Origin of the sequence: Archangium sp., assembly GCF_045802675.1 — a bacterium.
Lineage (GTDB): Bacteria > Myxococcota > Myxococcia > Myxococcales > Myxococcaceae > Archangium.
This window is the reverse complement of record NZ_JBJMQO010000105.1, coordinates 1-43,180: the sequence shown is the minus strand read 5'-3', so window position 1 is coordinate 43,180 and position 43,180 is coordinate 1. Positions and strand designations below refer to the sequence as shown.

33 protein-coding genes and 2 pseudogenes are annotated in these 43,180 nt (G+C 70.7%); 19 read left to right on the top strand and 16 right to left on the bottom strand.

Annotated features, from left to right (window positions below; genetic code table 11):
* From ACJ8AN_RS29960 to ACJ8AN_RS29950, 3 genes and pseudogenes are all read right to left on the bottom strand, one after another.
* Window positions 1-1,495: pseudogene (locus ACJ8AN_RS29960) on the bottom strand (hypothetical protein); the annotation flags it as partial.
* Between the two features lie 54 nt (window positions 1,496-1,549).
* The gene (locus tag ACJ8AN_RS29955; protein ID WP_407758932.1) at window positions 1,550-2,470 is read right to left on the bottom strand and encodes an RluA family pseudouridine synthase; all 921 of its coding nucleotides are present in this window, start codon (window positions 2,468-2,470) and stop codon (window positions 1,550-1,552) included.
* A 62-nt stretch (window positions 2,471-2,532) separates the two neighbouring features.
* Window positions 2,533-3,114: a class I SAM-dependent methyltransferase gene (locus ACJ8AN_RS29950; RefSeq protein WP_407758931.1), complete on the bottom strand. Its 582-nt coding sequence runs from the start codon at window positions 3,112-3,114 to the stop codon at window positions 2,533-2,535.
* Window positions 3,115-3,281: 167 nt separating this feature from the next.
* Here ACJ8AN_RS29950 and ACJ8AN_RS29945 point away from each other — a divergent pair, with 167 nt between their 5' ends.
* Window positions 3,282-5,372 (top strand): ATP-binding protein, encoded by a 2,091-nt coding sequence (locus ACJ8AN_RS29945; RefSeq protein ID WP_407758930.1) that lies wholly within the window; start codon window positions 3,282-3,284, stop codon window positions 5,370-5,372.
* A gap of 61 nt (window positions 5,373-5,433) precedes the next feature.
* Here ACJ8AN_RS29945 and ACJ8AN_RS29940 read toward each other — a convergent pair whose 3' ends face one another.
* Window positions 5,434-6,201 (bottom strand): hypothetical protein, encoded by a 768-nt coding sequence (locus tag ACJ8AN_RS29940; protein WP_407758929.1) that lies wholly within the window; start codon window positions 6,199-6,201, stop codon window positions 5,434-5,436.
* A gap of 59 nt (window positions 6,202-6,260) precedes the next feature.
* Between ACJ8AN_RS29940 and ACJ8AN_RS29935 the strand changes: the two genes are divergently transcribed.
* Window positions 6,261-7,139 carry a hypothetical protein gene (locus tag ACJ8AN_RS29935; protein ID WP_407758928.1) on the top strand — a complete coding sequence of 293 codons (879 nt, stop codon included), beginning with the start codon at window positions 6,261-6,263 and terminating at the stop codon, window positions 7,137-7,139.
* 6 nt (window positions 7,140-7,145) lie between these two features.
* Here the strand turns inward: ACJ8AN_RS29935 and ACJ8AN_RS29930 are convergent, their stop codons facing one another.
* Entirely contained in the window at window positions 7,146-10,985 is a 3,840-nt protein-coding gene (locus tag ACJ8AN_RS29930) for a hypothetical protein (protein WP_407758927.1), read from the bottom strand.
* A 123-nt stretch (window positions 10,986-11,108) separates the two neighbouring features.
* Here ACJ8AN_RS29930 and ACJ8AN_RS29925 point away from each other — a divergent pair, with 123 nt between their 5' ends.
* The 9 genes and pseudogenes from ACJ8AN_RS29925 (at window position 11,109) to ACJ8AN_RS29885 (ending at window position 18,946) form a co-directional block, all read left to right on the top strand.
* A complete protein-coding gene (locus ACJ8AN_RS29925; RefSeq protein WP_407758934.1) occupies window positions 11,109-12,125 on the top strand; it encodes a glycosyltransferase in 1,017 nt (338 codons plus the stop codon).
* A 158-nt stretch (window positions 12,126-12,283) separates the two neighbouring features.
* On the top strand, window positions 12,284-13,318 hold the full coding sequence (locus ACJ8AN_RS29920; RefSeq protein WP_407758926.1) for a DUF2169 domain-containing protein: 1,035 nt from the start codon (window positions 12,284-12,286) through the stop codon (window positions 13,316-13,318).
* A 126-nt stretch (window positions 13,319-13,444) separates the two neighbouring features.
* Window positions 13,445-13,736 (top strand): annotated as a pseudogene (locus tag ACJ8AN_RS29915) (PAAR-like domain-containing protein).
* 15 nt (window positions 13,737-13,751) lie between these two features.
* Window positions 13,752-15,005, top strand: coding sequence for a hypothetical protein (locus ACJ8AN_RS29910; RefSeq protein ID WP_407758925.1), 1,254 nt, complete (start codon window positions 13,752-13,754; stop codon window positions 15,003-15,005).
* The gene (locus ACJ8AN_RS29905) at window positions 15,002-15,784 is read left to right on the top strand and encodes an AHH domain-containing protein (protein ID WP_407758924.1); all 783 of its coding nucleotides are present in this window, start codon (window positions 15,002-15,004) and stop codon (window positions 15,782-15,784) included. Before ACJ8AN_RS29910 ends, ACJ8AN_RS29905 begins: the two co-directional genes overlap by 4 nt.
* 10 nt (window positions 15,785-15,794) lie before the next feature.
* Complete coding sequence (locus tag ACJ8AN_RS29900) at window positions 15,795-16,382, top strand: imm11 family protein (protein ID WP_407758923.1); 588 nt, start codon at window positions 15,795-15,797, stop codon at window positions 16,380-16,382.
* 12 nt (window positions 16,383-16,394) lie between these two features.
* Entirely contained in the window at window positions 16,395-17,210 is an 816-nt protein-coding gene (locus tag ACJ8AN_RS29895) for a hypothetical protein (protein ID WP_407758922.1), read from the top strand.
* A 139-nt stretch (window positions 17,211-17,349) separates the two neighbouring features.
* On the top strand, window positions 17,350-17,616 hold the full coding sequence (locus ACJ8AN_RS29890) for a hypothetical protein (protein WP_407758921.1): 267 nt from the start codon (window positions 17,350-17,352) through the stop codon (window positions 17,614-17,616).
* A gap of 4 nt (window positions 17,617-17,620) precedes the next feature.
* Complete coding sequence (locus ACJ8AN_RS29885) at window positions 17,621-18,946, top strand: TIGR02270 family protein (RefSeq protein ID WP_407758920.1); 1,326 nt, start codon at window positions 17,621-17,623, stop codon at window positions 18,944-18,946.
* On the opposite strand, the gene ACJ8AN_RS29880 is transcribed toward ACJ8AN_RS29885, so the two are convergent.
* The gene (locus ACJ8AN_RS29880) at window positions 18,943-19,899 is read right to left on the bottom strand and encodes an RluA family pseudouridine synthase (RefSeq protein WP_407758919.1); all 957 of its coding nucleotides are present in this window, start codon (window positions 19,897-19,899) and stop codon (window positions 18,943-18,945) included. The genes ACJ8AN_RS29885 and ACJ8AN_RS29880 overlap by 4 nt on opposite strands.
* Window positions 19,900-20,114: 215 nt before the next feature.
* Between ACJ8AN_RS29880 and ACJ8AN_RS29875 the strand changes: the two genes are divergently transcribed.
* From ACJ8AN_RS29875 to ACJ8AN_RS29860, 4 genes are all read left to right on the top strand, one after another.
* Window positions 20,115-21,422 (top strand): hypothetical protein, encoded by a 1,308-nt coding sequence (locus ACJ8AN_RS29875; protein WP_407758918.1) that lies wholly within the window; start codon window positions 20,115-20,117, stop codon window positions 21,420-21,422.
* Between the two features lie 162 nt (window positions 21,423-21,584).
* The gene (locus tag ACJ8AN_RS29870) at window positions 21,585-22,181 is read left to right on the top strand and encodes a helix-turn-helix domain-containing protein (RefSeq protein WP_407758917.1); all 597 of its coding nucleotides are present in this window, start codon (window positions 21,585-21,587) and stop codon (window positions 22,179-22,181) included.
* 166 nt (window positions 22,182-22,347) lie between these two features.
* A complete protein-coding gene (locus ACJ8AN_RS29865) occupies window positions 22,348-23,718 on the top strand; it encodes an MFS transporter (protein ID WP_407758916.1) in 1,371 nt (456 codons plus the stop codon).
* Window positions 23,719-23,949: 231 nt separating this feature from the next.
* Window positions 23,950-25,470: a peptidase M3 gene (locus tag ACJ8AN_RS29860; RefSeq protein WP_407758915.1), complete on the top strand. Its 1,521-nt coding sequence runs from the start codon at window positions 23,950-23,952 to the stop codon at window positions 25,468-25,470.
* Window positions 25,471-25,518: 48 nt separating this feature from the next.
* Here ACJ8AN_RS29860 and ACJ8AN_RS29855 read toward each other — a convergent pair whose 3' ends face one another.
* Both ACJ8AN_RS29855 and ACJ8AN_RS29850 read right to left on the bottom strand, forming a co-directional pair.
* On the bottom strand, window positions 25,519-25,854 hold the full coding sequence (locus ACJ8AN_RS29855) for a hypothetical protein (RefSeq protein ID WP_407758914.1): 336 nt from the start codon (window positions 25,852-25,854) through the stop codon (window positions 25,519-25,521).
* 162 nt (window positions 25,855-26,016) lie between these two features.
* Window positions 26,017-27,057, bottom strand: coding sequence for a hypothetical protein (locus tag ACJ8AN_RS29850; RefSeq protein ID WP_407758913.1), 1,041 nt, complete (start codon window positions 27,055-27,057; stop codon window positions 26,017-26,019).
* 104 nt (window positions 27,058-27,161) lie between these two features.
* Between ACJ8AN_RS29850 and ACJ8AN_RS29845 the strand changes: the two genes are divergently transcribed.
* Window positions 27,162-28,043 (top strand): DUF2058 family protein, encoded by an 882-nt coding sequence (locus ACJ8AN_RS29845; protein ID WP_407758912.1) that lies wholly within the window; start codon window positions 27,162-27,164, stop codon window positions 28,041-28,043.
* 76 nt (window positions 28,044-28,119) lie between these two features.
* Here the strand turns inward: ACJ8AN_RS29845 and ACJ8AN_RS29840 are convergent, their stop codons facing one another.
* The 5 genes from ACJ8AN_RS29840 to ACJ8AN_RS29820 form a co-directional block, all read right to left on the bottom strand.
* The gene (locus tag ACJ8AN_RS29840) at window positions 28,120-29,571 is read right to left on the bottom strand and encodes a M20 family metallopeptidase (RefSeq protein WP_407758911.1); all 1,452 of its coding nucleotides are present in this window, start codon (window positions 29,569-29,571) and stop codon (window positions 28,120-28,122) included.
* A 150-nt stretch (window positions 29,572-29,721) separates the two neighbouring features.
* The gene (locus ACJ8AN_RS29835) at window positions 29,722-31,608 is read right to left on the bottom strand and encodes an ATP-binding protein (protein WP_407758910.1); all 1,887 of its coding nucleotides are present in this window, start codon (window positions 31,606-31,608) and stop codon (window positions 29,722-29,724) included.
* Window positions 31,609-31,646: 38 nt separating this feature from the next.
* Window positions 31,647-33,860, bottom strand: coding sequence for an ATPase domain-containing protein (locus ACJ8AN_RS29830; protein ID WP_407758909.1), 2,214 nt, complete (start codon window positions 33,858-33,860; stop codon window positions 31,647-31,649).
* Entirely contained in the window at window positions 33,857-34,252 is a 396-nt protein-coding gene (locus ACJ8AN_RS29825; RefSeq protein WP_407758908.1) for a hypothetical protein, read from the bottom strand. The genes ACJ8AN_RS29830 and ACJ8AN_RS29825 overlap by 4 nt, the downstream gene beginning before the upstream one ends.
* A 227-nt stretch (window positions 34,253-34,479) precedes the next feature.
* Window positions 34,480-35,658, bottom strand: a complete 1,179-nt coding sequence (locus ACJ8AN_RS29820; RefSeq protein ID WP_407758907.1) for an acyl-CoA dehydrogenase family protein — start codon at window positions 35,656-35,658, stop codon at window positions 34,480-34,482.
* A gap of 84 nt (window positions 35,659-35,742) precedes the next feature.
* On the opposite strand from ACJ8AN_RS29820, the gene ACJ8AN_RS29815 reads away from it, so the two are divergent.
* Window positions 35,743-36,504, top strand: a complete 762-nt coding sequence (locus tag ACJ8AN_RS29815) for an SDR family NAD(P)-dependent oxidoreductase (RefSeq protein WP_407758906.1) — start codon at window positions 35,743-35,745, stop codon at window positions 36,502-36,504.
* Window positions 36,505-36,509: 5 nt separating this feature from the next.
* On the opposite strand, the gene ACJ8AN_RS29810 is transcribed toward ACJ8AN_RS29815, so the two are convergent.
* The 3 genes from ACJ8AN_RS29810 to ACJ8AN_RS29800 form a co-directional block, all read right to left on the bottom strand.
* Entirely contained in the window at window positions 36,510-37,298 is a 789-nt protein-coding gene (locus ACJ8AN_RS29810; protein ID WP_407758905.1) for a DUSAM domain-containing protein, read from the bottom strand.
* Window positions 37,299-37,816: 518 nt separating this feature from the next.
* Complete coding sequence (locus ACJ8AN_RS29805; protein ID WP_407758904.1) at window positions 37,817-39,154, bottom strand: Caspase domain-containing protein; 1,338 nt, start codon at window positions 39,152-39,154, stop codon at window positions 37,817-37,819.
* A 59-nt stretch (window positions 39,155-39,213) separates the two neighbouring features.
* Window positions 39,214-40,122 carry a serine/threonine-protein kinase gene (locus tag ACJ8AN_RS29800; RefSeq protein ID WP_407758933.1) on the bottom strand — a complete coding sequence of 303 codons (909 nt, stop codon included), beginning with the start codon at window positions 40,120-40,122 and terminating at the stop codon, window positions 39,214-39,216.
* Between the two features lie 195 nt (window positions 40,123-40,317).
* On the opposite strand from ACJ8AN_RS29800, the gene ACJ8AN_RS29795 reads away from it, so the two are divergent.
* Together ACJ8AN_RS29795 and ACJ8AN_RS29790 are read left to right on the top strand one after the other, a co-directional pair.
* Window positions 40,318-41,589, top strand: coding sequence for a phospholipase D-like domain-containing protein (locus ACJ8AN_RS29795; RefSeq protein WP_407758903.1), 1,272 nt, complete (start codon window positions 40,318-40,320; stop codon window positions 41,587-41,589).
* An 18-nt stretch (window positions 41,590-41,607) separates the two neighbouring features.
* Window positions 41,608-42,942, top strand: a complete 1,335-nt coding sequence (locus tag ACJ8AN_RS29790) for a sigma 54-interacting transcriptional regulator (RefSeq protein WP_407758902.1) — start codon at window positions 41,608-41,610, stop codon at window positions 42,940-42,942.
* Window positions 42,943-43,180: the final 238 nt, after the last annotated feature.

The window sequence follows — 43,180 nt, the reverse complement described above, 5'->3', positions numbered from 1 at the left end:
CGAGCTCCACTTCCAGGAACCTGGCGTCCAGCACCTCACGGGAGAGGCCCGCTGCCTCGTCCGCCAGCGAGGCCATGCCGCCCGGGCTCTTCCCGGCTCCGCCCCCCGTCCGGCTGGAGCCCGGCCGCTCGGACTTCGCCTGGGACAACCAGGCCCGCGCCTTCGGCACGTCGCCCCGGGCCTCGTAGAGGGCCGCCGCGCCAGCATCCCCTCCGTCAATGACGAGAATGGCCGCCTCTGGGTCGGCCCGGAGGTAGCGCGCCACCTCCTCGAAACCCTCTCCTCCCAGCCGCTCACGGAGGCGCTGCGCCACCCCCTTCAGTTCCTCCAGGCGCAGTTCCAGCCCCTGGAGCGCTCGCGAGGCACCCGTCGGGGCACCTCGGGCCTCGGAGAGAATGCGCACCCCCTTGCCGCCCGCGTACAGCGCCACCATGAGGGCCGCTGGCGTCAGCTCGCGCGCTGCCTGCTCGTACTGGCCCTGTGTCAGGGAGTGCGCGCCCTGGCCCACACCCGCAGCCAGGTAATAGAAGCCCAGCGGTACTCCGAATGTCAGCTCATCCAGCACGCCCTGCGCCACGTGGCCTGGCTCGAGGGCCCGCTTCGCTAGCGCGCCCTCCACCTCGTCGAGGGCCTGCCGGTAGAGCGAAGGCAACTGCTCCTTCCGCGCGGTATAACCCAGGGGCACGCCCAACCCAGCCGCTGGGGCCGAGGACACGACATCGCCCATCCCTTTGAGGGCACCTCGGAGGCCATCTCGAAAGGGCCGCTCGGAGCGGTCCGGGTAGTCCGAGAGGTTGAAGCCTCTCTGCTGGAGTTGCTCGCGGGCGATGGCCATCTGCCCCAGCGTCTGTCCCAGCCGCTTGTCCCGGGCGAGCTGGCGCAGCACCTGTTCCAGGTCCTTGTCGAAGGCCGAGTGGATGACGAAGAGGGCGAATACCTCGGCGAGCGCGGCGCCGTACTCATGGGTGGCGGTGACGAGGAAGGAGGCGCGTTTGTGATTGAGGGCCTCGGCTGCCTCCGCAAGCACGGGCCCCAGCGCTCCGAGCCGCACGGCGCTCCAATCGTCCAGCCTCCGCACCAGCCGGGCCATGTCCACCCTGCGCTGCAACTGGACGAATCCGGCGGGCGTGGTGCATGAGAGGAATGGGGCCAGCAGGTCCTCGGCATCGTTGGAGGACGCATCGGGCCAGCCTGGAGGCGGCGCTCCACATCCGCCCGAAGGAGGCGTGTCCTGGCGGTGCTCGGCGCTCGTGCTGGCCCGCACCGTGGCCCCCGGTGCCTCGAAGAGGCCGGCGCCATCGTCCGTGGCGAGCTGCGTACCGGACAGCGCATCCCTGAGCCGGGCCTGGGAGCCGGAGGCCTGGTGGAGCGGGGCACTCGCGTGCCCAGCGGTGCACCCTCCCAGAAGCACCAGTGCGACCAGGGCCAGGAGAAGTGAGCCGAGGCTGCCCCTGACAGGGCACCTCCCGGTGATGAGCAGGCGGTTCTTCGTCATGAGGGCGTCTCCCTGGAAGCCCAATCGCCCAGGAAGATAGCCCCTCGCCCGGCCCTACCCCCGAAGCATCGCCAGGGCGCGCTGGTAGTCCTCGGGCAGCGTCGCCTCGACGCTCACCACCTCGCCCGTGGCGGGGCTCGGCAGCGCGAGCCGCAGGGCGTGCAGCGCGTGACGGCCAATCACTTTCGCCGCCGGGTGCACCCGCGTCTCGTCGGGGCCGTACAGCGAGTCCGCGAGCACCGGGTAGCCCGCCTCGGCCATCTGCACGCGAATCTGGTGCGTGCGCCCCGTCTCCAGCTTCACCTCCACCAGCGTCGCCCCCTTCAGCCGCTCGCGCACCTCGTACGAGAGCGCCGCCCGCCTCGCCGAGCGCACCTTCGTCGTGAAGCGCCTCGGGTCCCTCGGGTCCCTCCCGTACGGCGCCTCGAGCCGCTCGCGCTCGGGCGTCTCGCCCAGCACCAGCGCCCAATAGCGCTTGTCCACGCGCTTCTCCTGGAACGCCTTATCCAACGCCGCCACCGCCGCGTCCGTGCGCGCGAGCACGAGGCAGCCACTCGTCTCCCGGTCCAACCGGTGCACCACGCCGGGCTGCATGACGCCCTCCACGTCGAACGGAGGCAGCCGCGCCGCCGCCAGCTCCACCACCGAGGGCACGCTTCCCCCTTGGGGCTCCACCACCAGGCCCGCGGGCTTGTTCACGATCAGCAGCGACGCATCATCGTGGAGCACCGGCAGCTCGGGTCCCTCGACGGCGCGCTTCGCCGGGGCTTTCGGCGGAGGGAGGTTGAGTTCGACCTCCTCGTTCCCCCAGAGCTTGCGCGAGATCTGGCACTTCTTCCCGCGGATGAGCACGAGGCCCCGCTCGATGAGCGCGCGCGCCCGCTCCAGCGAGAGCCCAGGCACGTGCGCGGAGAGGAACTTGTCGAGCCGCTCGCCGGCGGCCTCGCGGGGGACGGAGATCTTCTGGAGCGCCATGAGGCCCCCCTTCTACGGCGGGGCCCGCCGAGAAACCACCGGGACCTCCAGACATCACAGCCTCACGTCGGCCACGTGCGGTGCGCTCCCGCCACGGCCACCATGCGGGCCTCGTGCCGCCCCTCCTCCGTCCAGCCCTCGGTGTACGAGACGATCTCCAAGCCTTGAATCAGCCGGGGCAGCTCGCCCTCTTCCAAGAGGAAGCGCGCCGAGGGATGGGCATGCCGTTGCAGGTTGCTCCGGGTGGGTTGGGCGAAGACGAGCAGTCCGCCCGGCGCGAGCACCTTCGGGAACCCGGCGAACAGCGGCCTCCAGAGGAAGTTCATGCAGAGGACGAGCTCGAAGGGCCCGGGCGGCAGGGACTCCACCTCCACGTCCAATCGCTGGCACCGCAGGCCCACGCCCGCCGCACGCGCGGCCTCCGCGGCCTGCTCGAGCGCGACGTCCGAGATGTCCGCCAGGGTGACGTCCAGCCCCCGCCTCCCGAGCCACAGGGCCTCCCGCCCGGCGCCTCCCGCCACATCGAGGGCCCGGCCCGTGCTCGGGAGCCGGTCCGCGAGCGAACGGAGGAACGCGGAGGGCTCGCCGGTCCCCTCCTGCTCGCGGTAGCGCGTGTTCCACTTCTGCCGGTCCGCTTCGGACATGAGCCCTCCCGATGACGCTCCGCGACAAGCGGTGTGAAGGCCCAGACCTGCCTGGAGCGGGGTTTTAGCCCTTCGGGTGAGCCCGGCCCGTACCCCGTGTATGAAATCCCCTCGAGGCGGCCGCGCTTGTTGACGCAGGACACGGAGTCGGATGACCTCCGCCTCCAATGTCAGAACGTCTCCCACCGTCCGGAGGCCCGCCCGACGACGAGCTGCTCTTTCGCACGTTCGCGGCGGCCCTGCCACAGCTCATCTGGACGTCCGCGGGGAACTCGCAGACGCACGAGTTCAACCCCGCCTGGCAGGCCTTCACCGGCCTTCCCACCCGCCTGTCGGGCGCCGAGGCGTGGAAGGCCACGCTGCACCCCAGCGAAGCGGCCGCGGCGATGGCCGCATGGGAAGAAGCCCACGCCACCGGGGCTGCCTTCGAGCGCGAGCTCCGGCTCCGCCGCGCGGACGGTGCCTATCGCTGGCATCACGTCCGGTCCATGCCGGTGAAGCATCCGGACGGCTCCCTCCGGCTCTGGCTGGGCAGCGCCACCGACATCCACGAGCAGCGGCTGGCGCGAAGCGCGGGCACGGCCGCCCACCTCGACGAGCGCACGCCCCCGGAGGAGGCCCGCTTCGAGCGCGTCGCCGCGGTGGCGGGCCTCGGGCTCTGGTACTGCGACCTGCCGCTGGAGAACCTCACGTGCAACGCCGTCTACAGGGCGCAGCACGGCCTTCCCGCCGAAGGCCCCGTGACGTCCGGGATGATGCTGCGCGGGGTTCATCCGGAGGATCGGCCACGGGTGGAGGAGGCGCTCCGGCGCACCCTCGACGACGGGGCCCCTTACGCGCTCCGCTTCCGGGTGGTGCTCGGCGAGGGCGAAGGAGCCCAGGTCCGGTGGCTTCACGCGCTCGGCTGCGCCTCCTCCGACGCCCAGGGCGTCCCGCGGCACTTCGATGGCGTCACCATCGACGTCACGGCCGAGCGGCAGCTCGAGGAATCACTCCGCAGGACGTTGCTCGAGAAGAACGAGTCGCTCCAGACACTGGAGCGCGTCAACGCGGCGGGCCAGGCCCTGGCCGCCGAGCTCCAGCTCGAGAAGCTGGTGCAGGGCGCGACCGACGCGGCGACGCAGCTCTCCAGGGCCGCGTTCGGCGCCTTCTTCTACAACGTGCTCGACGAGCGCGGGCAGGCGTACATGCTGTACACGCTCTCGGGTGTCCCTCGGAGCACCTTCGACAAGTTCCCGATGCCCCGCGCGACCCGGGTCTTCGAGCCCACCTTCAAGGGCGAGGGCATCATCCGCAGCGACGACATCACGAAGGACCCGCGTTACGGGCACAACGCGCCGAACAAGGGCATGCCCCACGGCCACCTGCCGGTGCGCAGCTATCTCGCGGTGCCCGTGATATCCCGCTCGGGCGAGGTGATTGGGGGGCTGTTCTTCGGCCATCCCACGCCGGGAGTCTTCACCGAGCGCGAGGAGAAGCTGGTCGCCGGTCTCGCGGCCCAGGTCGCGGTGGCCATGGACAATGCCCGGCTGTTCCAGCGCGCGCAGGAGGCCATCGCCTCGCGAGACACCTTCCTGTCGATCGCCTCGCACGAGCTGCGCACGCCCCTCACCTCGCTGAAGATGCAGACCCAGCACCTGCGCAGGCGCATCGCCAGCAACGACGCCACCGCGTTCTCCCCCGAGCGGGTCACCCGGCTGGTCGAGCAGACCGAGCGCTCCATTGGCAGGCTCCACCGGCTCGTCGAGGACATGCTCGACGTCTCGCGCATCGCCACCGGCCGGCTGAACATGCAGCTGGAGCAGGTGAATCTCAGCGAGCTCACGCGCGATGTGGTCGAACGCTTCGGGCAGCAGCTCAGCGAGGCCAGCCATGCGCTCGAGCTGCACCTCACCCCTGGCCTCGTGGGCCGGTGGGACCGGGACCGGCTCGAGCAGGTGCTGGCCAACCTGCTCACCAACGCCCTCAAGTACGCGCCGGGCGCTCCGCTGAAGGTGAGCACGTGGCGAACCGGCACCTCCGCCTTCCTCGAGGTCCAGGACCGCGGGCCCGGCATCGCGCCGGAAGATCAGCACCGCGTCTTCGAGCGCTTCGAGCGGCTCGTCGCCGCGAACCAGTCCAGCGGACTGGGCCTGGGCCTGCACATCGCCAAGCACATCGTCGAGGCGCATGGCGGAACCATCCGGGTGCGCAGCACGCTCGGCGAGGGAGCGAGCTTCATCGTCGAGCTCCCGCTCTCGGGGCCCTCGTCCTCCTGAGGACGCCGTGCCGTGACGCCCCGGCCCCTCCCCTGGAGGGGTGGAGGTTGGGAGGTCCGGCTCAGAAGAGCGTGTCGGCCATCCTCGCCCGCGTGTCGCCGGTGAGCGCGGTGAAGCGCAGCACCCGCTCCGTCCCGCGCCACACCTCGAGGGTGCGCGGCATCAGCTCACCCGTGGCCGACGAGGTGTAGTCCAGGAAGCGCACGTCCCACTCCGTGCCCTTGCCGTCCTTGTAGCGCAGCCGCGCCGGCCGGAACGCGTCCTTGTACACCCAGAACTGCGACTTGCCCTCGGCCTGCTGCCCCAGCACGTACACCACGTCGCCGCCGAAGCGCGCCAGCGAGGTCACACGCGGATCGATGCCCAGCGAGCGCAGGTACCCATCCAGGGCCTCGCGCACATCCCCCGTCGAGTCCCCGCGCACCGCCAGCACCGCGCACAGCTGCTGCACCGCCTCGGACACCGCCGGAATCTCCGTGCCCTCCACCCGCTTGCGGCCCTCGGAGGACACCGAGGCCACCGCGTTGCCCTCCTGCGCCCTCGCCTCGAAGCGGCAGCGCCCCGGCACCCGCATGTACACCGTGCCGTCCGCCTCGAGCTCCGGCCGATCCGTTGGCAGTCCCAGCGCCGCGCCCGCCTCCTTCACCCCCGGCCCGTAGAAGTGCAGCGAGCCATCCGCCTTGAGCGTGAGGGGCAGATCCTCGCGCGCCGCCAGCATCCGGCGCAGGATGGAGCCACCGGGCAGCACGTACGCGCCCGCGCTCAGCGACGCCAGCACTCCGACGAGGAGAATCGTCCGCTTCATCACGACACCGTCTGGGGTGGACATGGGGCGGCGAATCTAGTGATGGCCCTCCCCTCCATCAAGACAGTTAGGATGCGCCCCCCATGTTGCACCGCCGCCTGCCCCTCCTGTTGACGCTCCTTCTGTCCACCCTCGCTCACGCCCAGGAGCAGCCCGCCCCCGCCACCTCGGAGGCCCCGCACGCCGAGGACCTGAGAGATCTCACGAGCGCTCGCGGCTACGGCATGGGAGGCGCCTGGCGGGCCCTGGGCGTGGGCGCCGAGTCGGGCACCGGCAACCCCGCCGCCGTCGCCGCCTTCCGCACCTACCGCATCGAGCTGACCGGCGCCTGGGACTGGGTGGGCCAGGACGCCTCCGGCATGGTGGCCGTGGTGGACTCGAGCACCAGCGCGCTCGCCGCCGGGGTGTCCTATCAGCTCATCTCGCTGGGAAAGGGCACGCAGCGCACCACCGCCCATCTCAACACCGTGGCCCTCGCGGTGCCGCTCGCCGACAGTCTGATGATTGGCGTCTCCTCGCGCTACCTGCTGATGCGCGGGGCCCGGCTGGCCAACGCCATCACCGGTGACGCCGGCATCCTCGTGCGCCCCAGCGACTTCCTCTCGATTGGCGTCTCCGCGCACAACCTCATCGGCACCGGCAACCCCGAGCTCACCCGCTACTACTCGGCCCACGCCGGAGTCTTCGCCGGCCTGCTCACCGTCGCCGCCGACGTGCGCGCGGACTTCGAGACGAACCACCAGACCACGCTCACCTATAGCGGCGGCATGGAGTTCGTCCTCGGGCAGAACATCCCGCTGCGCGCGGGCTACACCTGGGATGGCTTCACCCGCTCCTCACAGCTGGGCCTGGGCATCGGCGTGCTGACGGGGGGCGGCGGGTTCGATCTCGCGTACCGCCACGACTTCGGCGGAGAGAAGGGCCGGCTCATCGCCCTCACCTTCAAGGTGCAGGTGCGCTGAGCGGGTTCAGCCGCGCAGCGGGAGGTAGCGCTCGGAGGCGGAGAAGCGCACCAGCTCCACCAGCTCCGGCTCGCTGGACTTGAGGGCGCGCAGGGCCGCCACGGCGGGCCCCGGTCCACCACAGGCCACGAGCCCCGCGCGGTTGGCCGAGTGCCTCGCCGACTCCGCGAGCGCCGCCGCGTCGAAGTCGCGCATGGCCGGCTCCAGCAGCACCAACGCACGCTCCCGGGCCCGGGGATGCAGGGCCTCGCGCACCACGCGGGCCTCGGGGCCGAACTCCGTTCCGCCGCGCAGCACCGAGGCGAGGATGGCCACCGCGCGCAGCAACTGGTCCTTGCGCAGGCAGCGCAGCGCGAGCAGGTCCGGCCCGAGGCAGGACAGGGCCCGGCCGGCGAAGAAGCGCAGCTCCGGCTCGGGCAACACCTGGCGCACCGCGAGCCGGCCCACCAGCAGGCGCGGGGCTCCCGGGTGGACGAGCGAGAAGGGCGGGCCCTCGTCCTCGGAGAGGAAGACCTCGGGGAGCTGCACGTCGAGGAGGCGGGCCACGGCCTGCAGCACCTCCAGGCAGGCGCGGGCACCGGGGCCCGAGTCCGGACGGAGTGGCTCGGAGGAGCCCGCGGCCCGGCCGAAGGTGGGGAAGAGACGGCAGAGGGCCTGGCCCACGGAGGCGAGCAGCTCGCCCGCCGGGTTGCGCAGGCCGGGGTGGCGCAGGCCCGCGCGCTCCTCGGGGGTGAGCGTGCGATTCGGCGGCCGGGGCACGGCACCCTTCTCGCCGGTGAGCGCCGACGCCACCTCCACCATCAACGAGCCCCGCGCCGTGTCGCCCCGGCCCGAGAAGAAGGTCGAGAGCTCCCGGTAGGCCGTCGCGTCGAGCGGACGCTCGCGCACGCGCTCGATGGCCGCCGGGCGGGCCGTGTCCAGCGAGGCCAGGGCAGGAGCCGGAACCGGAGCCGGAGCCGGAGCCGGAGACGAGGCGGGAGCCGGAGCCGGAGCCGGAGCCGGAGCCGGGGCGGGAGCGGGGGCCGAGGCGGGAGCCGGTGCGGGAGGAAGCGCGGGCTTGGAGGAAGTGACGGGCGAAGCGGGCACGACGGGCGCACGGCGGCGCACGGGCTCCATCTTCCCCGGAGGCGCCTCCCAGGCGATGACGCGGGTGCCCTCCACGGCTACCGGTTCGGAGGGAGGCTCGGGCGCGAGCTCGGGCACGGACGGGCTCGCGGGAGCGGGCTCCTTGCTGACAGGCGCGGCCGCCTTGCTCGCGGAAGCGGACTCCTTCGCGGGAGGCGCCACGTCCTTGCCGCCAAAAATCGCCGTCTTGTTCGAGGAAGCGGATTCCTTCCCGAGAGGCGCCACCTCCTTGCCGCCGAAGACAGCCGTCTTGCCCGCGGACGCGGGCTCCTTCCCGAGAGGCGCCGCCTCCTTGCCGCCGAAGACGGCCGTCTTGCCCGCGGACGCGGGTTCCTTCCCGAGAGGCGCCACGTCCTTGCTGCCGAAGATGGCCGTCTTGCCCGCGAACGCGGACTCCCCACCGAGGGGAACGGGCTCCTTGCTGACGGGCGCGGCCGCCTTGGGGGCGGGAGCGGTTCCCCTGGTGGCGGGCGCCTCGGGCTTCGCGGGCGGCGGGAGGACGACCGCCGGCATCTCGAGCACCGTGGGCGCGGACTCGGGCGCGGGTGCGGCGGCCGCGGGCGTGGGGGTGAGCTCCACCGCGCCGGGGGGCGGCATGAGGAGGGACGTGCGCGAGCCACTCGCCTCCCACTTGGGCACGGCGCTGCGAGGCGGCTCGGGGTGCAGCGTGGGCACGGCGCGCTCGGCGATGGCCTTGCGCAGGTTCTCCGCGCGGTTGGCGTACACCTGCGAGCGGGCCGCGTCCCCGAGCACCTCCCGGCAGAAGCGCGCGAGGCGCTCCCAGGTGCCGAGCCGCTCGTCATCGTCCTCGGTGGCGGTGGCGGCGTGCTCCATGGCCCACGCGGCCTCGCCGTTCTTCCCGAGCGCGAGCAGGCGCTCCACGAGCAGCAGCCACGCCTCCTTGTGGCCGGGCTCGAAGCGCACCGCCTGGCGCAGCTCGGAGAGCGAGCCCTCGCTGTCGCCCGAGGCCTCCAGCGTGGCCACCAGCTCCAGCCGGGCCTTGCGGGCGGACGGTCCCCGGGGCTCGCGGGCGAGGCGGGCGCGCAGCACGCGGCTCAACCCCTCCTTGTCGCCGAGCTTCCGCGTCAGCTCCAGGAGCCGGTCCTGCGCGAGCAGGTCCTCGGGGTTCTCGGCGAGCACCTCCGACCAGGCCCAGTGGCCGAGCCGCGCATCGGAGAGAGAGCCGCTGGCGAGCTCCGCGAGGCACCGCAGGCCCTCGGCGCGGTGGGCGGTGCGGCGGGGCACGGCGGCGAGCGCGGCGCGCAGGCGCTCGGCTGTCTTGGCGCGGTCCGCCTCGGGCACGCACCGGGCGAGCCCCATCAACGCCGGGAGCGAGTGGGGGGAGATGGCCACCACCGCCTCGAAGTCCGAGCGGGCCCGGTCCTTCTCGCCCGCGGCCAGCAGCCGCTCACCGCGAGCCAGGAAGGCGGCGGCCCGGGCCCGGGGGTTGCTCGCGCGCTGCACCGCCTCGTCGAGCACGCGCCGCACACTCCAGTCATCGCCATCGGCGCGCTGGGACAGCAGCCGCACCTGCTCGGCGAGCGCGGCGCGGTCTCCAGTGAGGTCGAGAATCTGCCCGTACACCCGGGCCGCTCCCGAGGGGTCCTGTAGCTCGTCCTCGAGCAGCTCGGCGAGCCGCATGAGGGTCTCGGCCCGGACGCCCAGGTCCTTCGCGCGGTCGGCGGTGTCCAGGTAGAACTGCGCCAGCTCTCGCCATGCCTGGCGGGCGATGAGCTGGGCCTCGACGCGCGTCTCCTCCGGGTTCTCCTGCCGGGGCACGAGCTGGCGCGAGGGCTGGGTGTCCTCGTCGCTGCTCCAGGGCACGGGCCCGTCCATCCTCAGTCCGGGCGGCGGAGGAATCAGCGGAGACGCGAGCCGGGGGGCGGGAGACCCGGTGGCGGTCTCCTCGTCCTCCTCGGGCAAGGGAGGGACGTCGATGGTGGTGCGCCGGTGGTTGGAGGCATCCCCCGTGGAGTCGTCACGCGGAGGAACGGCGGGAGGCCCGGCGAGCGCGAAGGGCAGCCCGGAGGCCTCGGAGGTGGCCTCTTCCCGCGCCCAGGGAGCGGCCATCTCCAGGACGGTCTTGTGCCTGTCCCCGGCGGGAGGCTCGGGGGCCGCGGGAGCCTTGGGCGGCTCGGAGCGGGGCTCGGGCGCGCGAGGCGTGAAGCGCGCATCCAGCGGACCGGCGGCCTCCACCGTGTGCTCGTCTTCCTGCCAGGGCGAGGAGAACTCCACGGTCTCGCTGCGGTGGAGGGGGTCCTCGGCGCCAGGCACGTCCTGGGGTGCCAGCTCCTCGGCGAGGGACTCACCCTGGACGATGGGGACCTCTTGCGACTCGGTCCGCGCGTCGCGCGAGAGGCGGCGGAAGAGGACGTCGAGGAGCCGGCGGGCGCGGCGATCTCCCGGGGCCTCGTCGACGAGGGCCTGGAGGGCCTCGACGGCGCGGGGAAGCTGGTTCACCCGGCGCAGCACGCGGGCGAGCTGCAACCGCACGGCGCGGCGGCGCTCCCCCTGGGTATGGGCGAGCGCGGACGAGAGGAGCGCGATGGCGGCGGCCTCGGTGCCCGCGCGCAGCGAGAAGGTGACGAGCGCCGAGGCGAGGCGCGGCGTCATGGGCAGGGAGCGGCTGGCGCGGACGAGCTCTCCGAAGGCGCGGGCGGCCTGACCCTCGAGCAGCAGACGGGTGGCGCTCTGGCGGTGCCGCTCGACGAGCGCGGGCACGTCGGAGCCCTCCCCGGAGGAGGGCTGGCCAGCGGGCGAGCGCTGGCGTGTATCGGCAGACTCCGATGAACCGGCGTCCTTGCCGTTTCTCACGCCACCCATGGGTGGGGCAGTCTACACGTGATGCCGCCTCCGGTCGTCACCGTCCTCCTTCCCGCCCGAAACGCCGAGCGCACCGTGGCGCGCGCCGTGGAGAGCCTGCTCGAAGGCACGCTGGGTGAAATCCGGGTGCTGGCGGTGGAGGACGGCTCGACGGACGGGACGCGCGGGGTGCTCGAGGGGCTGGCGGCGAGGGACGCCCGGGTGGAGGTGCTCGACGGAGGGGGCCGGGGGCTGGTGGCGGCGTTGAATCTGGCGCTCGCGCATGCCACCTCGCCCTACGTGGCGCGGATGGACGCGGACGACGAAGCGCTGCCGAGGCGCCTGGAGGCGAGCGTGGCGGCGCTGGAGGCGGACCCGGGGCTGGGTGGCGTGGGGACGGGGGTGGAGCTGTTCCGAGAGGACCAGCCGGTGAGCCCCTCGATGAGGGACTACGCGGCGTGGCTCAACGGGCTCACCACCCCCGAGCGGCTGCACCGTGAGCGCTTCGTGGAGAGTCCCATCTGCCACCCCTCGGTGTGCCTGAGGCGGGAGGCGGTGGTGGCGGCCGGAGGGTGGGAGCACGGCGACTTCCCGGAGGACTACGACTTGTGGCTGAAGCTCATCCACCGGGGCCACGGGATGCGCAACGTGCCCGAGGTGCTGTTGCGTTGGAGGGACAGCACGGAGCGGCTGACGCGGACGGACCCGAGGTATGCGCACAAGCGGTTCATCTGGGTGAAGGCGCGCTACCTGGTGCGGAGCCGGGAGGTGGGGGGGCGGCCGCTGACGATGTGGGGGACGGGGCCGGGAGGGCTCATCCTCACGCGCTTCCTGCTGGCCGAGGGGGCGAAGGTGGAGCGCTTCATCGACGTGCACCCGCGCAAGGTGGGCACGCGCATCCACGGGATTCCGGTGGACCCGCCGGAGGCACTGGGAGCACCGCCGGAGGACACGCACCTGGTGGCGGCGGTGGGCGTACGCGGAATCCGCGATGAGATCCGCGGAGTGCTCACGCGGCTCGGCTGGGTCGAGGGCGTGCACTTCACCTGCGCCGCATGAAACCAGGCCCCAAGCCCTCTCTGTCCTCCTGAGGTGGGGGGGCCGCGTTCTGGCGCTCGGCGCTGCTCGGGTTGGCGGTGGAGACGGACGCGCACTTCCCCCAGGAATGGCTGCTACATTGGCGCCTCCGCCCGCGCGGCCCGGCGGAAACGAGCGCCATGGGACACCCGACCCTCGAGAACGAGACTCCCTTCGCCTTCGACATGATGGGCCTCGCCGACGAGGAGGGGCGGCCGTTACTGCTGCTCGTGGTGAAGGCCACCTATTCCATCGGCGACTCCGGACTGAAGCTCGCGGAGGAGCAGGAGCCGGTGAAGTGGAGCGGCGAGTCCTGGGGCGAGCCCGGCGAGTCCAGCGACAAGTACGAACCGGAAGCCGCCTTCTTCAAGCCCGCCACGGACGTGGTGCTCATCGGCCACGCCTACGCGCCCCAGAAGGGCGCCACCGAGTCACTGGTGGCCTTGCAGGCCGGCCCGCTGAAGAAGGCCGTGCGCGTGGTGGGCGAGCGGACGTGGTTCCGGAGCATGGGCCACATCGCCGCGACGAAGCCCCTGCCCTTCGACAAGCTGCCCCTCACGTGGGAGCGGGCCTTCGGGGGTTGGGACCGGACGGATGCGGCGAAGCCCGCTTTCGAGCCGCGCAACCCCGTGGGCACGGGCTTCCGCGCCAGCCCGCGCCACTTCGAGGAGGGACTGAGACTGCCCAACCTGGAGGACCCGGCGGAGCCGCTGCGCGAGCTCGGACAGACAATCACCCCCGTGGGCTTCGGCTTCACCTCGCCGCACTGGCAGCCACGCGCGAAGTACGCGGGCACCTATGACGAAGCGTGGAACAAGACGCGCAAGCCGCTGCTGCCCAAGGACTTCGACCGGCGCTTCTTCAACGCCGCCGCGCCAGGGCTCGTCGCTCCCGGCTACCTGAAGGGCGATGAGCCCGTCATCATCTCGGGGGCCTCACCGAAAGGCCGGCTCTCCTTCCGTCTGCCCGGCCAAGCGGCCCCGGCCGTTACCGTGGAGTTGGCCGGTGGAGAGGACTCGAGGCCGGAGATGCGCCTGGACACCGTCATCCTCGACCCGGACGCGGAGCAGGTCCTGCTGCTGTGGCGTGGGCACGTGGTGCTCGGCGAGGGCATACACGACGTGCGCGGGCTGAAGCTCACCGCCGCGGGAGTCTCGCCGCCGAAGAAGGACTGAAGGACCAGGGGGCTTCCTGGCTTCCAGGCACTTGTGCCGATGTCATCACATCTCCGGCGGCGGATCCGCGAAGGCTCGCGCCCCATCGCCCCGAAAGCGTAGGCTGCCCGCCCGGAGGTGGACACGATGCCCGTCAATACCGGTGTGAACAAGATGTCCGTCGTGACGAAGGACAGCGGCGGCGTCACCTCGGCCTTCCCGGACGTGTGCAAGACGCCGAGCCCCGCCGGGCCGGTGCCCATTCCGTACCCCAACATCGCCCAGTCCTCGGACACCGCACAGGGCACCAAGAAGGTTGGACCTGATGCTCCACAACGACAAGAACACGCCCCCCTTCCCCGTCATCCAGGGGCCCGTCATCGCCAACGGCGGTAGCGACGAGGAGCCCACCTGCGGCGTGTGCAAGAAGCACTTCTAGCCGTTCCACACGAGGATGAACACCGGCGCTCCCAACTCCCCGGCACGCTCCCAGGGCTCCGCCCTGCCTGGAAGCACCATCGCCATCACCGGCCTCGGCATGGTGTCCGCGATTGGCCCGGACGTGGCATCGAGCTGTGCCTCCGCGCGCGCGGGGCTCACGCGCTGGCGGGAGCTCGACATCCAGGTGACGGAGGAAGACACGCTGGAGGCCCTCCCACTGAAGGGGCAGGAGGTCTCCTCGCTCACCCTCGGCTTCGAAGGTTTCGCCCGCTGGCTGCGACTGGGAGACGCGGCGCTGCGTGACCTGCTGGAGCACTCCGGCCTGGAGCGGTCGACCTTCGCTCAGACAGGCATCCACCTCCAGCTCCCCGGCACCTGGTTGGAAGAGGTCCACCTCCAGGGAAGCCTGCTGGACCGATTCCCGGAGGGAGCGCGCGAGCGCATCCGCCGTGGGTTCGACGCCGAGCGCACCGAGAAGCGGGAGCAGCTCACGCGCCGGTTCCTCCCTGAGTTGCTCGCGCTGAACCAGCTGCCACTCGCGCCGAGAACGCAGGTCTATGCCTTCGGCGGGGCCGCCACCTTCTGCCAGGTGCTTACCCGGGCAGTGGAGGCGCTCCGGAGCCGGTCCCTCGAGCGATGCATCGTCGGCGGTATCGACTCCTGGGTGGATGGGGAGACACTCACCCAGGCCTACGAAATGGGCCTGCTCCGCACGCCCAACCGGCCCGTGGGCCGCTTCCCGGGTGAGGCCGCGGCCTTCGTGCTCCTGGAGCGGGTGGACGCCGCGCGCGCGCGGGGCGCCCGTATCGAAGCGCTGCTCGGCCCCGTCACGTCCACTGTGGAGGCCGGGCATCGTTTCTCCGGTCGTCCCCTCACGGGCGCGGCCCTCTTCGAGGCCATCACCACGTGCTTCCCCGAGGGGGCGCGGCAGGCGGAAGAGGTGGGGCTGTCCATCGTCAACCTGAACGGGGATGAGCCCCGGTCCCGCGAGTACGGCTACACCCTGGTCCGCCTCGAGGAGGCCGGGCTCCCCACGTCTTCGCGGCGTTGGTACGTGCCCGAGCACTTCGGGGAGATTGGAGCGGCCACGGGTGCGGTGGCCATCTGCATGGGCGTGAGAGGCTTCATGCGGAGGTACGCCAGGAGCCCCAGCATCCTGGTGTCGTTGCTCGACGACGAGCTCCCCCGGGGCGCGTTCCTGCTCCGGGACATCCCCTGGCGTCAGGACGAAGCTGGAGTCACGGCCCCTCATGGGAGGCAGTCATGAGCACGCAAAAGGACGAGCACTTCGCAGCGCTCTCGAAGGACAAGTCTCATGTCGCTGGCGAGGACAGCGGCTGCGTCACGCGCTGCGTCTACGAGGAGAAGAACGGGAAGCGGGAGTGCCAGTTCGCGGGGCACGACTACAAGACGAACGGCTTCAACTACCAGAAGGACTGTGACGAGGCCGACTGGTACAACCTCCCCATTCACGAGGAAGGCAGCGACGCCCGCAAGCGCTTCGACGCTGTCTTCACCACCGCCTTCAAGCAGGCGTGGCGGGACCCCAGCAAGAAGGCAGAAGCCTGGTACATGGGGGCCGGCCCCTACGGCCACATCAACTTCGTCGCCAGTGGACGGTGGCCCTGGTCCAACAACGCGCATCACCTCGTCCCGGTGGATGACGTGTTGAGCAAGGTGCTCGATGTCGACCAGCTCAAGCTGCTCCAGCAGGCGAAGTACAACGTCAACAAGGGCATCAACATCATCTACCTGCCCAACAGCTCCCGGCACGCCACCCTCTTCCAACTCCTCAAGCATCCCCGGTACCACAGCACCTACAGCATGAACGTCCGGAACCGGGTGATGGCCATCAGGCAACAGCTCAACGAGGCTGCGGACGAAGACGAGGATGGTCATCCGCAGCTCACTGAGAAGACGGCAGGCAAGTTGGGGGAGCAGCTCCATGCCTTCTCGGGCAGGCTCCGCAACCAGATCCGTGCGGCGGGAATCAAGAGTCCGGGAGCCCACCTCAATGAACTGGCCAGTCTCGTGACCATTCGGTAGGTGAACCCCCATGCCCTCTTTCTCCATCCTCTCCACGAGCAACGATCCGAAGCACTGCCTGGTCGACGAGGATCCCGACTCCCTGAGACCCAAGACGTGGCGAATCGCCAAGGGGTTGCCGATGGAGCACCGCTACCCGCCTGATGTGGTGCTGAAGATGGACGGCGGCCACAAGGGACTGGTGGTCCCGGATCTGGTCAGCAACACCTTGCGCATCGCCCTCGTCTCCAGAAAGCTCAAGGGCTTGTTAGAACAGCACTCCGGCGCCCGCATCGAGTTCTTGCCGGTCTCCATCGCCAACCACAAGGGCCGCATCGCCGCGAAGGACTACTTCATCGCCAACGTGCTCGACCACGTGGACTGCGTCGACAAGGAGCGCAGCGAGGTGGAGGAGCTGCATCCAGACCCCACCCTGCTCTCGGGACTCTTCCGACTCCAAGTCCTCCAGGAGCGGATTCCCGCCGAGTCCAAGCTGTTCCGGCTCAAGACCATGCCCCCCGCCATCCTCATCCGTGACGACCTGCGTGCCCAGCTCGATGCCGAGAACCTCACGGGCGTCAGGTACATCGCCATGGGCGAGGAATGCGCCATCTACTGAGTCCCTGAGCACATGCCCTCCTCGAGCGTACTGGAGACCGTCCGCGACGATTCCCTCTTCGGGCTCGAGGAGTCGGTGCGCGCCATCCAGCGGCACGACGCTCTGGAGCAATCCGGACAAGCCTATGTGGTGGCCGCGACGTGCCACCGCCGGCTCGCCCTCTGCGCGTTGCTGGTGGACGCGCGGCCGGACCGCTTCTCCGCCCACCTGTGCCACTCCGCGCACGCCCGCCTCCACTTTCTACAGCTCGTCGCGGGAGGCCATGGTGCCGAGCCTCGCTTCCTCTGCGCGACCCAGGAGTTCCCCTTCATCGACGCCCTCGTGGCCGGACAGCCTGACCTGGCCGTGGGCATTGCCCGGCAGGCGGCGCGCCGCCATGACCCGGACTTCGAATACGAAGACGACTTCCTCCTCCACCACTTCCTCCACCAGTTCCTCCTGACGGAGAGGGGATCGGGCTCCGCCGACCTGCCCGCCCTGCTGGAGCGCTGGGAGGCGGTGCTGGAGGGTGGCTCCGATACCTATCTGGACGCCTGCCGTGCCCTGCTTCACCGGCGGGCCCACGCCTTCGATGAGGCACTCCAGGCCACCGTTGATGCGCGCTTGTTGAGGTTCCAGAAGCTGCCCCGGGACTCCGGCCCCAACGACGAGCAGAGGAAGACCGAGGGGGCTGTGTTCATGATGGGTCTGGCGCTGCTCCGTCTGGCGGAGCTGCGGGGAATGGACACCCGGCGCGAGTACCCTACCCTTCCCTCCCTGGCGCGCGTCCCCGCTGGCCGGCCCGCTCCGCTGCCATCGGCGTGGATGTCTCTTGGATTGATGGATTAGCTCACTGGCAAAACGCGCATCCCGAACCGCTCGATTCAGAGGTCCTCACATGAGCATGCCTCCCGGTAGTAAGCCGGCCCCCTTCGGTCCTTCCTCCCGGGAACCCATCCTGGGCAGTCGGGCAGGCCAGTTCGCCGTCATGGGCCTCATCCGGGAGCCGAGCGCCACACCGCTGCTGGATGCCCTGCTGGAGAACCCGCCCGAGGCAGCAGCCCCGCAGCCCATGGAAGCCCATGTGGACGGCAAGCGCGTGGTCATCGAAGGCCAGGACGAAATCGTCCTCAAGTGCGGTGAGGCCAGCATCACCCTGCGCCGCAATGGCAAGGTCATCGTGAAGGGGACGTACCTGGAGTCCCGAGCCACGGGCACCCACCGCATCAAGGGTGGCTCGGTGGAGATCAACTGAGGCCATGGCCGAGCTCACTGGGAGGTCGCTGCATTGGGACATCTACGAGGAGCACCTCGACGAGGCGGCCTTCCGTTGGAGCCAATGGGAGAAGGCGCTCGACGCCCCCGACTTCACGCTGGAGGAAGTGGCGGAGCTGGAAGAGCATGTGTCCGCGCACGTGGACGGTCTGGTGCTGGGCGGTGAGCCCGTGGCGGAGCACCTGCTGGTTCCCGCACTCGCCGACGAGCCCGAGCGCATCGTCCCGGCGGCCCTCGCGCTGCTCCAGGCAGAGGCACCTTCCGGGCCCGCCGCCGTGCTGAGCGCGCTGCCCGTGGCCGAGCTTCCCGCGCTCGCCGCGCTCCGGCGTGCGCTCGAGCTGGTGCTCTCGCGCTGCATTCCCGCGGACCTGCCGGCGCTCCTGAGGCGGGAGGACGCCGCTCCCGTGCTGCTGGCCCTGGTGCTCGAGACGCTGGGCGTGCACGGGCTGGCCACGGCGTCGCTGTGCATGCCGTTCCTCACACATCGGGAGCCCCAGGTGGCCGCCGCCGCCCTGCGTGCCGCCAGCCGCGCCCGGCTGCCGCTAGAACCCGCCATGCTCCAGCGCGCGCTGGACTCGGGCGAGCCCGTGCTCCGGGATGCCGCACTCCTCGCCGGTTTGATGGCGGGACAGCGCGGAAGCTGGGCGGCCTGCCAGTCCGCCGCCGAGTCTCGCGAGCCTGGGGACGGGCTGCCCCTGCTGCTCCTGGGGATGAGCGGGGATGAGCGGGACGTAAAGCGGCTGCTGGAGCTGCTCTCCGACGAGGCGCTCCGGCCGCATGCGCTGTGGGCTCTCGGCTTCTCGGGTCGTGTGACCGCCGCCGATGCCTGCGTGAAGTTGATGTGGAACAAGCCTGTCGCGGCGCTCGCGGGCGAGGCCTTCAGCGCCATCACCGGGCTGCGCATGGCGGAGGCGTATGAGGCCCCGCGCGAGGAGGAGAATGAGGCGCTTCCTCCCCTGGAGGAGGAGAACCTCGATGCGGACCTCACGCCGAAGTCCGAGGACGCACTGCCTCAGCCTCGGCCCGAGAGCGTGGCGGCATGGTGGCGGCAGGAGCGCCAGCGGCTGGACGTGAAACAGCGCTACCTCGCGGGGCAGCCCTTCACCCCCCAGGCCCTGCTCGACGCGCTCGTCAGCGCGCCCATGCGGCGCCGCCATGCGCTGGCGCTGGAGCTGGCATTGCGCAGCCGGGGCGCGACCCTGGTGCCGACGCGTGCGTTCGTGGCGCACCAGCTCGCCGCGCTGAAGGCAGCCCGCGCGATGCCGACCTCATCGTTCAGCCGCCCATTTGCGGAAGGGCTTCGGGGTTAGGCCACGCCAGCACTCCCATCGAGCGGGCGGATGGGCCCCGAGGGAGCCTCGACTCCCGCCGCGGCGAAGAAGCGCGCGAGGTCCTCGGGCACGGGTGCCTCGAAGCGCACAGGCCCGCCCGTACGTGGATGCCCCAATTCCAAGGCCTGTGCATGCAGCAGGCACCGGGGAGCCACGAGGCCTCCCGCCCGCGCCGCCCCGCCGTAACGCTTGTCCCCGAGAATCGGAGCGCCGAGCGCCGTCAGGTGCGCGCGCAACTGGTGCGTGCGCCCCGTCTGGGGCAGCAATTCCACGAGGCAGAAGTCGCTGCCCGCGAACAGCACGCGGTACTCGGAGAGCGCGGGAATCCCATTCGCCGCGCGCGTCGCCCGCCAGCGCCCCGGCCGGGACGGATCCTTCGACAGCGGCAGGTCGATGACGCCCTGGGATGGCAGCTCCACCGGCCCCACCGCCGCCAGGTAGCGCTTGCGTGCGTGGCCCTCGCGGAATTCCTCCGCCAGCGCGGTCGTCGCCTTCGGCGTCTTGCCGAACACCGTCACCCCGGACGTCTCCCGATCCAACCGGTGCACCAGTCCCGCGGGCCGCTTCAGGTGCTCGCCGACGCGGTCCACCAGACTGTCCCCCACCCGCCCCTCCGTGGGCTGCGCCGTCATGCCCGCGGGCTTGTCCACGGCGATGACGTCCTCATCCTCGTGCAGCACCCGGAGCGCGGACACGGGAGCCGGCGCCGCCGCGAGCGGGCTCTGTCCGCCCTCCTCCAGCACCACCGTCACCACCTGCCCCGCTGTCAGCCGAGTCCCCGCGTCCCGGCTCCGGCGCCCCGCCACGTACACCGCGCCCACGCCCACCAGTCGCTCCGCCTCGTCGCGAGGCACACCCAGCTCCGCGGCCAGCGCCTCGGCCAGGGGGAGGCTCGCGTGAGGGGCTTCGACTCGGAAGGTGCGGCGCTTCATCGGTGGGTTTCCTCGGGGGGCCACGCATCGTCGGCACGGGCGGGGACACCCTACGCCACCGGCCGGGGATTCGGGAGGGACGGCATGCTCCTGCCGCGCCGGGTTATGAACCCGCTCACAGCGCACCGCATCGGCTGTTGGCACCCTGTCGCCAACCTGCTGGCCAATTCATGGCGAACGGCAGCGCGTTGCGAACGGAGACCAGCGTGTATTCGATGAAATCCATCCTGGGGGGGTTCATCCACATGGGGACCGGGGCCACACCGGACACACGAGCGGAGGCCCACCCGGAGCTGCTCCCGCGGGGGGAGATCCCGCAGCCCGTGCCGGCCGACGACTCCTACCACGTGCGGTTGCCCCTGCCAGGCCAGGGAACGGTGGCGTTCGAGCTCGGGAACTTCGGCTCCCAGCCTCCGGAGAGCTACCACCTCCGGCTGGTGGACGAGCAACGCGCGAAGGTGGCTGAGATCCTCGTGAAGGACACCTCTCTCACCGCGAAGCTGTTCGACGCGGACGGGCATGTGCGGAAGTCGGTGACGCGCGAGGTGCCGGCGGGCATGCACCTCATCCGCTTCGCCGCGACCAGCGCGTTCCTCTGGATTTCGGTGGACCGGGCGCACCGCACGCTCCGGGTCGGCCACGGCTACATGATGCGGCTCAACGAGCTGCTCGCCCTCCAGGCGGAGGCTCCGAAGGACACGTCGCCGGAGCGCGTGGGCAAGGTGTCCGCCGTCCTCCTCGAGGACACCGCGCGAGTCCTCTCCGCGCCGAAGGTGAACCGGATGCCCGTGGTGGTGGATGCCCCGCCGGTCATCCTCGACAGCCAGAGCATCTCGCTGGAGAACATCGCCCGCAACGAGGCCCTCTCCCCGGTCGTGTTGCCCGAGGAGGCGCAGCTCCTCCATGGCTCGGTGGCCGGCCGCAACATCGTGCTGAGCCCCGCTGACGCCGCGGCGATCAACTACTCGCTCGACACTCCGGGGAAGACGCTGCGCGAGAAGCTGGACAAGAAGCGCGAGGAGTTCGGCGATCCCGACATGGTCTACATCCGGGTCACCATCGGGCCCAATGAGGGCGACAGTCCGGGCTCGCCCTACGTGCTCGAAATCTGGCCGAGGGGGTGCCGCTCGCCCGTGCACAACCACGGTGGGACCGTGGCCGTCATCAAGGTGCTGCACGGGAGCATCCGGGTGCGCTGGTTCAATCCGCTGGCCGACGACAAGAATGGCACGCCGGTCTGCTTCGGTGAGCAGGTCTTCGACGAGGGCGGCATCACCTGGATTACCCCGGAGATGTACCAGACGCACCAGTTGGAGAACCCGCGCAACGACACCATGTGCGCCACCATCCAGAGCTACCGGTACCTGGACCGCGACGAGCTGCACTACGAGTTCTTCGACTGGCTCCCCCCGCCCGGCTCGGACAAGGGGGGGAAGTTGCAGCACTTCGATCCCGACAGCGACTTCGAATACCTCCAGTTGCTCGAGCTCGTTCGCGAGGAGTACGCGAACCGCCCTCGCTGACCGCCGCAATCCCATGCCACGGGGTGGACGACCGTCGCCCGCGGGAGACGGTGGGCCTCCGGCTCCGCACAGGAAACGCTCCGGCCCGGCTCGTGGCCGTGCCCTTGCACAGCGCCCCGTCGCACGAGGGAGGGCAACGAGGCCCTCCCGAAGGAGACGACGATGAAGCGCAGGGAGATGAACGAGAGGTTGGAGCGGCTGCTGGGACTGGAGGGCCTGTGGGTGAGCGACGCGAGCCTCGAACCCGAAGGACTGGTGGTCCGGGTCTTGGCACGCATGGTCGAGCCCCGGTGCACACTCTGCAATGACGTCCGGTCCTGGTATGGCAGGCATCCCATGCGCCGGTGGAGGCATGTCACACTGGAGCGCACGCCGGTGTGGCTGAGCTACGCGCCGCGCCGCACGAACTGCGCCATGCATCGCGTCCGCGTGCAGCCAGTTCCCTGGGCGGCGCCCCGTGCGCGCTTCACCACCGAGTTCGAGCAGATGGTTCCCTGGCTGTGCCGCCGCATCGGCGTTCCCGCCACCTGCCGGTTGATGCGCATTCCGTGGAGCACCGCCGAGCGTCTCCAGTGGTTGTGCGTCACGTCTCTGCCGGCCCTGAAGCGCCTCGAGGAGCGCTACCTCATCGGCGAGGACGCGCTGTCGCTCCGAAACCACGCGCAGGATCTGGCGGCGGTGCTGGAGTACCTCGGGAGGCCCCAGCCCGCCGTCATCGCGCTGCCCGCGCTGCCCGCACTGCCCGCGAGTGCCTGCTGAGCCCCACCGAGGACGACCAGGACAGTGGGCCCGTCGCTCGCCTGCCTGGCGCGCTGCTCCCCCAGGCCGGCCTTCTGATGGAGGGCATCAAGAAAGCTCGTGGGGGGAGCGCGTCCCCTCTCCTGGACAGGTGCGTGGGGAGGACGCAGCGCGTACGACTCGCGGCATGGACGCTTCCGATGGGCTGCCCACGCCGCGCAGATATTGGGCCATCGCCGCCATCGCGCTGGCCATCACCATGGCCGTGCTCGATGGGGCCATCGCCAACGTCGCGCTGCCTGCCATCGCCAGAGACCTGAACGCCTCGCCCGCCGCGTCGATCTGGATCGTCAACGCCTACCAGCTCGCCGTCGTCATCTCCATCCTCCCCTTCGCCTCGCTCGGAGACATCCTCGGCTACCGCCGCGTCTTCCAGGCCGGCCTCCTGGTGTTCACCCTCGCCTCGGTGGCCTGTGCAACCTCCCACTCGCTCGTGGGCCTGACGCTCGCCCGCGTCCTCCAGGGCTTCGGCGCGGCGGCCATCATGAGCGTCAACGCCGCCCTCGTGCGCTTCACCTATCCCCACCGGCTGCTCGGGCGGGCCATCGGCATCAACGCCCTGGTGGTCGCGGTCTCCTCCGCGATTGGCCCCTCGGTGGCCGCGGCCATCCTGGCGGCGGCGCCGTGGCCCTGGCTGTTCGCCGTCAACCTCCCCACGGGCACGCTCGCGTTGCTCCTCGCGAGCCGGGCGCTGCCGCACACCGAGCGCTCGCCCCACCCCTTCGACACGCCGAGCGCGCTGCTCAATGCCCTGGCCCTCGGGCTGTTCATCGTCGGCGCCGAGAGCCTCTCGGCCGGCTCGGCCCTGGGTTCCTTCGCGCTCGCCGGAGGCCTCGTCGCGGGCTTCGTGCTGGTGCGGCGGCAGCTCTCCCGGGCCTCGCCGCTCGTGCCGGTGGACCTGCTGCGCATCCCCGCCTTCGCCTTCTCCGTGGTGGCCTCGGTCTGCTCCTTCTCGGCGCAGATGCTCGCCTTCGTCTCCCTGCCCTTCTACTTCCAGGACGTCCTGGGGCGCGGTCAGGTGGAGACGGGGCTGTTGATGACGCCCTGGCCGGTGGCCGTCGCCGTGATGGCGCCCATCGCCGGGCGGCTGGCGGATCGCTTCTCGGCGGCCGTCCTGTGCGGCGTGGGCTCGGTGGTGCTGTCCATCGGGCTGGCCCTGCTCGCGCTCCTGCCGACGAGTGCGACGAGCGTCGCCCTCGGCTGCGTCATGGCGCTGTGTGGCGTGGGCTTCGGCTTCTTCCAGTCGCCCAACAACCGCGCGATGCTCGGCTCGGCGCCGAGGGCACGCAGCGGTGGCGCCGGGGGCATGCAGGCGACGGCGCGGCTCCTGGGGCAGACGTGTGGAGCCACCCTGGTCGCCTTCTCCTTCCGGGCCTCCGCGAGTCACGGGCCCACGCTGGCGCTGGGCCTCGGGGCGTGCTTCGCGGCCGCCTCCGCCGTGGTCAGCACCTTGCGCCACCACCGGCAGGTCGACGTCCAGGCACCGCGCCCCGGCTGAGCTCCGGCGGGCTCCGTGCGCGTCATCCCGCTTTCAATGGGGCCGCGCATCTCGGAAGGTCGGGTACACGCACCGTCTTCAGCGAGGAGGCCCGCGGTGGCCGACTGCCGGAAGGGCGGCCGGCCGCCACCGCTCCCGCCACACCGGGCCCGTAAGAGGGTCCACCACGGCACGGTCCCCGTGCTCGGGCCTTTCCCCCCGGCGGCGAAGTGTCTACCTTCCGCCACTGCCATGGACCGTCCCCTCCCCTCCCTGCGCGCGAGTCTGGACGACTTCCTCGCCGAGCTGGCCTCCCTCCAGTACCGCCACGCCGCCGGGCTCGCCCAGGAGCTTCCCCTGCGCGCGCTCTACGAGAACTCGCCGGAAATCGCCTCCCCCGAGGCCTTCGCCGCCGTCACCGAGACCATCCCCAAGGCCCAGGCCAAGGGCGACTCGCTCGGCGTGCGGCGCCTGAAGCTGCTGCGCGACTTCATCGCCACCCAGGTCGAGGAGGCCCTCGCCGCCCCCGACGCCGAGGCCGTGGCCCACCTCGAGGCCACCGCCCGCCTCTCCGTGGATGACCAGACGCTCTCCTTCGGCGAGGCGCTCGGCCAGCTGCCGCGCGAGCCCCAGCGTGGCCGGCGGGCCCTGCTCGAGAGCGCCACGGGCGGCTTCCTCTGGGACAACCGGGGCCGCTACGGCGCCCGCCGCGAGGCCTCCTTCCGCGTCACCGAAACGCTGCGCGCCGTGAGCTACACCGCCCTGCGCGAGGACGTCTCCGGCATCGAGCTCGCCACCCTGTCCGAGGCCGCCGCGCAGACGCTGCGCGCCACCGAGGACGCCTACCGGGACGTGCTCGGCTACGTGCTCAAGAAGGTGGAGCCCACGCTGCGGCCGGGGCCCTCGGGAAACGCGCGCCGGCACGACCTGCAGGCCGCCACCCAGGTGCCGTGGATGAGCGGCTTCTTCCGGCGCGAGGACGGGCTGCCCGCCGTCGTGCGGTGGCTCGGCGAGTGGGGCTTCCACCCGTCCGCCGAGGGCCGCATCCGCCTGGACGACGAGGAGCGGCCCGGCAAGGCCTCGCGCCCCATCACCGCCGCGGTGCGCGTGCCCGGCGAGGTGCGGCTCGTCTTCCAGCGGCGCGCGGGCATGGACGCCCTGGGCAGCCTCCTGCACGAGTACGGCCACGCCCTGCACCACGCCCACGTGCCGGAGCAGTTGCCCCTGGAGCTGCGCCGGCTCGGGGACGCCTCGGTGACGGAGGGCTTCGCCACGCTCCTCGAGCGGCTGCTCACGGACGAGGAGTGGCTCAAGCGCTACCTGCGGCTGCCGTCCGCCGCCGCGCGCGACGCCTCGCGCATGGCGGCCTTCCAGGGCCTCACCGTGCTGCGCCGGCACTGCGCGAAGCTCTCCTACGAGCTGTCCCTCCACGCGCGCGGGCCCTCGCCCGAGCGGGCCGACGAGTACGCGGATGGCCAGCGGCGCGCGCTCCTCGTCGAGCCGCACCCGGGCTTCTTCCTCTTCGACGTGGACCCGCAGCTGTACGTGACGCGCTACCTGCGCGGCTGGGCCCTGGAGGCGCGGTTGCTCTCGCGGCTCTCCGAGCGCTTCAACGCGGACTGGTGGCGCAACCCCACCGCGGGCCGCTGGCTCCAGGGCCTCTTCGCGCGGGGCGGCACCGACGACGCCGAGGCGCTCGCCCAGGAGATTTCGGCAAAAGGGCTGGCGCTCCCCGAGGCGGGTGAGCGCCTCGTGGCTCTGCTCAATCGCTGAGGCCGGGAGCGCCCGCCCGGGGGAGAGAAGGGAACCGCCGGGGGGCGGCTACTTCTTCTTGCGCAGGGCGCGGACGATCTTGTCCTTCGTCGCGTTGGCGCCGGTGGTGGCCGCCACCTTGGGCTTGTTGCTGGCCGACTTCGCCTGGCCGGTGCGCTCGCGCATGGCCTTCATCAGCTGCATCTCGATGAAGAGGAGCTCGTCACCGAGCGCCTCGTTGTTGCCCGCGGCACGAGGAAGGGGCGCGCTCTTACTGGCGGCCCCGGCGCCGTGGCGCATGCGCACCACCTTCTCCTCCTCGGACGTCAGGGTCTGCGTCTTCTCCAGCGCGGCCTTGATCTCCTTGGCCGTCACCGTCGTGCTACTGCCGACCTTGCGCTCCATCTCCGCTCCCTTGCTCGTAGGCGCCTGAACGTCCGTTCCTGTCGGACGCGTCCGGGCCGCAACCGTAGAGGATTCTAGGGAACGCAAGAGTGAGGTCAAATTTTCTTCCAACAGGCCGCTCCCGCCCTGTAGCGGCCTGCCTCACAGCCAACACCTGCCAGGTCAGTTCCCCTCGTCGTCCCCGGGCTCGTCAGCGGGGCCGGAGGCGGGCGTGGGGGTGGAGCCCTCGGGCTTGTTGCGGGGGATGCCGAAGCGATCCAGCGCGTCCGCGATGCCCTGCGGCTTGTCCGCGTCGGGGAGGAAGTCCGCCGGCGGCTGCAACTTGGGGTCCTGGCCGATTTCACTCAGGGCGGAGTCGAGCACCATGCGCAGCTCGGCGGCGCCCCCGGCGTCGTTGCCGGGCACGGTGATGCGCCCGTCCAGGCGCACCTTGAGGACGACGGAGGTGGTGGCGTCCACCAGCACCTCGCCGCTGAGCGACTTGGGGGTGCGGTGCTCGAAGAAGGCCAGACGGCGCTTCGTCGTCTCGTCCCGGCCGCCCTTGGGCTCGGAGAGGGCGGGCAGCGCCATGGGGGTGGTGCCGGTGTTGCCTTCCGGACCCAGGTCCACGCTGTAGCGCCAGGCGGTGCGGCCCTCGTAGGTGACGGTGCCCTGGGGCGCCAGGTGCAGCCGGGCCCGGAAGAGCGAGTCCACGTCGCGGATGGCGCCGGTGAGCTCGGCGCGGGTGCGCTCGGCGATGCCGCGGTCGCGCAGTCGCTGGCGGAACGTGCCGTAGCGGTTGCGGGCGTACACCTGGCCACCCACGCGCATGACCTCCAGGCCCTGGTCGCGACTGTTCTCCAGCACACCATGGAAGTCGCCGCTGACGCCGCCGGGGCCGGCGCGGAAGGTGCGCGTCTCGGTGAGCTTCACGGGGGCGGTGCCCGGGGCGCCGGCCCACTCGTAGGTGACGGTGGCCTTGTAGGAGTGCGGCCCGAGGCGCTCGGTGACCTCGGAGGCGTCCATGGAGAGGATGCGGCGCGCCACCCGGGGGCTGTCGGCCACGTCCTCGGGGGGTAGCTTCTCGGCGGCCGAGGCGACCACCTTGGGGGGGTCCTCGGGCGAGAAGATGCGAGCCTTGGCCGCCTTGTCGACGGGGTCCTGGCAGGCCACGGCGGCGAGCGCCAGGGCGGCGACGATGGCGGACTTCGGGAAACGGTTCACAACTCCTCCGGCTCCAATGCGGGGGTTGCCCAAATTACGGGGTGGGTGCTGGAGCGGCAAGGGACGGCTTTGCGCGGACCAATGTACGAGATAGAACGCCATCCATGCAGAACCTGCGTGACAAGCTCTTGAAGGCTGGCCTGGTCTCCGAGGACCAGGCCAAGAAGGTGGAGACCACCCCCGCCCAGAAGCCCGCCCGCCCTGCCTCCCCCCAGGCACCCCGGCGCGAGGGACCGCCGCCGCGCCGCGAGCGCGACGAGCGTGAAGCCCGTGACACCCGGGCCCGGGACGAGCGGCCGCCGCGTCGCGAGGGACCGGGCGCGGGCGGACGTCCGCAGGGGGGCCGTCCCCCGGGTGTGGGTGGCCGTCCCCCGGGTGCCGGTGGCCGTCCGCAGGGTGGGCGTCCGCAGGGCGGGCGTCCAGGCGGGGAGCCGTCGGGCGGCATCGTGCCCAAGCTGCCGCCGCTGCCGGGCTCGAAGGCGGCCCAGCGGATGGAGTCGAAGAAGCAGGTGGAGCAGGACCGGAAGCTGCGCGAGCTGGTGCTCGGCGGCCAGGTGCCGGTGGATGTGGGCGCCACGGTCTTCTACTTCATGACGCGCAAGGGGAAGCTGCGGCGCCTGGAGCTGACCGAGACGCAGGCCAAGCAGCTCGAGGAGGGCACGCTGGGCGTGGTGGAGCGTCCCGAGCCGGCGCAAATCGAGCACTCGCTGGTGCCGGCGGCGGTGGCGGAGCAGATGTTCGCCATCTCGAAGAAGTCGGTGCGCTTCCTCAACCGCACGGAGTCGCCCATTGGCTTCATGAGCGACGACCAGGTGAAGGAGCAGCAGGCGGCGGAGGCGCGAGGCGATGCGCCGGTGGACGAGGGCGACGACGAGCCCGCCGAGGGTGGCGAGGAGTCCGCTCCGGCCGAGGCCGCCGCCGAGGGCACGCCGGCCCCTGAGGGCACCGCGAGCCCCGAGGGCGGCACGGAGCCGACGCAGTCCTGACGCAGCACCCCCCAAAAGCGAGGGCCCGGGCTCCACGGAGGAACCCGGGCCCCGCGAGACTCACGAGTGAACCCGTCTACCGGGCGCGAGCGAAGTGCGCGGCGATGACGTTGGCCACGCAGCAGGTGAGGCGCTTGCCGGTGGGGATGTGGAGGTACTCGTTGGGCCCGTGGGCGTTGCTGTTGGGGCCGAGCACGCCGGTGATGAGGAACTGGGCCTGCGGGAAGCGCTTGCCCAGCATCTCCATGAACGGAATGGTGCCGCCCTCGCCCATGGCCATGAAGGGCTTGCCGAAGTAGGAGCGCGAGGCCTCGTGGGTGGCCTCCTCCAGCCACTTCTCGAGCGGCGGCGCGTCCCAGCCCGCGCTGGCCTTCTCACCCTCGAAGGTCACCTTCGCGCCGTAGGGAGGATCCGCCTCCAGGGTCTGCTTGAGGGCCTGGATGGCCACCTTGGGCTCCACGCGCGGAGGAATCCGCATGGACAGCTTCACCGAGGTGAAGGGGCGCAGCACGTTGCCCGCGCTGCCGAGGGCCGGCATGCCCTCCACGCCCGTGACGGAGAGCGCCGGGCGCCAGGTGCGGTTGAGGATCTGCTCCACCCGGTCCACCGTCACGGGGCGCGCGCCGGGCACCCAGGGGAACTTCGAGTACACCTCCTCGCCGAGCACCTCGGCGACGGCGGCGGCCTGGTCGCGGCGGGCCTGGGGGATGTGCACCTGCAGGCCCTCCACGCGGATGCGGCCGGTCTGCTCGTCCTCCACGCGCGAGAGGATCTGCCGGAGAATCCGGAACGACGAGGGCACGATGCCGCTGGCGTCACCCGAGTGCACGCCCTCGGAGAGGATGTCCACGCGCAGGTTGCCGGAGACGAGCCCGCGCAGCGAGGTGGTCATCCACAGCTGCTCGTAGTTGGCGCAGCCCGAGTCCAGGCACACCACCAGCGAGGCCTTGCCGATGCGCGGGGCCAGGTGCTCGATATAGGCCGGCAAGTCGTAGCTGCCGCTCTCCTCGCAGGCCTCGATGAGCACCACGCAGCGCGCGTGGGCAATGCCCTGCTCCTTGAGCAGGCGGATGGCGGCGAGCGAGCCGAACGCCGAGTAGCCGTCATCGGCGCCGCCGCGGCCGAAGAGCTTGTCGCCCTCGCGCACGGGCTCCCAGGGCGAGAGCCCCGCGCGCCAGCCGGTCATCTCGGGCTGCTTGTCCAGGTGGCCGTAGAGCACCACGGTGTCATCGCCGGTGCCCGGAATCTCCATGTAGATGACGGGGGTGCGCGGCTCGCCCTTCTCGTTCTTGAGCTGCACCACCTCCACCTTGAGGCCGGGGATGTGCTTCGCCTGGGACTCGCACCAGCCGGCGATGAGCTTCACCGCCTTGTCCATGTGCCCCTTGCTCACCCACTCCGGCTCGAAGGCGGGCGACTTGTTGGGGATGCGGATGTAGTCGTGGAGCTTCGGGAGGATCTCCTCCTCCCAGATGCGCTCGGACGAGGCGGTGGCGGTGGTGCTGTTCAGCCGGGGGCTGGTGGTCATGCGAAATGGCTCCGATTCGGAACGGGAGGCCCCCTTCCTCTACACCAACTCGGGGCCACATTGGACGGGCCCCGGCCATGACGCGAAGCGCCATCCCCACTCCCCGAGGTAGGCCGCTCGCCTGCCAACCCGGGAAGGTCTCCCGGAGGCTCACCCGGCCAGCGGCAGGGTGAAGAAGAAGGTGCTGCCCGCGCCCGGCTGGGTCTCCACCCAGAGCGAGCCGCCGTGCGCCTCGACGATGCTCTTGACGATGCTCAGCCCCAGGCCCGTGCCCCGCTCGTTGACGCTGGTGGCGCGCCAGAAGCGCTCGAAGAGGTGCGGCACGTCCTTGGGCGCGATGCCCGGCCCGTTGTCCTTCACCGACACGCGCACCATCCCATCCACCCGCCGGGCCCGCAGGGTGATGGTGCCATTGGCGGGGGTGAACTTGATGGCGTTGCCCACCAGGTTGGAGAGCACCTGGAGGATGCGCTCGCGGTCGGCGCGCACGCGGGGCAGCTCCGGCCCCACCTCCACCATCAGCGTCTGGTGCTTGTCCAGGGCGAGCGGCCGGAGCACCTCGAGCGTCGGCTGGACGAGCTCCTCCACCGTCCAGGGCTGGGGCGCCAGCGGCATGGGCATCCCCTGGTGGCGCGCCCGGTCGAGGATGCCGCCGATGAGGTCGCGCATCTGCTCGGCCGCCTGGAGGATGATCTCCACCTGGCGGCGGCCCTGGCGCCGGCGCTCGTCCCCGGGGGGCCGCGCGGCCTTGAGGAGCATCTCCGCGTTCATCCGCACCACGAGCAGCGGCGTCTTGATGTCGTGGGAGACGACCGCGAGCAGCTCCTCGCGCCAGCGCACCGCCTCCTGCGCCTGCTGGAAGAGCAGCGCGGCGTCCACCGCCGCGGCGATGCGCTGGGCGAGCGTCTCGAAGAGGGTGACCTCGGCGAGGCCATAGCGAGCCGGCCGGGCGGAGATGAGGCTCAGCACTCCGACCGCCCGGCCCCGCACGCGGATGAGCAGGCGGAGGTTGGCGGGAAAACCGCTCCACTCGCACTGCTCCACCGACCGGTGCTCGTCCGGCAGGTGATTGGCGCTCGCGGGGAAGGCCCCCCAGGGGTGGGACGCGAGGACCCGGGCCACGAAGGACTCACTGCCCGGAGGGTGGCCCAGCGGCTCCACGGCCATCATCGCGATGCGCTCGGCGCTGCCCAGGTCCTTCTGGAAGAGATCGATGGCGCAGCAGTCGGCCCACGCGGGCACCAGCAGGCGCGCGATGCCGGGCAGCGAGGCGCGGTAATCCAGCGAGCCGGCGAGGAGGGCGCTCGCCTCGGCCAGGAAGGCCTGGCGCCGGTGGGCCGCCTCCGCCTCGTGGCGCGCCTCCCGCTCGCGCCGCAGCAACTCCCGCTGGGCCCGCTCGAGCGCCTCCGCGCGCTCGCGCAGCCGCACCTCGCGGCGCAGGGCACAGTGCCGGTCCAGGGCCACCCCGAGCTGGTTCGTCACCGCGTCCAGGAAGGCGAGCCCCTCCTCGGCCAGTGTCCCTTTCGCCTCCACCTGGAGCGTCCCGAAGACGCGCCCCTTGGACACCAGCGGGAGGGAGATGAAGGTCGGCGCGGCACTCCCGGACTCCTCCGCGGGCTCCCCGTCCACCCGCTCCGCCAGCCCCACCACCGGCTCGCGGAGCTCCACCTCCTTCTCCCCGGCCAGCCAGCCATACCGGGAGACGGCCTGCTCGATGGCCCGGGGGATCCGCGCGGCCGTCACGTCCGCCGCGCGCCAGACGGTCAGGGCCGGATGCGCCCGGAGCGGCTCGCCGTCCGGGTCCACCCCCACCAACAGCAGCGCCGTGCGCAGGGGCAACACCTGGGTCGCCAGCTCCATCACCTCGGGGAAGGTGCGCTCCGTCCCCTCGAAGGCGGTGAGCCGCTTGCTGATTTCGTACAGATGGTCGAGGTGGCGCCAGGCATGCTCCAGCTCCCGGAAGATCCGGGGCGCTCCCTCGGGGGTAGGACGCCGCTCCGGCGAGCGGGCATCCATCGACAGGCTCCCTGGCTCCACGCGACGACCTCCTGAGCAAGGCCCCCTGGCGGCGGGCCCTATTTCCCGCGCCCCCGCTTGGAGGCCGGGCTGCGTTTCTTCCCGGGCTGCTTCCTGGAAGGTGGGGACGCGGCCCCCGGCGGGCTACCCGGCAACAGCAGCCCTCCCTCCCCGATGCTGAAGCGATGGGTGGCCCGGTCATGGATGCTGCCGCGCGTCTTCACCACCGTCAGCATGGGGACGAGCCGGCCCTCCTCCTGGGCGTAGCGGAACATGAGGATGTTGTCGGCCAGTGGAGACAGCCCGCGCTCGCTGATGGTGTCGGACAGGAAGAGCGAGCGCGACTCGAGCGTGAAGAGGCTCGTCACCCCCAGGCCGCGCAGGCGGATGACCAGCCCGTAGAGCAGCAGCCGCAGCTCCTCGGAGATCATCCCCCGGATTTCAATGTCGCTGGCGCTGTCGAGCACCACCCGGGAGGGCTGGAAGCTGGCGATCTTCTCCTCCACGATGCTCAGGAAGCGCGCCGCGTGAAGCTGCTCGCGCGGCAGGAAGAGGAACTCCACTGTCCCGGCCTCGAGCGCCTCGCGCAGCGGCAGCCCCAGCGCCTCGGCCCCCTGGAGGAACTGGGAGGGGCCCTCCTCCAGGCCGATGTAGAGCGCGCGCTCGCCCTGGCGCGCCGCCTCGAGCACGAACTGCAGGCCGAGCGTGCTCTTGCCCGTGCCGGGGCTGCCCGACACCAGCGTCACGCTGCCATCGAGCAGCCCGCCGCCCACCAGCACGTCGAGCCGTGGCACGCCGGAGGAGACCCGCCGCCGGGCAGGCGCGAGCGGAACGGTCTCCATCTGGGGCAGCTCCTCGTCGAGGCGCGGGAAGACGCGCACGCCCCCGCGGCCAATGGACATCGCGTGCCGGCCCCTGGCATGCCCGGTGTTGCGCAGCTTGTTCACCTCGATGTAGCGCTGGCGCTCCAGGCCCTCCTGCTCCCACGTGAGGAGGATGAGCCCGTCCATCACCGTCTCCTCCACGCCGAAGCGCGTGTGCGCCTCCGAGCCGGAGGGGACGTCGTTGGCGAAGAAGCCCACCGCCTCCTGGTTCTGCACGATGTTCGCCAGCCAGAACACCTTGTCGCGCACGGTGCGCTTGTCGTCGATCTTGTGGAGGAAGACCGACATCGAGTCGAGCACCACGCGCCGGGCCCCGAAGGACTCGACCTCCTGCTGCATCTCCAGCAGGTGCTTGTCCACCATGATGTCCGGCTGGGGGATGAAGACGATGCGCACCAGCCCCCGTTCGATCTCCCGGTCCAGCTCCCAGCCCAGCCCCCGAGCGGTGGAGCGCAGGCGCTCCTCGGTCTCCTCGAAGGTGAAGTAGAGGCCCTTCTCCCCCTGGTCCCGGGCCCCCCGGTAGAGGAACTCCAGCCCCAACAGCGTCTTGCCGGCGCCCGACACGCCCGAAAGGATGACGCTCGAGCCGTAGGGGATGCCCTCGCCCAGGAGATCATCGAGCCGGGAGACGCCCGTCCTCAGGCGGCCGGCCTCCACCGGGCGCTGCCCGGCGATGCGCTTGCGCCGCAGGGTGACGCTGGGCGCGTAGACCTCGATGCCCGCCTCGGTGACGATGAACGGGTGCTCGTCGCGGCTGTGCCCGGTGCCGCGCATCTTGACGACCTGCAGCAGCCGCTGCTGCTCCCCGGACTGCTGGCGCTGCTTGAGCGTGATGATGCCATCGATGGCGGAGAAGGCCGGGTGCTCGAACTGCTCGGGGTGGTACTCCCCGAGCAGGAAGGTGGTGCACTCCCAGGCCATCAGCCGGACGGTGAGCTCGTAGGTGAACTTGCGCAGCTCCTCGGCGGACTTGGCCAGGTCGTCGAAGACCTTGTAGCTGTCGATGACCACCATCGACGGCTTGAACTGCTTGAGCTGCTCCATCACCAGGTTGGTCGTCAGCTCCAGGCCCTTGGTCCGGAGGATGACGCCCAGGTCGACGAAGCGGATGCGCTCCTCGATCAGCTTGGGGTCGAAGAAGGAGAAGGGCCGCAGGTAGAGCAGCGTCTTCGCGGTCGGCTCGGAGAGGGTGTTGAAGTAGAGGATCCGCCCCGCCTGGTTGGCGTGGTGGAAGCACATCTGCTGGGTGAAGATGGTCTTTCCCGAGCCCGGAGGACCGGCGATGACCGACGTCACCCCCTTGGGCAGACCTCCCTCGAAGATGGCATCCAGGTTGGGGATGCCCGTCTCCAGCCGGGGGATTGGCTGATGTTCGCCTGTGCCGCTCATGCCTTGTTACCCTTCTCATCCGCCGTGCGGACCTGGACCTTGCGCAGCTCCGCATGGAGGCCCGGCGTGAGGATTTCTCCGGTGAGAGCCCCGAACACCCGCAGCAGTTCGACCACCAGGAACGTGAGCGATTCCTCGAGCAGCACCTTGTCGAGCGCGGACGACACCTGACGCAGCTCCCCGAACTGCACGCCGCTCGTCTCCACCTTGAGCGCCGCCAGATGCGGGTACTGCTCCGTGCCCTGGTGGAGCACCCGATCCACGATGGCCATCAGGGAGACCTCGCCCAGGCTCAGGTGGGCCCGGCGCCAGAGCGCATCCAGGGTCCGCTCGTAGACGTCGACCAGCTCGTGTTGAGGCAGGCGCCCCGCCCAGCCGTCCCGCCAGGTCATCACGGCCTCGCTGTGAACGTTCCGCTCAGCCATTTCGCTGAAAAGCCCTCGGTCTTTGCGGGGGGGGGGGGGTTACCCCACGGGCACCTTTAGCAGAGAGACCGGGGCAGTCCACTCCCGGCCGGTTGTACTGCGGGCCATGTTCCCGACAGCCGACGAAGGGAGGAGCCGCATGTGCGGTACCGGGCACTCCCCTCGTTCGAGCTCCAAGCGGATGGCGGCGCGCGTCAGCTGAAGGCGTCGTAGCCGGTGATGGCCTTGCCGAGCACGAGCGTGTGCACCTCGTGGGTGCCCTCGTAGGTGAAGACGCTCTCCAGGTTGAGCATGTGGCGGATGGGCGGGTAGGCGTCGGTGATGCCGTTGGCGCCGTAGATGCTCCGGGCCACGCGGGCGATCTCCAGCGCGGCCTTCACGTTGTTGCGCTTGGCCAGGCTCACCATGACGGGCGTGGCCTTGCCCTCGTCCTTGAGGCGCGCCAGCCGCAGCGACAAGAGCTGCGCCTTCACAATCTCTTGCAGCATGTCCGCCAGCTTCTCCTGCGTGAGCTGGTAGCCGGCGATGGGCTTGTCGAACTGGCCACGGGACATCGAATACTCGCGAGCGCCCTCGAAGCACGCGATGGCGGCGCCGGTGACGGCGAAGGCGATGCTCATGCGCGCGTTGTTGAGACAGGACAGGGGCCCGCGCAGGCCCGTCACGCCGGGCAGTACGTTGGCGTCCGGCACGCGCACGTCCTGGAAGGACAGCTCGCTGGTGGTGGAGGCGCGCAGGGAGAACTTCCCCGGAATCTCCCGGGCGGTGAAGCCCGGCATCCCCTTCTCCACGAGGAAGCCGCGGATGGACTCGGGGCCGCCCTCGTCCGTCTTGGCCCACACCACGGCCACGTGGGCGAGGGTGCCGTTGGTAATCCACATCTTCGAGCCGTTGAGCACCCACGCGTCGCCCTCGCGGCGGGCGCGGGTGCGCATGCCGCCGGGGTTGGAGCCGAAGTCCGCCTCGGTGAGGCCGAAGCAGCCGATGAGCTCGCCCCGGGCCATGGCGGGCAGGAAGCGCTGCTTCTGCTCCTCGCTGCCGTAGGCGTGGATGGGGAACATGCTCAGCGAGCCCTGCACGGACGCGAAGGAGCGCAGCCCCGAGTCCCCGCGCTCGAGCTCCTGGAGGCACAGGCCGTAGCTGACGGCGTTCATCCCCGCGCAGCCGTAGCCCTGGAGGTTGGCGCCGAGCACGCCCATCTCCCCGAGGCGCGGGATGAGGTGGGCGGGGAAGGTGCCGTCGCGGAAGTGCTGGCCGATGATGGGGAGCACCTCGGAGTCGACGAAGCGGGCGACGGTGTCGCGGGCGGCCTTCTCCTCGTCGGAGAGCAGCTCGTCGATGCGGAAGAGGTCGGTGATGTCCGCGCGCGGCATGGGAGGTTTCCTCCAGGGGAGTGAGCGCGGGGCTTGTATCACCCGGCGGGCCAGCCGAACGAGACCCGGGTATGGTCCGGGGCCATGACGACGACCCAGAAGACGGCGGTGGTGACGGGCGCGAGCCGCGGTATCGGCCGGGCCCTGGTGCAGGCCTTCGTGAAGGAGGGCTACGAGGTATGGGCGCTGGCGCGGGCGGCGGACGCGCTCGAGTCCCTGGCGCGCGAGTCGGGCGGAAAGGTGCACCCGCTCGCCATCGACGTGGCGGACGAGGCGGCGGTGCTCGAGGCGACGAAGAAGATTCTCCAGGCGGGGACGCCGCGGGTGCTGGTGAACAACGCGGGGATCACGGTGTCGGCGCCGCTCAACAAGACGAGCACGCAGGACTTCCACAAGGTGATGGCGGTGAACGTGACGGCGCCGTTCCTCTTCAGCCGCGAGCTGATTCCGGCGATGGCGGCGGCGGGCGGGGGCCGGGTCATCAACATCGGGAGCATCGCGGCGACGCGGGGAATCAAATACACGTCGGCCTACTGCGCCTCGAAGCACGCCCTCATGGGGCTCACGCGCTCGCTGGCGTCCGAGTGGGCGCGCAAGAACGTGACGGTGAACATCGTGAACCCGGGCTGGGTGGAGACGGACATGTTCTCCAACGCGAAGGCGGCCATCTCGAAGACGACGGGCCGCTCGGAGCAGGAGGCGCACGCGGCGCTGGCGAACATGAACGCCCTGGGCCGCGTCATCCAGCCCGAGGAGGTCGCGGCGCTGTGCCTCTTCCTGGCCTCGGACGCGGCGGCCAGCATCACCGGCTCCTCGTACAACATCGACGGCGGCGAGGCGGGGTGAAGCACCTACGAGCCTGGGGGCGGGCTGTCGAGGCCCCTGAGCTGCTCCTCGGCCATCTCGCGGTACAGCGGCACGACCTCCACGGCCAGCACGTCGCGCATCTGCTGGCGTGCCCCGTCGACGTCGCCCGCGTCCCGGAGGCTCGTCATCCGGTACATGGAGCGTAGGAAGCGACGCTCAGCCTTTTGGAAGCGAGAGAGGATCATCCCCATGAGTGCTTTAGCGCCTTCGGGGCTCTTGAGGGCTTCTTCCGCCTCGGCCTCGCTGACGGCTGCCGTGGGAGCGGTCCGGCGCATAAGGGCGCGCAAGTCATCGGTGAGTTCCAGGGCGTGTCCCTGCTCGATGCGCTGCATGAGCACGGCGAGTTGGTCTCGGTCGTGCAAGTCCGGATTGAGCCGCCCGGTTGCGCGCACCTCCGCGAGCCCGGCCAACCTCTTGAGGGTTCTTTCGGCTTGCTCCCGGTAGAGGGGAACGACCTCCACGGCCAACACGTCGCGCATGACTTGCTGTGCCCCCTCGAGGTCCCCTTTCCGCTGGAGTTCATCCACCCGGTCTTCAGCCTTGCCGAGTCGATTCGATCCATCCCGGATGCGTTGGCGAATCTCCCTTAGCAGGGTCGTTGCGGTGGGCAGACCGCGCAGAGCATCTTCCGCGTCCTGCTCGCTGATGGCCACCTCTCGGGCGCTTTTGAGCAGCAGAGCCCGGGTATCTCCCGAGAGCTCCAGCGACTCGCTACGTTCCAGTACCCTGTGAGCCAAATCCCGAATGCGGTCCCAGTTGATTTCGTCGGACACGGATTCTCACCTTACTCACGGGGTTTGCACATATCACGGGGCCATTCATGCTGCCCTTCGCAACGGCGTAGGCAGTCGTGACAATTGCCTGTCCATTTACGATCCTGGCACCTGTTGTACTTGCGAATGCAATCCTGTTTCCACTCGGGCAGAGAATCGTTGTTGGAGTAGTCGTCATCGTCGGCATCGGAGTCAGCGCGCACGGATTTTAGCGCCTGCTCCACTTCCGAGGGGGAAGCGCCACAGGCCCCTACCGGGTCGTAGGGGTGTTTCTTGATACAGCACGTCATCGTGGAGTCTCCCGGTTGGCAGTCCACCGGGCCCAGTGCAGCAGTCCCAGCCGAGCAACCCGACGCGAGCACCCCCCACACCACAGCCCCGATGCGAAAAGAGCAGATCATGTTTTTCATGCCTACCATGCCCACAATGTCCGGTGAGCCGACCCACCGGGACCCCTGCCCGAACGCCCCTGCCGGTCGGTTCACCGCGGATGCGTGTCCCGTGTAGCCTTGGGGTTCTCACGGGTCTTGGAGCACCGTGCCCGCCCCCGGCGGCGTGTCCCAGGAGCCTCGCTCGCACTGGAGCAGACGCTCGAAGACAGCGAGGGCCTGGGGGGACTCCGACGCGCGGAGCGTCTCCTGTAGGCCGATGTTGAGCAGCTCCATGTAGAGGCGCTCGGCGAAGGCCGCGCTCTCCTCCGTCTCCAGCTTCATGCTCTTGAAGTTGTCGCTCAGGGACAGCTCGGGACGCAGTCCCAGCTTGCGCACGAGCGATTCCACGACATAGCGCTGCTCCGGGCGCCCGGTGCGCATCACCTCCTGGATGGAGGTGGTGACGACGCGGCGCCTGTGCTGCCACCTGGCGCGCCGTTGCAACCAGGCCTCGGACGTGGAGATGGGCAGGTCCGTGCTCTCGTCATCCACCTTGGCGAACGCATGGGCCTCCGCGTAGCTCACCCGCCCATCCCCGTCGTGGTCGGCCGAGGCCACCGCCTTGCCCGTACGGCCAAGCCCACTGAGCCCCGCGAAGAAGCTGGAGCTGTAATCCTTGTAGTCCGCCTCATCCACCTCCGGGGTACAGCCGACGGAGGGCAGGTACTCCACGGTGGCGAAGAAACCACAGCGGGGCTGGGCCACCACCGGCCGCTTGGGATTGGCGTCCTGGTAGATGAAGTTGGCGAACGAGCCGGCATAACACTGGGACATCACCGTGATGACCGGAGTGGTGCTCGGCAGCTTGTTGAGGAACAACCCGAACGCCCGCACCGTCAGCGAGTCCCCCTCCCAGAGCGCCAGATGGTTGTTGTTGCGGTGCCGGCTGTTCAATCCCCCGTGCCCCGTGAAGTAGATGAAGACCGGCTGCTGGGGTGAGTCCCGGGCGCTCCGCTCCACCCACTCCAGGAAGTGCTCCAGGGTCGCCGGTCCCGTCAGGTGGGGAATCTCCGGGGCCTTGAACAGGTCCCGCTTGCTCTTGCCTTCAGCGCGGTAGCGCACCGTGGCCTGCCCATCATTCCCATTGGCGAAATAGACGGTGGCGGAGGCGGGCGCGAGTCCGCGCGCCTCGAGGGCCCGCTGGAAGTACCGGACATTCTTCTCCAGGGCGATCTCATTGCTGGCGGGCTCGCCCCCACCGCCCAGCACCAGGAGGTTGGAGGCGCGAGGCGGGGCGGAGAGGGGCACGACGGGAGATACGGGCTCGGGCTCCCCGGCCGCCTCGGCCTCCTCCTCGTCCGCGAGCGAAGGCACGGGCCACGCCGCGGCGTCGTCCGTGTCCGCGGAGACGGGAGCCCGCGCGCACCCCCACACGCCCCACCACAGCATCACCACTCCACTCGAGAGCCTCGCTGCCCGCATCATGGCCGGGAGTCTATCGCAGGGCCCGTTCCCCCCTCGCGCCGCCCGGGCCCGCCCCTGCTTCACGTCTCCTCCAGGACGGTCCCCGCGGCGGGGGCGTGCCCCTGTGAGGCCCGGAGCCCCTCGCGCACCCACCGGGCCAGCTCCGGCGGGCCTGCCTCGGGACGCGCGCGCCGCAGCGGAGAGAGCATCCGGCGCAGCTCCCCCGCCGAGCCCGGCCTGTCCCCCGGCCGCCGCGCGAGACAGGCCCGGAGCACCGGACGCACGTCCTCGTCCACGTCCACGTCCGCGAGCGCCCCCACGTCCGCCTCGCGGATGCGCTCCATCGTCTCGAGGGGCGTCTCCCCGTCGAAGGGCCGGCGCCCGGTGAGCAGCTCGTGCAGCGTGGTGCCCAGGGAGAACAAGTCACTGGCGGGGCCGAGCGCGCCGCCGCGCACCTGCTCGGGAGACATGTACGCGTACGTGCCCTTGCGCACCCCGGAGCGCGTCTGCTCCCGCAGCAGCGTGGCCTTGGCGATGCCGAAGTCCGCCAGCTTCACCTCGCCCAGCCGCGACAGCAGCACGTTGGAGGGCGTCACGTCCCGGTGCACCAGCCCGAGTGGCCGGCCCGACTCGTCCTCCAGCCCGTGCACCGCGCCGAGCGCCAGCGCGAGCTCGTCCGCCACGAAGAGCGCCAGCGCCGTCCCGGGCCCGCCTCGCGCCAGGAGCGTGGCCAGGTCCGCGCCCTCCACGTAGTCCAGCCGCACGTAGTACGCGCCGTCCGCGCTCCCCAGGTCGTGCACCCCCACGAGGTTGCGGTGGCTCAGCCTCGCCCCCAGCCGGCCCTCCTCGAGGAACATGCGCTCATACGTGGGATTCCCCTGGTGCTCGGGGCGCAGCACCTTGAGCACCACGCGCTTCTCGAAGCCGCTGGCGCCGAAGGCCAGCGCGAGGAACACCTCGGCCATGCCTCCCGCACCAAGCCGGCGCACGAGGCGGTACGGACCGAGCTGTCGCGGCAACTCCCTCACCCGCCCGAGCCTACCCCGCCCCGCGTCCCGGCCCCTTCCCCCCTGGAGAAATTTCAGGCTTCACAAGGAATACCATTTTTATCATTTTTTATGAGACAACGGGTTTCACGAACCCTCCTCACTAGGAGCAGGGCGACCTTTCGAAGGAGCAACGACATGCGATCCAAGTTCAGCGGTAGCGGTTACGCGCGGGCCCTGGCCCTGGCGGCCTTCACGTGGGCCGTGGGCGGCTGTGAGCCGGTGCGTCCGGAGTACGTGGGCAACGACGTGGACGTGCCGGGCAACCTCGAGTCGGGCATCAGCGTCGCGACGGGCACGGTGGGAGGCAAGACTGTCTGGGCCCACTTCAACAACCCGCCCGCGTTCGGCGGCACGGACCAGACCATCACCAACGAGGTGCAGCGCCTCATCGACAACACGCCCGCGGGCGCCACCATCCGCGCGGCCATCCACTCCATCAGCCACAACGGCATCGCCACCTCGCTCGTGGCGGCGCAGAACCGCGGCGTCACCGTGTACGTCGTCATGGACGCGAAGAACGCGACCACCGGCTACGCGGCCGTGACGACCCTCAAGCAGCTCGCCAACTACAAGTTCTGCACCAACGCGAGCGGCGGTGGCGGCTGCATCAGCACCACGGCCGCGAGCAACATGCACACCAAGCTGTTCACGTTCAGCCAGACCAGGGACCCCAACGGCGTGCTTCAGCCGTACGTGTCCTGGTTCGGCTCGGCGAACCTCACGGGCGCGAGCGGCACGGAGGCCTTCAACAACGCCATCACCGTGTACAACGCCACCACCCTGTACGACGGGCTGAACGCCAACTTCACGGACATGTGGAACCGGAACCACTACGCCAACAATGACTATTACGACTCGGCGAGCGGCCGCGGCTACTACCTGACCAACCCGGCCGATGCCTACTCGTCGCCCGAGGCCGCCGGACAGACGGACACCATCGTCACCCGCCTGAACGACGTCACCCCCGACACCAGCTGCCGCGTGCGCATCGGCATGGCGTTCGTCACCACGGGCCGCCCCGAGCTGCTGGCGCAAATCAAGAGCATGAAGGCCGGCGGCTGCGCCGTGTGGATGGTGGTGAGCGGGGATTCGACCAACGGCATCGACATGTCGCAGAGCGTCTACAACGACCTGCTCGACGCGGGCGTGGCCATCCACCGCAAGGACAAGGTCCACGACAAGTTCTTCCTCATCTACGGCAAGTACGGCACCACGTATAACTACCGGGTGTACACCGGCTCGCAGAACTGGTCGCAGGACGCGCTGAGCGAGAACGAGGAGCTCTTCGTGAAGATGGCGCCCGAGTCCGGCACGGTGCACCCCCTCTACGACGCGTACTACACGCACTTCAACGACGCCTATAACAACGGCGTGGCGTGCACCAAGGCCAACTGGCCCTGCCGGTAGGGGTAGACTGGGACGGCCGTGTCCAAGACCGTCCTCATCACCCAGCAGGACTCCTCGGGAAGCACCCCGCCCCGGCGCTGCCAGCTCGTCGTCCTCGACGGGCCGGACGCCGGGCGCGCGGTGGCGCTGGGAGAGGAGCCGGTGCGGGTGGGCACGCGCGAGGGCTGCGGGCTGCGGCTGAGCGACCCGCGCGTCTCGGGCGAGCACCTGGAAGTGCAGGCGGAGGGCACGGGCTTCCGGGTGAAGGACCTGGGCAGCCGCAACGGGACGCTCTACGAGGGCTCGCGGATGGGCGAGGCGCGGGTGCGCGCGGGAGCCACCTTCAAGGTGGGGCGGAGCTTCCTGCGCATCCAGGCCGAGGGCCAGCCGTGGGAGGTGGCCCCGAGCCAGGCGAGGCGCTTCGGAGAGCTGGTGGGCGAGAGCCTGGCGATGCGCGAGCTGTTCGCGGTGCTCGAGCACGTGGCGCCCTCGGATGCGACGGTGCTGCTGCAGGGGGAGACGGGGACGGGCAAGGAGGTGGTGGCGCGCGCCGTCCACGAGGCGAGCCCGCGGCGCAAGGGGCCCTTCGTGGCGGTGGACTGCGGCGCGCTGCCGGAGGGGTTGGTGGAGAGCGAGCTCTTCGGCCACGTGCGCGGGGCCTTCACGGGAGCGCTGGCGGCACGCTCGGGCGCCTTCGTGAGGGCGAACGGGGGCACGCTCTTCCTGGACGAGCTGGCGGGGATTCCGCCGTCGGTGCAGGCGCGGCTGCTGCGCGTGCTGGAGGAGCGCCGGGTGCGCCCGGTGGGAGGAGACGCCGAGCAGGCGGTGGACGTGCGGGTGGTGGCGGCCTCGCGGGTGGACCTCTCGCTGGCGGTGGCCGAGGGCACGTTCCGGCCGGACCTCTACTACCGGCTGGCGGTGGTGACGCTGCCCCTGCCCCCGCTGCGCCAGCGCCGGGAGGATTTGCCTCTGCTGGTGGCGGAGCTGCTGCGCCGCAGGGGCTACGAGCCCGGAGCCATCCGGGGCGCGGGACTCGAATTGCTCTCGGGACATGACTGGCCGGGCAACGTGCGCGAGCTGCGCAACGTGCTGGAGCGGGCGCTGGTGCTCTCGCCGAGGGCGCACGGCTTCGAGGAGCTGCGTCTGTCATTGCAGCCACACGGCTCGGCGCCGGAGGTGCCGCTGCGCACGGACCTGCCCTTCGCGGAGGCGAAGCAGGCGGTGGTGGACGCCTTCGAGCGGCACTACCTGCGCGACGTGCTGGCGCGAGCGGGAGGAAACCTCTCGGAGGCGGCGCGCCAGTCCGGAGTGGACCGGAAGCACCTGCGCGCCCTGGCCCGGCGCCACGGATTGCTTCCCGAGGAACCCGAATGAAGTATCGAACTCCATCTCAACTGTCGGAATGACTGTGCACACCTTCACCTGGAGGATGGGACGCGCGGGCTACGGCATATAGGGGTAACGCGCGAGGATTCGCCCCTCCGGGGATACGGCATACAGCTCGAACCAATCGAATTCGAGATTGAAGTCGGGGGACCATCCGCACCTGTCTGCGCGCCTGAGCGAACCGCTCCATCAATGGCATCAACTGGTCCTCAGGCATCATCGGAAT

Bases quoted from the DNA above. Each gene is read 5' to 3' on its own strand.
- ACJ8AN_RS29950 (WP_407758931.1), bottom strand. From the start codon at position 3,114: ATGTCCGAAGCGGACCGGCAGAAGTGGAACACGCGCTACCGCGAGCAG.
- ACJ8AN_RS29820 (WP_407758907.1), bottom strand. From the start codon at position 35,658: ATGCCGCGCGCGGACATCACCGACCTCTTCCGCATCGACGAGCTGCTC.
- ACJ8AN_RS29935 (WP_407758928.1), top strand. From the start codon at position 6,261: ATGTTGCACCGCCGCCTGCCCCTCCTGTTGACGCTCCTTCTGTCCACC.
- ACJ8AN_RS29825 (WP_407758908.1), bottom strand. From the start codon at position 34,252: ATGACCTGGCGGGACGGCTGGGCGGGGCGCCTGCCTCAACACGAGCTG.
- ACJ8AN_RS29860 (WP_407758915.1), top strand. From the start codon at position 23,950: ATGGACCGTCCCCTCCCCTCCCTGCGCGCGAGTCTGGACGACTTCCTC.
- ACJ8AN_RS29865 (WP_407758916.1), top strand. From the start codon at position 22,348: ATGGACGCTTCCGATGGGCTGCCCACGCCGCGCAGATATTGGGCCATC.
- ACJ8AN_RS29870 (WP_407758917.1), top strand. From the start codon at position 21,585: ATGAAGCGCAGGGAGATGAACGAGAGGTTGGAGCGGCTGCTGGGACTG.
- ACJ8AN_RS29795 (WP_407758903.1), top strand. From the start codon at position 40,318: ATGCGATCCAAGTTCAGCGGTAGCGGTTACGCGCGGGCCCTGGCCCTG.
- ACJ8AN_RS29840 (WP_407758911.1), bottom strand. From the start codon at position 29,571: ATGACCACCAGCCCCCGGCTGAACAGCACCACCGCCACCGCCTCGTCC.
- ACJ8AN_RS29955 (WP_407758932.1), bottom strand. From the start codon at position 2,470: ATGGCGCTCCAGAAGATCTCCGTCCCCCGCGAGGCCGCCGGCGAGCGG.
- ACJ8AN_RS29895 (WP_407758922.1), top strand. From the start codon at position 16,395: ATGCCCTCCTCGAGCGTACTGGAGACCGTCCGCGACGATTCCCTCTTC.
- ACJ8AN_RS29920 (WP_407758926.1), top strand. From the start codon at position 12,284: ATGGGACACCCGACCCTCGAGAACGAGACTCCCTTCGCCTTCGACATG.
- ACJ8AN_RS29855 (WP_407758914.1), bottom strand. From the start codon at position 25,854: ATGGAGCGCAAGGTCGGCAGTAGCACGACGGTGACGGCCAAGGAGATC.
- ACJ8AN_RS29945 (WP_407758930.1), top strand. From the start codon at position 3,282: ATGTCAGAACGTCTCCCACCGTCCGGAGGCCCGCCCGACGACGAGCTG.
- ACJ8AN_RS29805 (WP_407758904.1), bottom strand. From the start codon at position 39,154: ATGATGCGGGCAGCGAGGCTCTCGAGTGGAGTGGTGATGCTGTGGTGG.
- ACJ8AN_RS29885 (WP_407758920.1), top strand. From the start codon at position 17,621: ATGGCCGAGCTCACTGGGAGGTCGCTGCATTGGGACATCTACGAGGAG.
- ACJ8AN_RS29900 (WP_407758923.1), top strand. From the start codon at position 15,795: ATGCCCTCTTTCTCCATCCTCTCCACGAGCAACGATCCGAAGCACTGC.
- ACJ8AN_RS29845 (WP_407758912.1), top strand. From the start codon at position 27,162: ATGCAGAACCTGCGTGACAAGCTCTTGAAGGCTGGCCTGGTCTCCGAG.
- ACJ8AN_RS29815 (WP_407758906.1), top strand. From the start codon at position 35,743: ATGACGACGACCCAGAAGACGGCGGTGGTGACGGGCGCGAGCCGCGGT.
- ACJ8AN_RS29880 (WP_407758919.1), bottom strand. From the start codon at position 19,899: ATGAAGCGCCGCACCTTCCGAGTCGAAGCCCCTCACGCGAGCCTCCCC.
- ACJ8AN_RS29875 (WP_407758918.1), top strand. From the start codon at position 20,115: ATGAAATCCATCCTGGGGGGGTTCATCCACATGGGGACCGGGGCCACA.
- ACJ8AN_RS29890 (WP_407758921.1), top strand. From the start codon at position 17,350: ATGGGCCTCATCCGGGAGCCGAGCGCCACACCGCTGCTGGATGCCCTG.
- ACJ8AN_RS29940 (WP_407758929.1), bottom strand. From the start codon at position 6,201: ATGTCCACCCCAGACGGTGTCGTGATGAAGCGGACGATTCTCCTCGTC.
- ACJ8AN_RS29910 (WP_407758925.1), top strand. From the start codon at position 13,752: ATGAACACCGGCGCTCCCAACTCCCCGGCACGCTCCCAGGGCTCCGCC.
- ACJ8AN_RS29905 (WP_407758924.1), top strand. From the start codon at position 15,002: ATGAGCACGCAAAAGGACGAGCACTTCGCAGCGCTCTCGAAGGACAAG.
- ACJ8AN_RS29830 (WP_407758909.1), bottom strand. From the start codon at position 33,860: ATGAGCGGCACAGGCGAACATCAGCCAATCCCCCGGCTGGAGACGGGC.
- ACJ8AN_RS29925 (WP_407758934.1), top strand. From the start codon at position 11,109: ATGCCGCCTCCGGTCGTCACCGTCCTCCTTCCCGCCCGAAACGCCGAG.